This window comes from Collimonas fungivorans Ter331 (assembly GCF_000221045.1).
Taxonomy (GTDB): Bacteria; Pseudomonadota; Gammaproteobacteria; order Burkholderiales; family Burkholderiaceae_D; genus Collimonas; species Collimonas fungivorans_A.
Map to the genome: position 1 here is coordinate 2,753,362 of NC_015856.1, position 56,474 is coordinate 2,809,835.

The window sequence follows — 56,474 nt, forward strand, 5'->3', positions numbered from 1 at the left end:
ACCAGCAATACGGACCAAGAGCATAGACCTAAAAAAAGGTCACACGGCATCGCCATGTGACCTTTAATTCATAAAGCAACACGATCAAGCCTGCCGCGATTCTACCTGTTTGCGTCTGTAAAATCTGAGCTTAGATTATCACTTTGAACACTATCTCACCATTGTTAACATTTATATGAACGATGTCCTTCGGACCGAACTTGCCTTCGAGAATCAATTTCGACAAAGGATTCTCGATCTGCTGCTGGATCGCGCGCTTTAACGGCCGCGCGCCATACACCGGATCGAAACCCGCTTCGGCGATCTTTTGCAGGCCGGCTTCCGAAATCACCAGGCCCATGTCCATTTTCGCCAGCCGCTGTTCGAGGATCTTCAGCTGGATCTTGGCGATCGAGCCGATGTTCTTCTCGTCGAGGGCATGGAACACCACGATTTCATCGATGCGGTTGATGAACTCGGGGCGGAAATGGTTCCTGACTTCAGCCATCACTTCCATCTTCACCACGGCCGGATCGCTACCCTCCATCGCCTGGATCCGATGCGAGCCCAGGTTCGAGGTCATCACGATCACCGTGTTCTTGAAATCCACCGTGCGGCCCTGGCCATCCGTCATGCGGCCGTCGTCCAGCACCTGCAGCAGCACATTGAATACGTCCGGATGGGCTTTTTCGATTTCATCCAGCAGTATCACGCTGTACGGCTTGCGGCGCACCAGCTCGGTCAGGTAACCGCCCTCCTCGTAGCCGACATAGCCAGGCGGCGCGCCGATCAGGCGCGCGACCGAATGCTTCTCCATGAATTCGCTCATGTCGATGCGGATCAGGGCGTCGGTGCTGTCGAACAGGAAACCGGCCAGGGCCTTGCACAGCTCGGTCTTGCCGACGCCGGTCGGGCCGAGGAACATGAACGAGCCGTATGGGCGGTCAGGATCGCTCAGCCCGGCGCGCGAACGGCGGATCGCATCCGACACCGCGACGATGGCCTCGTTCTGGCCCACCACGCGCTTGTGCAATTCGTCCTCCATCTTGACCAGCTTGTCGCGCTCGCCCTGCAGCATCTTGGATACCGGGATGCCGGTAGCGCGCGAGACGATCTCGGCGATTTCGTCGGCGCCGACCTGGGTCCGCACCAGCTGTGGCCTGCCGTCCGGATCCGGGTGCGCGGCCGCCAGCGCATCCTGCCTGGACTGGGTTTCCAGCGCTTTTTCCAGCTCATTCAGCTTGCCGTACTTCAGCTCGGAAACCTTTTGCCAGTCGCTGTTGCGCGTCGCTTCGTCAATTTGCAGGCGCAGCTTCTCGATCTCTTCCTTCAGGTGCTTGCTGCCCTGGGCGCTGGCTTTTTCCGATTTCCAGATTTCCTCGAGGTCGGCATATTCGCGCGACAGCTTCTCGATTTCTTCCTCGATCAGGGAGAAGCGTTTTTGCGAGGCTTCATCCTTCTCGCGGCGCACCGCTTCGCGCTCGATCTTGAGCTGGATCAGGCGGCGGTCGAGCTTGTCCATCACCTCCGGCTTGGAGTCGATTTCGATCTTGATCTTGGCTGCGGCTTCGTCGATCAGGTCGATCGCCTTGTCCGGCAGGAAACGGTCGGTGATGTAGCGATGCGACAATTCCGCCGCCGCGACAATCGCCGGATCGGTAATTTCCACGCCATGGTGGACTTCGTATTTTTCCTGCAAGCCGCGCAGGATCGCAATCGTCGCTTCGACGCTAGGTTCGTCCACCAGGATTTTCTGGAAACGCCGTTCCAGCGCCGCGTCTTTTTCGATGTACTTGCGATATTCGTCCAGCGTGGTCGCACCGACACAATGCAATTCGCCGCGCGCCAGCGCGGGTTTCAGCATGTTGCCGGCATCCATCGCGCCTTCCGCCTTGCCGGCGCCGACCATGGTGTGCAGTTCGTCGATGAAAACAATGGTTTGCCCTTCGTCCTGGGCGATTTCCTTGAGCACCGCTTTCAGCCGCTCTTCGAATTCACCGCGGAATTTCGCGCCGGCCAGCAAGGCCGCCATGTCGAGCGACAGGACGCGCTTCGATTTCAGACTGTCCGGCACTTCGCCGTTGACGATCCGCTGCGCCAGGCCTTCGACGATCGCGGTCTTGCCGACGCCCGGTTCGCCGATCAGCACCGGATTGTTCTTGCTGCGCCGCTGCAGCACCTGGATCGCGCGCCGGATTTCGTCGTCGCGGCCGATCACCGGATCGAGCTTGCCGAGGCGCGCCCGTTCGGTCAGATCCAGGGTATATTTTTTCAGGGCTTCGCGCTGGCCTTCGCCATCCTGGGAAGCCACATTGGCGCCGCCGCGCACCGCCGTGATCGCGGCTTCCAGCGCCTTGCGCGTCAGGCCGTTTTCACGCGCAAGACGACCGGCGTCCGATTTGTCGTCGAGCAGGGCCAGCAACAGCATCTCGCTGGCGATGAACTGGTCGCCGCGTTTTTGCGCTTCTTTGTCGGCCAGGTTGAGCAGCGCCAGCAGTTCGCGCCCTATCTGTACTTCGCCGCCGGCGCCGCTCACCTTGGGCAGGCGTTCCAGCGCGGCTTTCAGGCCGGTTTCAAGGGCGGCGACGTTGACGCCGGCCCGCTGCAGCAGCGAAGTAGCGCTGCCGTCGTCCTGGTTCAGCAGCGCGATCAGCGCATGGACCGGATCGATATATTGATTGTCGTTACCGACGGCCTGGCTCTGGGCATCGGCAATCGCTTCCTGCAGTTTTGTGGTTAATTTATCGAAACGCATGGTTCCTCCAAAATATCTAATGGGTAGAAAATTGGGACAGACCTGCTGATTTCAAGTTAGACGATAAAAAGCCCTTCACAAAGGAAGGGCTGGCATGGCATCCGTAAAACCGGACTATTTGATATGCGTGGCCATGAAGTAGGTCACGGCTACCAGCGCAGAACCGAAGCCACAGACAAACGTCACCAGCCGCCAGGTCTGGTCCGTCATTTCCCTGTGCATGTCGGCGCTGGTGGCGGTCTGGTCCAGGCGCGTTTCTATCCGCGCCAGCCGGTCGCGCGCTTCAGTGACAAAGTCAGTGACACATTCTTCAAGTTTCAGAACCCTGGTTTCCATGTTTTCATCATAGCCACCGCCGTCGCCGCCGTCAAATGATCGCCTCCGCGGATTTTTTGTTTTGTTTACCTCTTCTCGCAGATAAACAGCTTTGGACCTAGCTTCCATCGCCAGTCTCCCCATATCGAGCCATCCCAGCCAATTTATTTTCTTTTTATCAAGAAGTCTTTAAGAGACGTCCTAAATCAGAAAACCAAGGCGCGATAAGTCGCAAAACCCGCCTGCCGACCGCCAGCTCACTTCTTGCTTTCGCGCATAGGCAGCGGCAACGCGTCCTGCTCCCATTTGGCCAGCGCCTCGTCATCGGTGCTGCGGGCGTCGACCCAGCGCGCACCCTGTTCCGTGTGTTCCTTTTTCCAGAACGGCGCTTCGGTTTTCAGGTAGTCGATGATGTATTCGCAGGCAGCAAACGCATCGCCGCGATGCGCCGAGCTCACCGCCACCAGCACGATCTGGTCCAGCGGCAGCAAGGGGCCGATGCGGTGTATCACCAGGGCGTCGAAGATCTCCCAACGCTGCTTGGCCTGGTCGATAATGGCCGACAGGGCTTTCTCCGTCATGCCGGGATAATGCTCCAGCTCCATCTGGGCGACGGCGCTGCCATCGCTCAGATCGCGCACGGTGCCGAGGAAGCTGACGACGGCGCCGATCTTCGGATTGGACAGCCGCAGCTGCGCCAGCTCGGCGGCAAAATCGAAATCCTCAGCCTGAACACGGATGGGCATAGTCAAGACCTCACGGACAACAACAAACCAGAATCAGCCGCCGGTGACCGGCGGGAAAAATGCCACTTCGCCGCTCTCGGCCAGGGCGGTATCGGCATTCGCCAGTTCCTGGTTGAACGCCATGCGCAGCGAGCGCCCTTCGGCCAGCACCTCGGCCCAGACCGGGCCGCGCGTGCGCAGGAAAGTACGCAGCTCGCCGACGGTGGCGATCGAAGCCGGCAGCTCCAGCGTTTCCTGCGACAGGTTAAGCGCCTCGCGGATACTGGCAAAAAAGCGCAGCTGGATTTTCATTACATTCTCTTTTTCAGGCAATTACAAGTTCTACAGTAGCGCAGAAAACGGCAGGAAGCGCAGCGAATCGCCCCTGGCGATGGTTTTCCCGGCCGGATTGTCGACCAGGCCGTCGCCCCAGACGGTGGAAGTCAGGACGCCCGAACCTTGCTGCGGGAACAGGTCGAGGCCGCCGTCGGCATTGATTCTTGCGCGCAGGAATTCCTGGCGGCGGTCGGCCTTGGGCCAGTCGAAATCGGCGCGCATGGCGATCGCCTGCGGCGCCAGCCCGCTTGCCGCCACACCTTGCTGGTGCAGGATGAAGGGTCGCACAAAGATCAGGAAGGTGACAAAACTCGATACCGGATTGCCGGGCAAGCCGATAAAGAAGGCGGTGCCGCCCGCGGCGCGGCGGACTTCGCCGAAGGCCAGCGGCTTGCCCGGTTTCATGGCGATCTGCCACATGTTCAGGCGCCCTTCCGCTTCCACCGCCGGCTTGACATGGTCTTCTTCGCCGACCGACACGCCGCCCGAGGTGAGGATCAAGTCATGTTCTTGCGCCGCCAGGCGCAGCGCCTCGCGGGTTGCTTCACAATTGTCGGGGACGATGCCGTAATCGCTGATTTCGCAGCCCAGGTTTTCCAGCAGGCCGCGCAAGACGAACCGGTTCGAGTTGTAGATGGCGCCCGGTTTCAATGGCTGGCCGGGCATGGTCAGTTCGTCGCCGGTAAAAAACACAGCTACCCGCAACTTGCGCAGCACCGGCAACGTTTCCAGCCCGACCGAAGCCGCCAGGCCGAGATGCTGCGGCCGCAGGCGCGTGCCGGCAGGCAGGATCACGCTGCCGCTGCGGATATCTTCGCCGGCGCGGCGCACCCATTCGCCTGTAGCCGGCGCATGTTTGATGATGACCGCATCGCCGTCGGCCTCGCACATTTCCTGCATGACCACGGCATCGGCGCCTTCTGGAATCATGGCGCCGGTAAAGATGCGGGCGGCCGTACCGGCCTGCAGCGGCGCACCGACATGGCCGGCGGGAATCCGCTGCGAGATGGATAACCGCGCAGCACCTCCAGCGCAATCCGCGGCGCGCACTGCGTAACCGTCCATTTGCGTATTGTCCGCAGGCGGCACATTGAGCTGCGAAACCTGGGCATCCGCCAGTATCCGGCCGTTGGCCGACAGCGTCGGGACCTGTTCCGCGGCAGCGCTGTCAACCAGCGGCCGCGGCGCCGCCAGCAATACTTCGAGGGCTTCGTCGACAGATAACATCGGAGGTTTTTGCATGGTCGCGGCAGGCTTACAAGCCGGTATGGCTGGCGATGAAGGCCTTCACCTGCGCCACGTCGGCCGCCATCACTTCGAAACGCTGCGGCAGCGCTTCTATGTTTTCAAAACCGGCCGGCCGCTCGGCGTCGCGTCCCAGCGCTTCGCGGATGGTCTCGTTGAACTTGGCCGGCAAGGCGGTTTCCAGCACAATCATCGGCACGCCCGGGACCATGTATTCGCGCGCCACCTTGACGCCGTCGGCGGTGTGGGTGTCGATGGTGACGCCGTAGCGCTGTTCGATATCGCGGATGGTGGCCAAGCGGTCCTGATGGGTCGACTTGCCGGACTGGAAGCCGAAACGGCCGATCTTGGCAAATTCATCGCCATCGCTGCCCGGGCCGCCCGCCAGGCTGAAGCCGCCTGCGGTTTCCACCTTGTGGAACAAGGCGCGCACGCGCTCGCTGTCGCCATCCAGCAAATCGTGGATGAAACGTTCGAAATTGGACGCCTTGCTGATATCCATGCTAGGGCTGCTGGTGTGATAGGTCTCGGCCGACTTGCGCACCCGGTAGATACCGGTGCGGAAAAATTCGTCGAGCACGTCGTTTTCGTTGGTGGCCGCCACCAGCTTATCGATGGGCAAACCCATCATGCGCGCGATATGGCCGGCGCAGATATTGCCGAAATTGCCTGACGGGACCGTGAACGATACCTTCTGGTCGTTGCTGGTGGTCGCGCTCAGGTAGCCGCGGAAGTAATACACCACCTGCGCCACCACGCGCGCCCAGTTGATCGAGTTGACGGTGCCGATCTTCTGGCTGGCCTTGAAGGCGTGATCGTTGGACACCGCCTTGACCATGTCCTGGCAGTCGTCGAACACGCCTTCGACCGCGATATTGAAGATGTTCGGATCTTGCAGGCTGAACATCTGCGCGGTCTGGAATGCGCTCATCTTCTTGTGCGGCGACAGCATGAACACGCGTATGCCTTTTTTGCCGCGCATCGCATATTCCGCTGCGCTGCCGGTATCGCCGGAAGTGGCGCCGAAAATGTTCAGCTTGGCGTCGTTCTTGGCTAGCGTATATTCGAACAGGTTGCCCAGCAACTGCATCGCCATGTCCTTGAAGGCGAGCGTCGGACCGTTTGACAAGCCTTGCAGCAGCAGCTTGCCGCCATCCTTTTCTTCCAGCAGGCGCAGGGGCGTGATCTGGCCGGCGTCTTCGCCCGCCCGCGCATTGCGGTACACCTCGGCGCTGTAGGTCTTGTGCGCCAGCGCCTTCAGATCGGCGGCCGGCACGTCAGTGGCAAACTTCTTCAATACTTCAAACGCCAGGTCGGCATACGACAGGCCGCGCCATTGATCCAGTTCGGCGCCGGTGACTTGCGGATATTTCTCAGGCAGGTACAGGCCGCCATCCGGGGCCAGCCCGCCTAACAGGATTTCGGAAAAATTTTGCGCGGCTGCGTGGCCGCGAGTGGAAACATAATGCATAGTCTGGATGGCGTTATTTAGGATTGCGGATCAATGTAGAAGCTGCTGCCTGCATTATAGCGTTCGCTGCCTCGCAGCTGTGAGCTTTGCTCCCGGGCGGCGAGTCCGTATCAGTTTACATTTCTGGTCTATTTTTTCTTCCAGTAATCACCGGTTTCTTCGTAGCACTCGACCGCCAGGTCCGAGACTTTCGCCTCCATGTGCGCCTGCGCATCGGCAATCGCCTGGTTGTAGATGCCGGGGCCGATCACCCGCAGGCAGAAATCGAGCAGCATGCCGGCTTTCAGGTCGCCGATCGGCTCGTCCATGTTTTCGTTGAAATAGCGCTGGATAGCGCCAACCAGGTCTTTCTGCTCGTTTTGCTGCAATTTGATCGCCATGGGCTTTCCTTGTCATCTGTGCATCATCCAAACTTAGCGTCCGATCTGCTGCGCTTTTTTGAAAACCCATAAATGTACACCATGTCCGGCAACCGTTATCACACAGCCAATATACCGGCCGTTCGTCCTATGCGGGAAAGATACAAATCGGCGCTGCAGCCTTATTGCCGCGCTGATACAATGTCACTCTTATATACAAGTATGTTAAATATGCTTGTAGCTTGCACATTATTCGACTGTCATGACACCACCACTTATACCTGCATCACCAAACGAACTGCTGGCCGGTTCGGCCATGCCGGACGAACATCCCATGTCCGGCAGCCTGTTCATGGTGGTAGCACCTTCCGGCGCCGGCAAGTCGACGCTGGTCAACGCCCTGCTGGCGCAGGAACAAGCCATCAAGCTGTCGATCTCCTACACCACGCGGCCGCCGCGCCCGGGCGAGCAGGACGGCCGCGAGTATCATTTCACTACCGTCGAAGACTTCCGCGCCCGCCACAAGCAAGGCGAATTCCTGGAATGGGCCGAAGTCCACACCAATTATTACGGCACTTCGCGCCTGGCGATTGCCGAACAGATGCAGTCAGGCACCGACGTTTTGCTGGAAATCGACTGGCAAGGCGCGCAGCAGGTGAAGAAGCAGTTCCCGCACGCGGTCGGCATTTTTATCCTGCCGCCCTCGATTGCAGCTCTGGAAGACCGCCTGAAAAAGCGTGGCCAGGACGAACCGCAGGTCATTACGCGCCGCATCCTTGCCGCCGGCGGCGAAATCGCGCACGCCCCCGAGTTTGAATATGTTATTATTAATCAAGAGTTTGCATCTGCTCTGTCGGAATTAACAGCGATCGTCAAAGCCACTCGCTGCCGCTTTTCTCAGCAGGCAGTGCGCAACGCGTCCTTGTTTGCCCAATTAGGCATACACGCCAATTTAAGTTAATATTAAGTCAACACCCTGCAATACCGTTTTCCGGAGAATATATGGCACGCATTACCATCGAAGATTGTTTGAAACAGATTCCTAACCGCTTCCAGCTGACGCTGTCCGCGACATATCGCGCACGCCAGCTGCTGCAAGGCCACACCGCCAAGATTGACGCTAAAGACAAGCCAACCGTCGTCGCCCTGCGTGAAATCGCTGCCGGCAAGATTGGTATCGAAATGTTGAAGAAGGTACCTGGCTAACCATTAACATTATGCGGCTGATAACTATCCAGTATGAACCTGACATCTCCAGATTCAAGCCTGTCGTCAGCCGCAACCACTAAAAAACGGGCGGCTTCCCCCCGCTCAGCCAGAAAACCCGCGAACACTCCCCCCTTGCCAGATCACCAGCCTGCGCTTCAACCCGGCGTTGCCTCGATCACGCACCTGACCACCAAGCTTGCCGAATACCTGACTCCAGCCGAGCTGAAGAAAGTCAAGGAAGCGTATCGCTTTTCGGATGAAATGCATCTGGGCCAGATGCGCAAATCCGGCGAACCCTATATCTCGCATCCGATTGCGGTCGCCGAAATCTGCGCCGACTGGAAGCTCGACGCGCAAGCGATCATGGCTGCCCTGCTGCACGACGTCATGGAAGACCAGGACGTCAAGAAAGACGAGCTGATCGAACGCTTCGGGGCGCCGGTGGCGACCTTGGTGGATGGCTTGTCGAAGCTGGACAAGATCGAATTCCAGAGCCAGATCGAGGCCCAAGCCGAAAATTTCCGCAAGATGCTGCTGGCGATGGCGCGCGATGTGCGCGTGATCCTGGTCAAGCTGGCCGACCGCCTGCACAACATGCGCACGCTGGGCGTGATGATCCCGGAGAAGAAACGCCGCATCGCGCGCGAGACCATGGAGGTCTACATCCCGATCGCGCATCGGCTTGGCCTCAACAATATTTACCGCGAACTGCAGGAACTGGCGTTCTCGCATCTGTATCCGCTGCGCCACCGCACGCTGGCCAAGGCAGTCAAGGCAGCGCGCGGCAACCGCCGCGAAGTGGTCAGCAAGATCCTGGAATCGGTCAGCACCACGCTGGCGGCGACCGGCATCAATGCGCAGATAGACGGCCGCGAAAAGAGCCTGTTCGGCATCTACCGCAAGATGCACAACAAGCACCTGTCGTTTTCCCAGGTGCTGGATGTCTACGGCTTCCGCATCGTGGTCGACACCTTCGCCAACTGCTACCTGGCGCTCGGCACCCTGCATGCGCTGTACAAGCCGATGCCTGGCAAGTTCAAGGATTACATCGCGATTCCCAAGCTGAACGGCTACCAGTCGCTGCACACTACCCTGATCGGCCCTTACGGCACGCCGGTGGAATTCCAGATCCGCACCCAGGACATGCATCGCGTGGCCGAGTCGGGCGTGGCCGCACATTGGCTGTACAAGGATGAAGAAGGCAACCTGAGCGACCTGCAGCAGCGCACCCATGCTTGGCTGCAGTCGCTGCTCGACATCCAGAAACAGACCGGCGATTCGGCGGAATTCCTGGAGCACGTCAAGGTCGACCTGTTCCCCGATTCGGTGTATGTGTTCACGCCGAAATCGAAAATCATCGCCTTGCCGCGCGGCGCCACGGCGCTCGATTTTGCCTACACCATCCATACCGACGTCGGCGACCAGACCATCGCCGCCAAGATCAACCACGAACCGGCGCCGCTACGCACCGAACTGCACAACGGCGACATCGTCGAAATCATTACCTCGCCCAGCTCGCGCCCGAGCCCCAACTGGCTCAGCTTCGTGCGCACCGGCAAGGCGCGTTCGGCCATCCGCCATCACCTGCGCACCATCAACCTGAGCGAGTCGGTGGAACTCGGCCAGCGGCTGTTGTCGCAGGCGCTGGCGATGCTCAACCTGAATCCGGTGCTGGCGCCTATCGTGGTCGACCGCTTGCTGAATGAGTCGAGCGCCAAGTCGCTCGATGAGATCTATGCCGACATCGGCGTCGGCAAGCGCATGGCGACCCTGGTGGCGCGCCATATCATGGGCTTGCTGGAAAACGAACCGCTGGTGACGCCGCTGCTCGACATGGAAGGCGTCGCCGCCCCGGGCAAGATGGATCCGGTGGTGATCTATGGCAGCGAAGGCGTGTCGGTACAGCTGTCGCCATGCTGCCAGCCGATTCCGGGCGACCATATCACCGGCCAGCTGAAACGCGATCAGGGCCTGGTGGTGCACGCCGAAGACTGCAATATCGCCAAGCGCCAGCGCAACAAGGATCCGGACCGCTGGATCGAAGTGCTGTGGGGCGAGGACCTGAACCGCCGTTTCGATTGCCGCATCAAGGTGCTGGTGCATAACGACAAAGGCATCCTGGCCCGCGTCGCCGCCGAAATCGGCGATTCCGACGCCAACATCATCTACGTCAACATGGATGACGACAAGGACCAGCTGATGACCCAGCTGATCTTCACCATCCAGGTTGAAGACCGGGTGCACCTGGCCCGTCTGATGCGCAATGTGCGCCGCATCCGCGGCGTCACGCGGATCCTGCGCGACCGCACCGGCTAAGCTGCCGTCGGCGTCGCAAACGCAAACGGCTTATTGCAGCGTCTGCTTGTGCGGGACCGGCAACGGCAGCTGGAAAACTTCGATACCTTCTTCCGCCAGCTCCTCGCACTGCTCTTGAGAGGCCACGCCGCGAATCCCGTGCTCCGGAACTTCCTTGTAATGGATCCGGCGCGCCTCCTCGGCAAAACCTTCACCGACATCCTCAGTGTTTTCCATGACGTGGCGCGCCATATCCTGCAGCCGCTGCTTAAATTGCGTCACCGCCGGCGAATTCGAATGCTTGTCGCCGGCGTCCGCTGTACCCCGCCTGGCCGTGGACAAATTCAAATGCGGGGCTGACGGCAGCTTGCCGACCTTGAAGCTATCGCATACCGGACAGACGATCTGCTGCCCGGCGGATTGCGAGACAAAATCCTCCTCGGAGGCAAACCAGCCCTCAAAACGGTGATTCTGTTCGCAAGCTAGGTTGTAGACTTTCATGGTGAGCGGCAATTCTTCAGCACGGAAAAGCAAGGATCTTACACTAACCAGCATATAACTTATTGCCAGCGCCTGCCGCTTAAAGTTTGCCCGCTGCCTGCAGCATCTCGCTGATCCGGCGCGTACTCACTGCCTCCTCGCCGTAGGTAAAGGTGCCATGCTCGCGCATCTCTTCAGCTGCGCGTATGAATGCTCCTATTGCAGCGCGCGCCAGAGAGCCGCCGACGCTGACCCGTTTGACGCCGATGGCGGCCAGTTCCTGCAAGCTGAGCTGCACGCCCTGTAGCCCCATCACCACGTTCACCGGCTTGTCCAGCGAACTCACTACTGCCGCGATCTCTTCCCGGCTTTTCAGACCTGGCGCGTACAGCACGTCGGCGCCGGCTTCCTGGTAGGTCTGGAGGCGCTTGATGGTGTCTTTCAGATCGGGCCGGCCAGCCAGGTAATTTTCCGCCCGCGCAGTCAGCGTAAATGGGAAATCCAGGCCGCGCGCCACTTCCGCCGCTGCACGCACGCGCTCTGCCGCCAGTTCCAGTGCATAAATCGGATCGTCGCGATTGCCGCTGGCGTCCTCGATGGAACCGCCGACAATGCCGGTGGCGGCAGCCAGCCGGATGGTCTCCGCGACCGTCGTCGGCGCCGCGCCGAAACCGTTCTCCAGGTCGGCGCTGAGCGGCAGCTCGGTAGCGGCGGCCAGCTCCGTCAAATGCGCCATCATCTGTTCACGCCCGATGCCGCCATCCAGCTGTCCGCGCGAAAAGGCAAAACCCGCACTGGTGCTGGCCAATGCTTCAAACCCGAGCAAAGCCAGCAGCCTGGCGCTGCCGATATCCCATGGATTGGGAATGATGAATGCTCCGTCCCGTTTGTGAAGCTGCTGAAATACATGCGCTTTTTCAACCTGAGTTTGCATCCAATCCTCCGTTAGAAAATCATTGGCGAGAGATTTTTCGCAGGAAAAATTCTTGCTCATTACCAATTTATGTCAGCAACTGCAGCGCCATCCAGGCACAAACATTACCACCAGCAACTAGTTTGGGCAGCGCGCTGCCCAAGATGCCGAAAAAATGCGATGCGTAGCGAATCTCTATTAGCTTACCGGCGATTTGTTTCCTAGAATGAAATCCTGAAGGGAATCGCAGTTGTTGGATTTGGACCGGCAAATCAGGGGGCAATATGGGGAAAATACTACTAGTGCTGGTACTGGCCGGCCTGGCTGCGGCAATGCCGAACCGGGCCGTTGCCGACGCCGGCCCGTGGATTGCCGGAAGCGCGCCGTTTTATGCGCCGCCGGCGTTATATGGAGCCGAACTGCATCCACCACAGCTATTCCAGCCGCCTGCCGCCATGACCGTGGCGCCGGTCTGGCGCGAACGCAATGAATGGGAAAAACGGCGCGTCGAACAATGGGCCGAGATCGAGCGGCATCGCCAGGAATGGCGGGAAAGCCATGGCAGCGGTGCGAACGGCATTCCGATCCGCAGCGATGCCGCGCGCGGCCCGGCGTCCTCTAGCAACTTCTGACAGTTGCTGGATGGGCTATCTTGTCAGAAGCGCGGCAAATCGGCCAGCGTGCGCCCGGACGCATCGTGGCCGGCAATCCCGATGCCTTCAATACCATGTTCGTGGATCACCAGCGCGATGTTGGGGCCGCGCACGATTTTCCCGTCGACCGCAAATGCAGTCGCTACCTCGTCGCCGAAATGCAGGGCATCGACCACCAGGCTGACGTCCTGTTCAGAAGTCTTGTGTTCCCATCCGATGGAACCGTCATCCTTCGGCTTGGCCCGGCCCCAACGCACTTCTTCGACCCGGTCGCCGGCGACATTAAAACGAACCGCTTCAATCATATGAATGGACATGCATTTCTCCGGGATAGAAAGTCGAATGGATTTTCGCTTCATGGTACCCGGCCTGCCAAGCGGCAGCAAGATGCCAAATGAAAATTTGCCGAAGCAAGGCAGTCATGCATGCGCGCATAAAAAACGCCGCTCAAAGGAGCGGCGTTTTTTTTTACAGAGCTTGCGACCGGATCAATACGGCGCATCGTCGGGAGCAACCCGCAGCCAGCCGCTCGGGCAAGCCGGCACATCGGGATAATATCCGGGAGGATCGTTACAGTAATAACTGTAATTGGCCTCAGGCTGCACATACATCAACGGCGCCGCATCGGGAAAAAAAAACGGGTCGCGGTAGACCGGCGGCCAGAAAAAAGGACCGCCTATGATGATACGGCCGCGGCCATGGAAATCGCGAAACCGATGAAAACCGTGGCGAGCCTGGTAGCCGCCGCCATGATTCATGCCACTGCCATTGCCGTGAAAACCGCCGCCTCCGCGCGCCACATGGTTTTGCGCGAGCGCAGAACCGCCGGCCGCGCTCAGCATCAGCGCGGCAACCGCAAACCATAAAACCGTCAACTTTTTCATGGCGACACCTTTTGCTTCCCATGCCGTCGCGACGACGACACAAACTGCCTTCCTGTATTCAATATAGATTGTGCAATCCAAAGGGTAACTACAAATCGGTAATGTTTGCAACAAGCTGTATCATTCCATCGCATTCCATGGTTACGATATACTTGCCCGTCCCAAACGCAGAAAGAAAGCAACAGAAATGACGACATACAAAGAGCTGCAAGCACAAATCGAACAATTGAGAAAGCAGGCGGAAGAACTGCGCCAGGCTGAAATCGCGGATGTCATTACCGAAATCAAAACCAAGATGCAGGAATACGGTATCACAGGAGCGGACCTGGGCCTGATGGGCAAGAAGCGCATCATCAAAACCAGCCCCGCGATGGAACCGGAAACGCCAGCGCCCGCGCACACCGATGCAGCGGCCAGCAGTGAAATGTAAGGCAGGTTCCCTGCCAGACTGTTGTCGTTGACGGACAAAGAGGTTTACAGGATATCCGTCAACGACAGCCCTTACTCAAATATGTAAGTCAATCGAGCCTGAAGCGCAGCCCCAGCGCCAGCACGTTGTTACGCAACCCGCCATTGCCCAGCTGCGCATCGTAGTTCAGGTACCAGCCCCAGCGGCTGTCCACCGCCGTACTCACACCCAGTCCCGCCCAGCCGCTACTGCGCGCCAAGCCTATCCCCTGCACCGTGAACCGCGCCGCCGGCGCCCCCACATACGCCGCCCCGAAATCGAGGCTGCCATCGCCGAACGCATGCTGCCACGCCGCGTATGCCTGCAGCACACTCACGCCGCCAGCCCATTGGACACGGCTCTCGCCGCGCACCCCCAGCAAGCCCGCCGTCTGTTGGTAGACCTGGCTCTCGGCCGTCAAGCCGAACACCCCGCCGCTTTCCGTAAATCCGCCGCGCTTGAGGCGGTCATAGGCCAGGCCGGCATAAGGGGTCAGCCGGATATCCGCCGACAGCGGCAGTCCATAACCGCCCTCCGCATAGACCGACCACAGGCTGTCGCTGTGGCTGGCGCCCAGGTCCTGCTCGGTATTGCCGATCACCGCCGTGCGCGTCACCGTACTGTCGATACTGGTTAGCCCTGCCCGACCCGAGACATAACCGCCGCCGTCGCCGAACCCATGGCGGCCATACAGCGAGACCCCTGTGCTGTGCCCCTTGCCCTGACCGCCGAGCCGGTCGAAACTGGCCTTGCTGTCCGCATACGCCAGCGCCGCGCCGACGATGGTGTGGGTACTGAGCCGGGTATCGACACCGAACTGCCCTCCCCATAAGGAGGTGTCGCCAGTGGCATAACCGCTCTGGTTCAGCTTGCCCGAGGCGCCAATGGCGCTGACCCACAAACCGGTGCCATCCTGTCCTTCGGCCTGGTTGCCCAGCGCCGCCAGCCGATTGCCCAGGTCGCGATTCAAGGCCTGCGACTGCTGGAAGGTCAGCGCCTGGGCCGAGGCATGGATCTGTCCCGACAGGCTGTCGAGCACCTGTCCTGCCACCGCGACGCTGGCGCTCTTCTGCAGGGCCGCCGCACTGGCCAGGAATGCACCGTTGGCCCCCGTCACCTTGCCGCTGGCGACCATCTGGTCCGCCGCCTGCAGGCCGGTCTCCAGGTTGGCGGCCGCATTGTTGCGGGTGGCGTCGCCTTTAAAAGCGGCCGCGGCCATGGTGGCGACATTGGTACGGCTGATATGCAAATCCACTTCCCTGGCCTGATAGGACAAGTTCGCGGCAATAAACACCCCTGGCGTAAAACCGACGCCATCGGCCTCGAAGCTGATATCGCTGAACTGGCCGCTGACCCCGCCCGCGGCGGTGAGCACCTTGCCGCTCACGCCTGCCTGCTGGGTCACATAGCCGGACGGATCCGTGCTGCCGCCGGGGGTGGTGGCAACCAGGTGCGAATTACCGAGGATTGCCGCCCCGCCCACCACCAGGGTGGTGTTGAACTGATTCGCCAGCACCGCGCCCGGCGTGGCGACGTAGTTGCCGGCGATGGTGAGACCGGCGCCGCTGTTGTCGACCCGCCCGCTGTTGCTGACATTGCCGTGGATACGGCCGCCGTCGCCGCCGAGGCGGCCCAATGCGCTGACATTGACGCTGGAGGCCACCGAGCCGGTGATATCCAGCCGGCCGCCCAGAACATTGCTGGCGCCCTGGTAAGTATTGGCGCCGGCCAGGGTCAATTGGCCGCTGCCGCTCTTGTTCAGGCCGGCGTCGCCGCCGATATCGTTCTTGAATACCGAGGCAGCGTTATCGAAAGCGATGTTGACATTCGGCCCCAGCGCCAGCCGTGTATCGAACAGCGCCGGGCCGTTGACCGCCTTGCTGGCGTTCAGCAGGCCCCAGCCATAGGTGGCGGTGTCGTGCATGTCGGTTGCTGTCGACAGGATGGTCTGGCGGATCAGGTCGGCGTTCATCCAGGGATAGGCCTGCTGCACCAGGGCTGCGGCGCCGCTGACTGCCGGCGCTGCGAACGAGGTGCCGAAGACCCGTGTGCCGCTGCTGCTGGAGATGAAATCGCCGGCCGCCGCCAGGCACCAGTTGGCGGCCACGCCGCAGCGGTTGGCGTAGCTGGAAATGACTCCCGGCACGGTATCGCTGGCGCTATAGCCATTGCTGCCGCCGGCGGCGTTGACCGCGGTGACCGCCAGCCAGCCGCTTTGCAGGTCGCCGAACAGCGACGGCAGGCTAGCGTTCAGGTTCGGCTGCGCTGCGCCGTCATTGCCGGTGGACCAGACGAACAGCCCTTGCCGGGCCACATAGGGCTGGTACAGGTTGTGCAGCGCCAGCGCCTGGGCGACCGAGGCGCCGGTTGCGCTGATGCCGTTGGACTGGTTGAAGATCCGCACGCCCTTGGCGAACAGGTCCTGGTAGATCTGGTTATTGAGCAGCAGGCTGTTGCCGGTGGTGCCGGCCGCCGCCGCTTGCACGAAGACGCCGGGCGCGATGCCCAGGGTGCTGCCGGCCAGGGCTTGCGCCACTTCGGTGCCGTGCATGTTGCCGTTGGCGCCGCCGCTGCTGTAGACCGTCTTGCTGATGCGCCCGGCCAGTTGGGTATCGCCGACATCGAAGTCGGTATCGACCACGCCGACCGTGACGCCGGCGCCGGTCATGCCCTGGGCGCGGGCTGCCTGGATATTGCTGGGGTCGAGCACGTTGAGCATCGGCGGCGGCGCTGTCGGCGGCGTCACTACCGGCGGTGTGATGGCGCTGCCGCTGTTGTTGGCGGGAGGCGGCTGGGCTGGAACTGGAGGAACAACCGGCGGCGTGCTTGGAGCCGGCGTAGCAGGCGGATTGGGATTGCTGCTGCCGCCCCCACCGCCACCGCAACCAGAAATAATTGCTGATATAGCAATAAAAATAACGGATAACGATCCCTGACGAGACAATGCTTTGCCCATGACGCCCCTCCACGTGTGCTTCAACTTCAACCCGATCAAATGATCGATATATCGGCCTACTGCATTCACATACTCAGTTGCGTATCCTCAGCTTGAACCTGTTTTTTTATTTCTGTACGGCAATTTATTATGCGCCCGTTTGGTGCGCCATCCATTCATTTTATTTATTTTGGGAAACTGTTTCTTTATGAATACATTTTCATTGTGGCAATGAAACTATACAAGACACATCCAGGCGATAAAACCGAGGGAGGATTTTGCCTACGGATACAGGCCTGCGCTGCTCCGGCGACACGGGGAGATTTAAAGGGAGTTTGTGATACACCAACATTTTGACGAGATGACCAAGGCTTTTGTTATTATTACTCTCTGGTAATCTTACCGAAATCCATGGACGCCGCCACAAGCGCGCACCCATGCCAACAAACCATAGGGGATAGAAATGACGTTTACGGAATCGATCAAAGTCTGCTTTTCCAAGTACGCCGACTTCAACGGCAGGGCTTCGCGCTCCGAGTATTGGTGGTACGTGCTTTTTATCGCCCTGGTTTCGGTCGCAACCGGTGCAATCAACGACAAGCTGAGCATCCTCTTTTCCGTTGCGACTCTGCTGCCATCGATTGCAGTCGCGGCACGGCGCCTGCATGACACCAACCGCAGCGGCTGGTGGCAGCTGATCGGGCTCATCCCTCTCATCGGCTGGATCATCATCATCTATTTCCTGGTCCAGGAAGCAAAAGAACCCAACAATTTCGGCACGGCGGCGATCGCCCCGAATCTTCCGGAAACCTGAAACCGATGCCGGGAATTCCCTCGGGATTCCCGGCCCACCCACCTGCAGGAAACCATGAAATCCACTCTACTCGTCATCGATGTCCAGCAAGCTTTGTTTGATGAAACGCCCCGCCCGTTCGAAGCCGACGCCGTCGTGGAGCGCATCAATACCTTGACCGGCAGGGCCCGCGCTGCGGGGGTTCCCGTAGTCTTCATCCAGCATGAGGCCAGCGACCTCGAATACAACTCCGCAGGCTGGCAGCTCCAGCCCGGATTGCAGGTAAAGGAAGGCGACGCAAAACTGCGCAAGACCACGCCGGACTCTTTCCTGCGCACAGAGCTCGAAGCACTGCTTGCCTCATGGCGTACCGAGCACGTCGTCATCTGCGGCTACGCTTCCGAATTCTGCGTCGACACCACCACCCGCCGCGCCGCCGCCCTCGGTTATCCCGTGACGCTGGTGTCCGATGCCCACACCACGCACGACAAGCCGCATGCGACCGGCGAGCAGATACGCAGGCATGAAAATGCAACGTTGCCTAACATCGAAAGTTTCGGCCCCGAAATCAAGGCGATTGCCACTTCCGAGGTACGTTTTGCGGACTAAGGCGCTGTGCTGACGGGGATGGATGAGAGGTGGTCTTGGCAATGAGAACCTGTTAGAATGCGGCCCTGTCCCGTATCGCAGGCTGTTGCTGTCGATACATGTTTTGCGCGCTTCTTCGAAACCGCAGAATTGCCCGAGTGGTGAAATCGGTAGACACAAGAGACTTAAAATCTCTCGCCGGAAACGGTGTGCCGGTTCGATTCCGGCCTCGGGCACCATAAAACAAAAGACTCTCAGCAATGAGGGCCTTTTTGTTATGTTTCGAAAAAAAACACCTTGTTTATAGCCGTGGCATCGGATTACTGAGGCTGATAAAACTTCATTTTCTCCGACCACTGAAACGTCTGCCGCGACTTGCCGCCCTTCTCGCGTAATTGCAGATCGTGAAAGCCGTCAGTAACACTAGACAGGACCACGAGAGAGTTGCTGCTGCTCGACACATCGTGGCTGCGGGTTCCGTCCTTGTGCCACTCGCCGGCAAGCATCTGGTTGAACATCATCGGCTGCGCAAATACGACCCGCAGCGACTTGCCGTCAATCTGAAAAAGATACAGCGCTTCAAACGAGGCGCCGCCGCCGGCGTAGCTCTCGAACCATCCTGCCCGCACGCCGAAGGCATAATCACCGTCTCGCAACAGATAAGGCGCCAGGTCAAAACGCTGCCAGGTCTGCGGCAGGCCCACAACGGCCCCCTTGCCATCTCCGGAATCAATGGTTGGCGGCACATCGATGTTGCCGGCCGAACCCCAGTCGGTCGGAACCGCGACCGGCACATCGGTGCGGGCCACAAGCCTTGGTACATTGCCAGCGCCACGCTCGAACACGCCGAACCAGATTTCGTTACCCGCATTATTCTCAGACCCTTTGCAATCCCACGCCGGATGCCTCGGAGTTTCTGCGGCATAAATGGGCAAGGCCCCCAGGCATACCACGCCCACATACATGCCCGGCCGCTGCGACCACGGCTTTGCGCCGGCCAGCACCACACGATTCGGATCGCGTCCCGGCGCGATTTGCAGGGCCAGGAAATCCTTCGTGAAGCCCTCCGGCAGCTGCTGACCGAATCCGTCTGGCGCCGGTGCGCCACTCATCTCCCGATCGAAAGCCGCTCGGGCGTCGGCCGTCTTGATGGCGCCACGCACCTTGCTCAGCGAGCGCACCGTAGTATCGGCGCTGGCCGGCATTGCAGATAACGAGCAAGCGGCGAGACACAGCCACAGCCGGGGGAGGAGCATATTCATGGGTGTAATCCGTTCAGGTAAATATAAATGGCATCTTATCTGCTACGACGCAACGTTGATGAGTATTCGTTTGGTCTCAAACGCCATCTGGATCTGATTGCTGTCGTATCACCAGTTCATTGAAACCCGACGCCGGATCCGGTTCGCGGGCAAAACGATGCTCCGGCAGCAGCGCCAGCAGTAGCTCAACCGTCGTTCTCACAATACAACCAGGCGCCACGTGACCACCCAGCACGCGGCCTTCCGCATCGGCGATAGTCATATGGAGATGGATGCCGTCGGGAGAGAGCGATCCGGCGAGAGTCAGTATTTCCAGATCGCCGCGAAATTCGATTGCCTGCTGCGCCCCGGCAAACCGCAGCTGCGCCACGGATAAGCTACCAATGCCCTGCAGTACGAAAGCTGCGCTCACGCCATGTTCGGCCAGCACCGATTCAAGAGCGCTGCGCAGATCTTGTCCGGGATTCAGGCGTAGAGGAAGAGTTTGCATAGGGGCCATTGCGTTAAGCGAATCCAGAATATCTTTGTATCCGCCAAAAAAATCAAGCGGAATATTTGCGCTCCTATGCCCACCGATTCGCCCGGTATCCCGAGTTGCAGCAGCGATTGGGCAGGAAGTGTATATTTCCATTGATCTGGAGTCCTGCCGCCACCTTAAGGAGATACGTCAATGAGCCCGTCAGCCGCTATCCTAGCCATTCTCGCAGCGTTATTAATCGGGGCGATGAGCCCAGGCCCGAGTTTTGTCATTGTTGCCAGGCATTCTATCGGCCTGTCGCGCCGCGATGGCTTGGCCACGGCGGTCGCCATGGGGATCGGCGGCGTTTTCTTCAGCGGCATTGCGCTGGTCGGACTGTATACCTTGCTGGCAACCGTGGGATGGCTGTATATGGGCCTCAAGATAGCCGGCGGCCTGTATCTGATTTACCTGGCGTCCAAAATCTGGCGCGGCGCGGCGGCTCCGCTTGCCCTTGACAGCGCCCAGGCGGCAAATGCGGGCAACGTGCGTAAATCGTTCTGGGTCGGCCTCAGCACGCAATTGAGCAATCCGAAGACTGCGGTCGCCTATGGCAGCATCTTCGCCGCCCTGCTGCCCCAGCATCCACCCCTCTGGTGTTACTTCGCCCTGCCGCCGCTGGTTTTTGCGGTCGAAGCGGGCTGGTACACGGTGGTTGCCTTGTGCTTTTCCAGCAAACGGCCGCGCGAACTTTATCTGCGCGCCAAGACCTGGATCGATCGCGTCGCCGCCAGCGCCATAGCGGCGCTCGGGCTCAGGCTGTTATTTACTGCGCATAAAACCGGCATTTAAAAATCAGCCGGACAGACCGCAGACGGCACTAGCACGGCCCCTTCCATCAGCCGGCGCGCACTGCGGCTCATGACCGCCTTGGTCACTACCCAGGCGCCGTCGCGCTGCTCTGCCTCGGCGCCGACAGCCAGGCTGCCGGAAGGATGGCCGAAACGGACCTTGCCGTCGGCCTGCTGCGTCATCAGGCGATTGACGATGGTGCCGGGAACCGCGGCGGCGACGGCGATCGCTATCGCGCCGGTTCCTGTCATGGCGTGATGCAGTTTTCCCATCGAAAAGATGCGCGCATTGATATCCAGCGTGGCAGGATCGATATGCTTGCCGTTCGACGCCACATAAGCGGAAGGTTTTGCCACAAAAGCCAGTTTGGGCGTATGCGGCCGCAGCTGGCTGGCTTCCTCTGCTGTCTTTGCCAGTCCCATCCGCACCGCCGCATGGGCGCGGATCGTTTCCACTTTCCGCAGCAGCTCGGGGTTGCCGTTGACGTCGCGTTGCAATTCATTTCCCGCCAGTCCGAGCGTTGCCGCGTCCACGAAGATAGCCGGGTTGCCGGCATTGATCATGGTCAGTTCGACCGGACCTACGCCAGGCACATCCAGCACGTCAAGCGGCGACCCGCTCGGAAACATGCCTCCTGCGCCATCTTCATCTCCGTCGCCGCTCGGGTCCAGGAATTCGATCTTGATCTCGGCCGCCGGGAAGGTGACGCCGTCCAGTTCAAAATCGCCCTCCTCCATCACTGCGCCGTCCTGCATTGGGACATGGGCGACGATCTTCGCGTGAATGTTCGCCTGCCAGATACGGACGACGACGATGCCGTCGCGCGGAGCATCCAGCAAGCCTTGCGCAATCGCGAACGGCCCGACCGCAGCCGTCAGGTTGCCGCAATTGCCTGACCAGTCAATCATCTCCTTGTCGATCGCCACCTGGCCGAACAGGTAGTCGACATCGCAATCCGCACGGACAGACCGGCTGACCAGCACCACCTTGCTGGTGCTTGAACTTGCACCGCCCATGCCGTCGATTTGCTGGCCGTAAGGATCCGGGCTGCCCATCACACGCAGCAATACGCGGTCGCGCACGGCCGGATCCTCCGGCAGCCAGTCCTTGCAGAAGAACACGCCTTTGCTGGTGCCGCCGCGCATGTACACGGCCGGGATTTTGATCTGAGCCAACACCATCTCCTGACATACGCCTGTCCATGGGCGCTACACTGCGCCCGGTTAACAACACATATCAGGATACAAGAAATCGGGATTTTTTATTGGCGCGCGGTCATGCCGCTGTGGTTGCCGGCGTTGCGGGCATGGCGGGCGTGGCGGAGCCGCTGCCGGCCGCGCCCAGGGACATCAAGCGCTGCGCCATGCAGAATACGAACAGCAGCACGCCGATCACGATCTTGGTCCACCACGAACTCAGGGTGCCGTCGAATGCAATCAGGGTCTGGATCAGGCCCAGGATCAGCACGCCGGTCAGCGTGCCGGCGACGTAACCGTAACCGCCGGTCAGCAAGGTGCCGCCGATCACCACCGCCGCGATCGCATCGAGCTCCGTGCCTTGCGCATGCAAGCCATAACCGGACAACATGTAGAACGAAAACAGGACTCCGGACAGGGCCGCGCAAAAGCCGCTGAAAGCGTAGACCATCACTTTGGTGCGTCCTACCGCCAGGCCCATCAGCAGCGCCGACTGCTCGTTGCCGCCGATGGCATAGACGGCGCGTCCGAAGCGCGTGTAATGGGCGATGTAGATAGCCAGTGCCAGCATTAGCACGGCGATCACCACGCTAGGCGAAACGAAGGCGCCGAAGATGTCTATGCGCGCCTGCGACAAAGTGACATACAGCGGCTGGTCGATGGTGATGGAATTGATGCTGATCAGGTAGCACAGGCCGCGCGCCAGGAACATCCCGGCCAGGGTCACGATGAATGCCTGCAGCTTGAAGAAATGGATGAGCGCGCCCATCAGGGCGCCGAATGCGCTGCCGATCAGCAGCACGCAGGCGATCACCAGCAGCGGCGGCCAGTGCCACGACTGCAGCAGGTAGGCGGAAATCATGGTGGTCAGCGCCAGCACCGAGCCGACCGACAAATCGATGCCACCGGATAAGATGACAAAAGTCATGCCGATCGCAATCACCAGCAGGAAAGCGTTGTCGATCAGCAGGTTCAATACCACCTGCAAGGAGAAAAACCCGGTGTAGGCGAACGACCCCATGGCGAACATCACGATCAGCAAGGCGACGGTCGCCAGCGAAGTGAAATAAGGCGACGACAATGACTGGCGCAAGAGTTTCATGGTTTTTTACCGTTGACAGAACGTGAGCGCGCAGCGCCGCTAGATAAGCCGACCCAGCCGCTTCCCAGGCCGCGAAACTCGGGCGATTGCGACAGGCACACGGCGAACACCACTATCGATTTCACCACCATGTTGACCTCCGGCGGCACGCCCATCGAATAGATCGTGTAGGTCAGCGCCTGGATGATCAGGGCGCCGATAACGCTGCCCACCAGGCTGAATTTGCCGCCGGCCAGGGACGTGCCGCCCAGCGTCACCGCCAGGATCGCGTCCAGCTCCAGCAACAGGCCGGCGTTGTTGGCGTCCGCACTCTTGATGTTGGAGCTGATCATCAGCCCGGCGACGCCGGCGCAGGCGCTGCAAAACATGTACACGAAAAAGATCAGCGCGGCGGTCCTGATACCGGCCAGCCGCGCCGCCACCGGGTTGATGCCGACCGCCTGGATGAACAGGCCGAGCGCCGTCTTGCGCATCATCAGCGCTACAATCACGAACACACCGATAGCGATGAACAAGGAAAACGGCAACCCGAACAGATAACCGCTGCCGATATAGAAAAACGGCTTGTAATACACCGTGACGATCTGGCCGTCGGTCAGCAGTTGCGCCAGTCCGCGCCCGCCCACCATCAGGATCAAGGTGGCGATGATCGGTTGCAGACCCAGCGTGGCGACCAGGAAGCCGTTCCACACGCCGCACAGGAGCGCCGCTCCCATGGCAGCGGCAATTGCCCACACCATGGGGATGCGGCTTGCGTATTCCGGTATGCCGTTATGCATTTCCATGGTGCCGCCGATCAGCATCGCGGCAACCGTGCCGGAGATGGCCACTACCGCGCCCACCGAAATGTCGATGCCGCGCGTCGCGATCACCAGCGTCATGCCAAGGGCGGTCAGTATCAAAGGTGCGGCGCGGTTGACGATGTCGATCAGGCTGCCGTACAGATGGCCGTCTTTCCATTCAAGCCGGAAGAAACCGGGGATCATGAAAAAATCGATGAGCAACAGCAGCGCCAGCGCCGCCAGCGGCCGCAGCAAAGGGTTGCGCAGCATCACGCGCAAGCGCACTGCCAGCGACGGGCTGGTATCGCTCTGCAGCCGGGCGCCGGATAGTGGATCTGAATTCAATGGAATACTCATTCGCACTCTCCGGCGATCACCTGCAACACCGATTCGTCGTCGAGCTGACCGCGCAGGTATTCGCCGCAGGGTTCGCGGTCGCGCAATACCAGCATGCGGTCGCTGCAGCGCAGGACCTCGGGAATTTCGGAAGAAATGAACAGGATCGCCATGCCCTTGCTGCACAAGGCGATTACATGGTCCATGATCTCTTGCTTGGCGCGCACATCGATGCCGCGCGTCGGTTCGTCCAGGATCAGCATGGCGGGATCGGTCGCCAGCCAGCGCGCCAGCAGGGCTTTTTGCTGGTTGCCACCGGACAGGGAGCTGATGGGCGTTTCGATATCGGGGGTCTTGATGCCCAGCCATTTGACGTAATCGCTAGCGATCGCCTGCTGCCGTTTGCGCGGGATCACCCGCAGCAGGCCGGCGCGCGCCTGCAGCGCCAGGATGATGTTTTCGCGCACAGACAGTTCGAGGATTGCGCCTTCGGCTTTCCTATCTTCCGAACAGAAACCGATGCCGGCGGCGATGGCGTCGCGTGGGGAGCTGAATCTTTCGGGCCCACTGCCGCCTTTCATTTGTATGCTGCCGCTGTCGGCCTTGTCGGCGCCGAACAGTAATCGCGCGGCCTCGGTCCGGCCCGAACCGAGCAAACCGCATAGTCCGAATACTTCACCGGCGCGGAAATCCAGGTCCAGCGGCGCGAGTATTCCTTTGCGCCCCAAGCCGCGCGCCTTCAGCACAATTTCGCCGCTGCCCGGCGCACGCACGTCTTTGTCTGCACTTGCAGCTTCCCTGCCCGCCGACTGCAGGCCGACCATCTTGTTCACCAGTTCGAAACGGCTCAGCGCACTGGCCGGATATTCGCCTTCAAGCACGCCGTTGCGCAGCACCGTGATGCGGTCGGAAATTTCGTAAGTCTGTTCCAGGAAATGCGTCACGAACAGGATCGCCATGCCCTGCCCGCGCAGCTTGCGCAAGACATCGAACAATAGGCGCACTTCGGCCTCGTCCAGGCTGGAGGTAGGTTCGTCCAGGATCAATACCTTGGCGGAGACGCTCAGGGCGCGTGAAATCGCCACCATCTGCTGGATCGCCAGCGGATACCTGGCCAGCGCGGCGGTCACGTCGATATGGACCTGCAAATCGCCCAGCAGGCGCTGCGCCTGCTGCTGCATGGTTTTCCAGTCGATGCGGCCAAACTTTCTTGGATAGCGGCCGATAAAAATGTTTTCAGCAACCGACAGGTTCGGGCACAGGTTGACTTCCTGGTAGACCGTGCTGATGCCGAGGTTTTGCGCGTCGTGGGTGGACGACGGCTGCACGACCTTGCCGTCGAGCCGTATTTCGCCGCTGTCAGGCGCATAGACGCCTGTCAGTACTTTAATCAGAGTGGATTTGCCTGCGCCGTTCTGTCCCATCAGCGTATGGACTTCGCCTGGATACAGCCGCAAAGCGACATCGCTCAGCGCCTTGACGCCACCGAATGCCTTGTATATGCCGTTCAGCTCCAGCGTTGGTGCAACGCCGTTCGCCGCCGGTAGGGCAGCGCCTGTTGCTGTTTTATTCATCCTCTTGCGATCCCGAATTTCTCATGCGCAGCCATGCCGCATGACGATGCATGCCCGATGCGGCGGACGATTCGATTCGTCCGCCGGCATTCGTAGAAGAGCCTAGTGCTTGTGACTTAGTACTTGCGATTCGGGAATTCCTTGGCCGCCACTTCAGCCGGAAACACGCTTTCCTCGGTCGTAATGCGCTTAGGGACGGTCTCGCCGGCGAGCACTTGCTTGGCGACCTTCATGAGCTGCGGCCCAAGCAGCGGGCTGCATTCAACCGTAACGTTGAGCTTGCCAGCCATCATCGCTTCAAATGCGCCTTTGACGCCGTCGATCGAGATCACCAGTATGTCTTTACCTGGTTTCAGGCCGGCTTCTTCGATCGCCTGGATAGCGCCGATCGCCATGTCGTCGTTATGCGCGTACAAGACATTGATCTTCTTGCCGTCGGTCTTGAGGAAGGCTTCCATCACCTCCTTGCCCTTGGCGCGGGTGAAGTCGCCGGTTTGCGAGCGGATGACTTTCAATTTCGGATTGGCGGCGATGATTTCGGCAAAACCGGCCTTGCGGTCGATGGCAGGAGCAGATCCGACCGTGCCTTGCAACTCAACGATGTTGATATCGCCAGCGGGCATGGTCTTGGCCCGTTCCAGCAGCCAGCGTCCGGCGCGGCGGCCTTCTTCAACGAAATCGGAACCGATGAATGTCACGTACAGTGACTTATCCTTGGCGTCGACCGCGCGGTCGGTGAGGATGACCGGGATCTTGGCGGCTTTGGCTTCACCCAGCACAGTGTCCCAACCGGACTCGACCACCGGAGAAAATGCAATGACATCAACTTTTTGCGCGATGAAGGAGCGGATCGCCTTCACCTGGTTTTCCTGCTTTTGCTGGGCGTCGGCAAACTTGAGCGTTACGCCGGCCTGTTTCGCCGCATCCTTGATCGATGCGGTGTTCGCGGTGCGCCATTCGCTTTCGGCGCCAACCTGGGAAAAGCCCAGCACCACTGGTTTCTCGGCATAAGCGCTGCCAGCGATCCCGAATCCCAAGCCAAGGCAAAGCGCCGCACTCAATACCGTTCTGCGTGTCATTTTCATTGCTGTCTCCATTTTTATGTTTGTGTTTTTAGCCAGATAAAACGTGTCAAGAGCGCGACCATCCTAGGACGGAATGCGATTATTTTCAAATGAATTATTTCTTGCCTCAGATACATGTTTAGGTATCGGCATGCCGGCGCTCTTTGCTATTGATGAATTCTGGACAAAAAAAAGCCCGCTAACTTTCGTTGCGGGCTGAATCCAAACCTTGAGAGGTGTTGGAGGAGACAGGAACACTATATCGCACTGCAGCATACGAGTCTGCTTGATTGTTGTGATACCAGATATTCATCAATCACATATTGGAACCGATGGTGAAACTACTTGCGCGCCGCATCCAGAATCAGGCCTGCCAGGCGCTCGTAGTTGCCGTCGAAATGATGGCCGCCGCTCAGCTTGAGCAGTTTGACGCGGCCGGCATCGAAGCTCGGGCAGGCGGAATCCGTTTCCGCGCTGCCGTAAATGCACATCGCCAGCCCGGCCGGCAGCTTCGCAACTTCAGGCGGGATAGGCAAACCGTCATTGCTGGAACTGACCCAATTGGTCAGGTGGAACTGGAAATCGGCCTTCTTGCCCAGTCCCATCATGGCGATCAACGGCACGGACGCCAGCGCCTTGCCCGACAGGCGGTTGCCGACAAAGGGCAAGACATCGGCTCCCTGCGAATAACCAATCAATATCACCTTGTTTTTTTTCCAGCGCGCCATGTAGAACTGCATCAGGCGTTCCACGTCTTTCGCCGTCGATGCCGGCGTGCGGACGCTCCAGAAATAACGCAGCGAATCGATGCCGACTACCGGCACGCCGCGCTTCGACAAAGCATTCGCCACATCGCGGTCGATGCCGGCCCAGCCGCCGTCGCCGCTGATCAGAATCACCATGCTGTCGGCGTCAGGATTGCGCCCAGACGGCGCTAGCGCGGCCACCTCCACCACCGGCAAATCGGACACCGCGGCAGGCGGCGCCTGCACCGCTACCGCTTGTCTGGCATTCAGGCTGGCATAGGCCGACTTCAGCTGCGCCAATCCATCCTGGCCTGCTGCCTGGACCAGTTCGGCGCCGCCGACGCTGGCGACAAATGCGCGGGTGATACCGGCGTCGCAACGTTTCTGCGTTTGCACATCCGGCAACACGCGCCACGCGGCGGGCAGCCGGGACACCGGCAACAATTCCACGCCCTTGCCCTTCGCTACTGCCTTGAAGCGTACGCCCTCGCCTTTGCATAGCGGCTTGCGCAGGCTCAGGGCAGGACAAAATCCAAACGAGATGGCGCCGCCGAAAATGCCTGCAGGCGCTTGCGCCAGCATCGCGTAGGCAAAGCTGGCGCCGGCGCCTTCTCCCACCAGCAGCGGCGGATAATAGCCTGGCACTTTTTCATAAGCCTGCACGAAGCGGCTCAGATTTTCCAGGTCGCCGTCGGGAAACGCGCAGTCGCCGCCATCGGCATCCAGGCTGGCGAACAATTGCGGTGTGCTGATGCCGGCCACCAAGGCACCCTGCTGGGCCAGCGCACGCGCCTTCTCGGCTGTTCCCTGGTTCCAGCCGGCATCGCCGGACAACAACAGCACGACGCCATTCGCCGGCCCCGCCGGCCTGTAGATCTCGACACTCTTGAAACGGCCGTGGCTCACGCTGTGATGTGTCTCGTCTGCACTTGCAACGCTACCGATGAAAGCCATCGCACACAGCACCAGGCAAATTATTCCTTGCTTCATTTACTGATGGCTCCCTTGAGGCCGCCGCTGATCAGCGCGGCGGTATCGGTGAACGCGAACACCGGCGCCAGGCCGCCCCTGCTCACCAGGTAGCGCGCCTCCCACACCGGATCGAACTTGTCCTTGAAATTACGCAGGCCGCGGAAATTGTAGAAACGTCCGCCGTGCATGAACAGCATGCGGCCGAAGCGCTGCCAGCGCGACGCCAGCTGGTGGTCTTTCATGCCCGACATCGGCGCCATGCCCAGGCCGAAGCGCTGGTAGCCCTGTTCCTTGAAATGCAGCATCAGCTGCGAGAACAGGAATTCCATGGTGCCCGGCGGCGCATCGGGCAACTGCCGCATCAGGTCGACGGCGGCTTCCACCCGTAACGCATCCGGACACATCAGGCTGGCAAAAGCGATGATTTTCTGCTCGCGCCGGATCACTGCGACCGGCTGCCGCAAGATATAGGCTTCATCGAAACTGCCCAATGAAAAACTCTTCTCGCGCGTGTCCTGGTCGGCCAGCCATGCATCCGAGACTACCCTCAGCTGCTCCAGCAGCGGCGGCAGCTGCTCCACCGCCAGCATCTCGAAACGCAGGCCCTCGCGTTCGGCGCGATTGACGCCATGCCGCAGATTGGCGCGGCGCGGTCCTTGCAGGCTGAACTGCTCCAGCGGCACGTAAGCCTCTTCTCCCAGTTTATAGACGCGCAAACCGGCGTCGAGATAGAGCGGCAGCGATTGCGGGCGCACCTTGTAGAACGCGACCCGGCCGCCGTAGCCGTCGACCAGCTCGATGAAACGCCAGATCAGTTCCGACCATTCGCGCTGGTCGCCGACCGGATCGGACAATGCTACCCAGGAGCGGTTGTGCTTGGCGAACATGATGAAGCTGTTGCCGGAGGCGGAAAACAGCAGGCTCTTGTCGCCCATGAAAGCCAGGCAGGCATCTGCCGCCGGCTGCTTGTTGACGATCTCGGCGGCGCGCTGCAGTTCTTCCTCGGCAGGAAGTTCGGCGACGCCGGTGGAACGCCGGAACAGCTGCCACAGGCCCAGCCCCAAAGCCATGATGGCCACCACCATCAAGGTCCGCATCGAACGCGGCGCGTAGTCGTCGAATGCAAATTGCCACCACATGCGATCGGCAATGTCGATATCGCGATAGGCAAACAGCAGGATCCAGCCGCAGGCCGCCAGCACGCAGGCCACCGCGATCAGCCAGCCGGGTTCGAAGGTTTGCGAAAACAGGGACGAGCGGCGGTAAAACTGCTTGCGCGAAATCACCAGCAGCGAAGCCAGCAAGAACAGCACGATGAATTCGGAAACCGCGATGCCCTTGGGCAGCGCCAGGATGCCGGCGATCACGGTCAGCACCAGCGATGCCCACCACGCGGCATCGAGCCGATGCAGCAGGCCGCGCGCCAGGAACAGCATCGCCAGTCCGGCGACGCTGCCGATCAGGTGCGATGCTTCCACCACAAACAAGGGCACGTGCAGCCGCAGCAGTTCTTCGGCATGGCGGGTAGCCGGCGTCACGCCCGACACCAGCAGCATGGTGCCGGTCACCATGGTCAATGCCGTGAGCAGCCATGGCGACAGCCTCACCGCCGCGCGCGCCACCGGTGCGCCGATGCCAGAGCGCATCTCGAATGCCGCCAGCAGAATCGTCGCCAGCAGCAGCGGCAACAGGAAATAGATGGCCCGGTACAGCACCAGGGCCGCCGCGATCTTGCTGGTCGGCGCATGGTTGGCGCAAGCCAGCAGGATCACCGCTTCGAATACGCCGACGCCGCCCGGCACGTGGCTGATCACGCCTAGCGCCATCGCTATCGCATAAAACGCGACGAAGGTCGGCAAATCGATGACGCCGCTTGGCAGCAGGAACCACAAGGTGGCCGCCGCCGCACTCAGGTCCACCGCCGAAATCAGCAGCTGGCGCAAAGCCAGGCCAGCTTCCGGCAAACGCAGGTTCCAGCGCCCGAACAGCAGCAGATCGCGGCGCAGTCGGCACAGCAGGATAAAAGCGCCGACCCCGAGCAATACCAGGCAGGCCACCGCGCGCAGCAGCCAGCTCGGGATATGCGCCAGCTCCTGCACCTGGGTTGCGCCCCACAGCAAGCCGACAGCACCGAAAGTGGTCATGCCGAGGCCGAATGCACCGGCATTGAAAGCGATGGCCTGCGCCACCTGGGAAGCCTCGACGCCGCTGGCGGTGTACAAGCGCATGCGCACCGTGCCGCCAGTCAGTACGCCGAGCCCGACGGTATTGCCGAGCGCGTAGGCAATGAACGAGGTCAAGCCGATGGTCGTCCCTTTGACCTTGGCGCCGACATAACGCAAGCTGGACACATCGTAGCCGGCCAGCGACAGGTAGCTGACCGCGGTCGCCAGCATGGCCAGTAAAAGGTGGCTCAGCGGCGTATGTTTCACCGCATGCACGATGCTGCGGTAATGCACGTCGGCAAGCAGTGCGTGCAGGGATTTAAAAACCAGCGCACCCAGCACCAGCACCACCAGCAGCGTGAGCCAGAAACGCCAGCTTACGCCCGCCTTCTGCACGGCAGGAACGGCGCCGAGCGCCGGAATATCTGTTTGCGACGAGGATGGATGACGTGCCATGGAACCTTTATCATGCGACTGCCCCTTTTCGGGCGAGCCGTTGACCGCATTAACAATTCGCGTTAACAAGAGTTAAGAGCCAGTTTACAAAGCAAGGTTCGCTCCAGCAAGCAATTAAGCGATAAAGTAAGCGATAAAGAAAACGCCGCAAAAACAAAAAAACCGCTTCAGCACAAGGCTGGAAGCGGTTTCTTGTACGTTCCGAATGGCTCGGAACATGTTCTTGGAGGAGGCGGTGGGAGTCGAACCCACGATACAGGTTTAAGCCCATATGCTTCCTTAGCAGGGAAGTGCCTTCGACCACTCGGCCACGCCTCCAAACTCAAAACGGCTTTTAACAACGCCGCGTCAAGGACACGAATAATAACTTTTCATGGGGCATTGGTCAATAACGCCACACTAAATTAATCGCTTTTTTCGTGATTTTTTCGTGATTCTCTGCGCGAATCTTTACGATTAAGCGCTTTCCAGTCCAAAAGCCTTGTGCAAGGCGCGCACGGCCAGTTCCATGTACTTTTCGTCGATCAGCACCGAAATCTTGATTTCAGAGGTCGAAATCATCTGGATATTGATGCCCTCTTCCGACAAGGTCCGGAACATTTGCGAGGCGATGCCGACATGGCTGCGCATGCCGACGCCGACCACCGACACCTTCGACACCTTGGCGTCGCCGGTGATGCTGGCCGCACCGATGTGCGCCTTGACCTTCTCGTTCAGGACATCCATCGCCTTGGTGTATTCGCCGCGCGGCACGGTGAAGGTGAAGTCGGTCTTGCCGTCCACCGACTGGTTCTGGATGATCATGTCGACTTCGATATTGGCATCGGCGACCGCGCCGAGGATCTGGTAGGCGATGCCGGGACGGTCGGGTACGCCGAGCACGGTAATCTTGGTCTCGTCGCGGTTGAACGCGATGCCGGTAATGGTGGCTTGTTCCATCTTGGTGTCTTCCTCAAACGAAATCAGGGTGCCGGAAATTGCTTCTTCTTCCAATGGCATTAAGGGGTCAGTCAGCGACGACAGCACGCGTGTCGGCATCTTGTAGTTGCCGGCAAATTCCACCGAGCGGATCTGCAGCACTTTCGAGCCTAGCGACGCCATCTCCAGCATCTCTTCGAACGTCACCGTCTTCAGGCGGCGCGCATCCGAGACCACGCGCGGATCGGTGGTGTAGACGCCGTCGACGTCGGTATAGATCAGGCATTCCGCTGCCTGCAGCGCAGCAGCGACCGCCACTGCCGACGTATCGGAACCGCCGCGGCCCAGGGTCGTGATATTGCCCAGTTCGTCGATGCCCTGGAAACCGGTGATGATCACTACCTTGCCGGCATCCAGGTCTTGCCGCACCTTGGTGTCGTCGATCGAACGGATGCGCGCCTTGGTGTGGGCCGAATCGGTTTTAATCGCGACTTGCCAGCCGGCATAGGACACTGCCTGCTTGCCTATCGCTTGCAGGGCCATGGCCAGCAAGGCGACTGAAGCCTGCTCGCCGGTGGAGGCCAGCATGTCGAGTTCGCGCGGATCGGGCTGGGCGGTAATTTCTTTTGCCAGGCCCAGCAGGCGGTTGGTTTCACCGGACATCGCGGACGGCACCACGACGATTTGGTGGCCGGCGTCATGCCATTTGGCGACGCGCTTGGCGACATTCTTGATGCGCTCGGGGGAGCCCATCGAAGTGCCGCCGTATTTGTGGACGATTAAAGCCATAGGAATTATAGGTGGGTGCTAGAAGCGAGCGTAGTGCAAGGAAAAGAAAAATCAACCCTTTACTCTACCTGCAACGACCCATTATGACAAGTGGCTTACCTTGGGGAAAGCACAATACTGTCTATGCCGGGAATCAGATACCTTGCCTGAACGGCAATTCATCTGCTTGCCAGCGCAGGCTGATATGCAAACCGGGCCCGGCCGCCAGCTGCAGGCAATCCATGCCGATACCCGCCGCAAACAGGATCTGCTTGCCGCTGCTCACCAGCGGCAGGCGCTCGCGCTCCCAGGGCGGCACATCGAAGGCCTGGTAGTGGTACTTGACGCTCTTGGTGGGACGGTTCAAGGCCAGCTTGAGACGCTCGCCGCCGGAACGATATTGAATTTGCAAGGATTGCGCACGCAGCCAGTCAGCGTCGATGCCCTGCTCTGCCTGGTCGAAATGCAAGACGCCGCCGAATTGCGGGAAACGCATCTCGGCCTCGCCGTTCCAGCGGAACGCTTGCGGTTCAATCTCGGAACGGTCGACATCGTCGCGCGGGGTCAGGAACACCCGGTTGCGGTGACGGCGGATGTGGCAGTCGGGATGAGTCACGCACAATTGGGCGTCGGCTTTTGCTTCCAGCAATTGCTGCCGCATTTCGCTGAGCCAGGCGCTGGACGGCATGCGCAAGTGATGCAAGCCGAACCAGTAGCGCAGCAGGTTATCGATACGCTCCCCGCTCAACTGGCGCACATGCTCCAGATCGAGGCAGGCGCCGTCCGCGCAGACCGCCATGTCTTGCGCCGCCAGGTCGATCAGCAAGCGCTGCGTGGTCTGCATGTGCCCGGCGCTGCGCGAAAACCGCTCCTGGAAGCCGGGAAAATGCTGCGCCAGCACCGGCATGACTTGCTGACGCAAGGCGTTGCGGGCATAACGCGGATCGTGATTCGATTCGTCTTCGATAAACGTCAGCTGCTGCGCCGCTGCGTATTGCTCCAGCGCCGCCCGCGACACTTTCAACAGTGGCCGCGCCATCAGCAAGACAGCATCGCCCAGCAAGGTCGGCGCCGTATTCCAGCGATCCATGCCGGACAGGCCGGCCGCGCCCGAGCCGCGCAACAGTTGCAGCAGCACGGTCTCAGCCTGGTCGTCCAGGTGGTGTCCTGTCAATAACAAAGGGATCTGGTGCTGGCGGCACAAGTCGCCCAGCGCTGCATAGCGGCTGATGCGCGCGGCTTCTTCCACGCCGCTCTTGTCGCTGTTGCGCAATGCGATGCGGCGCGTATCAAAGACCACGCCCAGCCTGGCGCAAGCCTCGGCGCAATGGCTTTGCCACTGGTCCGCGTTGGGGCTGATGCCGTGATGGATGTGGAAGGCGAACAGCTGGGCGCCGTGCGCGCCGGCATACTGGGCTGCCGCATGCAGCAGCACGCTGGAGTCCAGTCCGCCGCTGTAGGCGACGGCCAGTCGTGCCTGCTGTTGCGAGGCAATTGCGGGGAACGCTTGCGCGATCCCTGCCAGGGTGTTTTCTAAGTACGCACTGATACTTGGGATAGATGAATTCGACACGCCTATTCTGCTGCCAGCACTTCCTTGAATTTACCGTAGCTCATCAGTTTTTCATGGCGTGCATTCAGCAAGTCCTTGGTCTTGACGCCCTGGAACTGGCGCAAGGTATCGGCCAGCGCGCGCTTGAGCAAGGATGCCATCTGCTTCGGATCGCGATGGGCGCCGCCCAGCGGTTCGCTGACGATCTTGTCGATCAGGCCGACGGCTTTCAGGCGATGCGCGGTCAGGCCCAGCGCATCGGCGGCATCGGCTGCGCGCTCGGCGGTTTTCCACAGGATCGAGGCACAGCCTTCAGGCGAGATCACCGAATAAGTCGCGTACTGCAGCATCAGGACCGCGTCGCCGACCGCAATCGCCAGCGCGCCGCCGGAGCCGCCTTCACCGATGATGGTAGCGATCAGCGGCACTTTCAGCTCAGCCATCGCGTACAGGTTGTGGCCGATGGCTTCCGACTGGCCGCGCTCTTCGGCATCGATGCCGGGGAATGCGCCGGGCGTATCGACAAAGGTGAAAATCGGCAGGCCGAATTTTTCCGCGACTTTCATCAGGCGCAGAGCCTTGCGATAACCTTCCGGCTTGGGCATGCCGAAATTGCGCAAGGCGCGCTCCTTGGTGTCGCGTCCCTTCTGGTGGCCGATCACCATGCAAGCCTGGCCGTTGAAACGCGCCAGGCCGCCGACTATCGACTGGTCGTCGGCATAGGTGCGGTCGCCGTGCAGTTCATGGAAATCCGTGAAGATTTCATTCACGTAGTCCATGGTGTAAGGACGCTGCGGATGCCGTGAAATCTGGGAAACTTGCCAAGGCGTTAACTTTGCGTAAATATCCTTGGTCAATTGCTGGCTTTTTTTCGATAAGCGATCGATTTCTTCCGAAATGTCCACCGCCGAATCGTCCTGGACGAAACGCAGCTCTTCGATCTTGGCATCTAATTCGGCGATCGGTTGCTCGAAGCCGAGAAATGTTGTTTTACTCATATTGTTCCCTTGTTTAAAACCATCATTACCGAATAAATTACTAATGAATACGTAATAAGTTATTACTCAGTAATGACTTGATATTCTGCAGACGTTGCATCCAGGCTACGCCATAGATACCAGGTCGCCACGGTACGCCATGGCTCCCAATTGGCCGACACTTCGCGCGCATCGCTGCGCGAAACCGGCTCTCCCGAAAAATAATTCACACTAATGCCTTTAAGCAATCCTAAATCATCCAAAGGCAATATATTGGGCCGGAGCAAATTAAATATCAAAAACATCTCCGCTGTCCAGCGTCCGATGCCGCGGATCTGGGTCAGGTCCGCGATGACATCCTCATCGTCCATCTCCATCCACTGCTCGGCATTGACCCGTTTTGCCTTGAAATGGTCGGCCAGGTCAAGAATATAGTCCGCTTTACGCTTAGACAAGCCGCAAGCCGCAAGTTGCTCCGGACCTGCTTTCAATACCTGGGCCGGAGTCGTCTTGGGACAGACTAACAGAAATTTTTGCCATGCAGATTCCGCCGCCTTGACCGAAACCTGCTGGCCGACCACCGAACGCGCCAGCGTGGTAAACGCCTCGCCGCGGCCAACCAGGTGCAGGTCGCCGAATTGCGGGATCAATTTACGCATGATACGGTCACGCTTCATCAACTCGGCCTTGGCGTCTTCCCAATACGAAGGCACGAAGAACCTGGAGTCGACAGCTATCGCTTTTTGCATACGTTTAGGCCCTTCGCCATTCGGTTTGACCGCCGGGCTTATCTTCCAGCAAGATGCCTTCGGCCAGCAGTTCCTTGCGAATCAGGTCTGCAGCAGAAAAATCCTTGGCTATTTTTGCCGCTTGACGAGTTTGAATTTTGAGTAGGATATCTTGCTCTGACAAAGCCGCTTGCGCAATGCCATTTCCGACAACTTCGCCGCCGGCGAGTGCGCGGCCTTTCAAAAAATCTTCAGGGGAACGCTGCAGCAAACCCAGCACTCCGGCCAAACCTTTCAGCTGGCGCGCCGCTGCCTGCGAACGATTCTTGTTGACTTCGTTGGCGAGGTCGAACAAGGCCGAGATCGCCATCGGCGTATTAAAATCGTCGTCCATGGCTTGCGCCACGCGCGCGGCATGGGCTTCGCTCCAGTCCAGCGGCAAACTGTCTGCCGAGACTTCTTTCAGGGCAGTATACAAGCGGGTCAATGCATGCTTGGCGTCGTCCAGGTTGCTGTCGGCATAATTCAGCGGGCTGCGGTAATGCGCGCGCAGGATAAAGAAGCGCACCACTTCCGCATCGTATTTTTTCAGGACGTCGCGGATCGTGAAAAAATTTCCCAAGGACTTGGACATCTTCTCGTCGTCGATACGCACAAAGCCGTTATGCATCCAGTAATTGACGAACCGGTGGCCGTGCGCGCCTTCCGACTGGGCGATTTCATTTTCGTGATGCGGGAACTGCAAATCCTGGCCGCCGCCGTGGATGTCGAACTGCTCGCCCAGCAATTGCTCGGCCATGGCGGAGCATTCGATATGCCAGCCCGGGCGGCCCTGGCCCCAGCGCGAAGTCCATTTGACCTCTTCCGGCTCGCTGTCCTTGGCCGCTTTCCACAAAACGAAATCGAGCGGATCGCGCTTGCCCAGGTTGACGTCGACCCGCTCGCCGGCGCGCAGATCGTCGAGCGACTTGCCCGACAATTTGCCGTAGCCGGCAAAATCACGCACCGAATAATTGACGTCGCCGTCGCTACCCTGGTATGCCAAGCCTTTATGTTCGAGTTTTTCGATCAAGGCCAGCATCTGCGGCACGAACGCTGTCGCACGCGGCTCGTGATCCGGCTTTTGCACGCCGAGCGCGGCCGCATCCTCGTCCATGGCCTGGATGAAACGGCCGGTCAGCTGCGAGATGGTCTCGCCGTTTTCCACGGCGCGCTTGATGATCTTGTCATCGATATCGGTAATGTTGCGCACATAGGTGACGTCCAGGCCCGACTGCCGCAGCCAGCGTTGCACCATGTCGAACACCACCATCACTCGTCCGTGACCAAGATGGCAATAGTCGTAAACCGTCATGCCGCAGACATACATGCGGACCTTGCCTGGTTCGATTGGGGAAAACGGCTGCTTCTCACGCGCCAGCGTGTTATATATTTTCAAGTCGCTCATGGGAAATTACTGCCTACGGACAGAAATAAGGCACAGAATTAAAGTACAGCAATAAGGCAGAAAAATATTGCACGCCGTTTTACCCATTCGCGCACTTGCGGTGCGGACATCAGTACAACTGAATCGCCAAAACTCTTTTGCAGTGCTTAGTTTGATAAAATGTTGCTTTTCGCCGGAGTATATCATTAGTGAAAAGCGAAAATACACCACAAACGCTCCTACCCACATGAAGGATTTTTATGCCAGCATCTCTTAGCCTGTCCCGCCGCGCGTTCACCCTGGCATTGACCTCTGCACTGACGGCTGCCTGTTTGCTGGGCAACCCTTCGATTGCCAGCGCTGCCGACAAGCCCCATGTCCTGCTGAAAACCAATATGGGCGACATCGTCATCGAGCTGAATCCGGAAAAAGCGCCGAAGACAGTCAAGAATTTCCTGGGCTATGTAAACAGCGGCCACTATAACGGCACCATCTTCCACCGTGTCATCGAGAATTTCATGATCCAGGGCGGCGGCATGACCAAGGACATGGTAGAGAAGCCGGCGCCGAACAAGGTGGAGAATGAAGCCAAGAACGGCCTCAAGAACGTGCCTTACAGCGTCGCCATGGCGCGCACCGCGGACCCGCAATCGGCCGGCGCGCAATTCTTCATCAATACCACCAACAACGAATTCCTCAACTATCCTGGCCGCGACGGCTGGGGCTACGCGGTGTTCGGCCAGGTCATCAAGGGCATGGACGTGGTCGACAAGATCAAGAAAGTAAAGACCGCCTACCAGGACGTGCCGACCACCCCGGTTATCATCCAATCGGCTACAGTAACCAAGTAAATACCGTTTTTGTCCTTCCAATTTTCAACCATCTGATAGGAAACACCATGGCAGTCCTCCTCACTACCAACCACGGCACGATCAAGATCGAACTCGAAGCTGAAAAAGCGCCAAAGAGCGTGGAAAACTTCCTGGCCTATGTCAATGCCGGCCACTACAACGGCACGATTTTCCACCGCGTGATCCCTGGCTTCATGGTGCAAGGCGGCGGTTTTGAGCCTGGCATGAAACAAAAGCCGACCAACGATCCAGTCGAAAACGAAGCCAAGAACGGCCTCAAGAACAAGCCTTACACACTGGCGATGGCCCGTACTTCGGCGCCGCATTCGGCTTCCGCGCAGTTTTTCATCAACGTCAAGGACAACAGTTTCCTCGACTACCCAGGCCAGGACGGCTGGGGTTATTGCGTCTTCGGCAAAGTCGTTGAAGGCCAGGACATCGTCGACAAGATCGAAGGCGTGAAAACCGGCCGTTCCGGCATGTTTGCCGATGTGCCGACAGATGATGTCGTCATCGAAAAAGCTGAAGTCGTTTAATCCAGACTCCTTCTTATGACAGCCTCAGTCTCGAACCAGTCCGGCGCACCAGTTGCGCTATTCATCTCCGACCTGCATTTGCAGGCAGCGCACCCGCGCACCACCCAGGTCTTCCTGGACTTCCTGCAGGAACAGGCAAAGCGGGCGCAACAACTGTATCTGCTGGGAGACTTGTTCGAGTACTGGGCTGGCGACGATGACCTGGAAACGCCGTACAATCGTGAAATTGCCGAAGCGATCCGGCAAGTCAGCGATAGCGGTGTGCAGGTTTTCTGGATCGCCGGCAATCGCGATTTCCTGGTTGGCGACGGCTTTGCGCAAGCAGCCGGCCTGACCATGCTGCCCGACCCGTCGGTGATCACGGTGGGCGGGCAGCGCCTGGCGATCGCCCATGGCGATGCGCAATGCACCGACGACCTGGCCTACATGGAATTTCGCGCGCAAGTGCGGCAACCGCAATGGCAGGCGCAATTCCTTGCGCTGCCGCTGGCGCAGCGCAAGGCGATCATCGCCGGCGTACGCAAGGAAAGCCAGGAAGAACAGCGCCACAAGACAATGGAAATCATGGATGTCAATCCGGCAGCGATCGATGCCCTGTTCGACAGCACCGCAACCGCCACCCTGATCCACGGCCACACGCATCGGCCCGCGCGCCACCTCTCAGGCGCCGGCGAGACTGCCCGCACCCGCTACGTATTGCCGGACTGGGAGTATGACGTCAAGGCGCAGCGAGGCGGCTGGATTGCGATTGATGCGGACGGCGTGATCCGGCGTTTTGGCCATGACGGCCAGCAACTGGCCGATTAATCAAACTGCCGCTTGAACTCGGCAAACTGCGCCGATAAATCATCCACTTGCCGCCGCAAGCCGGCAACTTCTTCTTCAAGCTGGGCGATCCGGTCCTGGCTGCCGCTTTTCACCACCGATGCGCTGCCCGACATCGCATCCGCGATCGCCTGCTGCTCCAGTATTTCCTCTCCCGCCAGCAGATGCGCATAACGCGACTCCTTGGTGCCGGGCGCTTTCGCCAGGCGCGCTACCAGCGACGGATATTTATCGACCAGGAACTGCAAAGCCGTTTCGACTTCGCCCACCGAAGCAAATTCATGCAGCCTGCCGCTGCGGCTGCGCAATTCGCCCGCGGTCTGGATCCCGCGCAGCATCAAGGTCGTCAATACCGCCAGCTTGTCTTGCTCCAGCAGCCATTTGACGCGCATCCGGTGTTCGTACTTGGCAACCCGGGCGCCGGCCTGGTTGACTTCAACCACCAGCTTGCGCTGCATCAGCCGCTGCAGGATGTCCAGTACAGTCGATTCGGCGATAGCCATCACCGGATCGCGGCTGGAGAGCTGGTTGCAGCCGTTGGTCAGGGTATTCAGGGACAGCGGATAGTTATCCGGCGTCAGCGCTTCTTTTTCGGCGAGGACCGCCAGCACGCGGATTTCAAACTGGTCCAGAAATGCGTCGGCGCTGCCGGAACCGGCCGCCGCTTCATCGCCGGCCGGGGTGCTGCTCACTTCTTGATTCATTGCTTGCTCTCCTGGCGCGCCGTCTTATTCGACCAGCTTGTTCAGCTGGTCCGGGTCAAATTTCTCTAGCTCGGGCAAGCCCTCGCAGGCGATGCCGGATTTCTTCAGCAAGGCGATGATGCGTTCTATCTGATGTTCCTGCGCGGCGGCATTGTCGATCAAGCCATGCAAGGCCTTGGACAAGGGATCGTCGCCATTGGGGGTAACGCCGTAGGCGGCAAACATGCGGGCCGCGGCCTCGTCCTTGCCGCTGACGTTTTCCTTGAGGACGATGCGCGCAGGATTGCCCACCGCAGTCGCTCCCGGCGGCACTTCCTTGACCACCACCGCGTTGGAGCCGATCTTGGCGCCCTCGCCCACTGTAAAGCCGCCCAGCACTTTGGCGCCGGCGCCGATGATGGCGCCGCGCGCCAGCGTCGGATGGCGCTTGGCGCCCTTGTTCAGCGAAGTACCGCCGAGGGTGACGCCCTGGTAGATCGTGCAGTCGTCGCCGACTTCAGCGGTTTCGCCGATCACCACGCCAAAACCGTGGTCGATGAATACCCGCCGGCCTATGGTGGCGCCGGGATGGATCTCGATTCCGGTAAAGGTGCGGGCAACCTGCGAAATGAAACGCCCCGGCCATTTGAAGCCGTTGTGCCAGCAATGATGCGCCCAGCGATGCAGGATGATGGCGTGCAGGCCGGGATAACAAGTCAGCACTTCCCACTGGGTGCGGGCGGCGGGATCGCGCGCCATGATGTTGGCAATGTCTTCACGAATGCGGCTGAACATAAAGGTGTCGTATGAATGCGGAGGCGTAATGTTATTCCAAATTACGCCAGCCGTCTTTGCCTCATCCCACCGGCCTTAAGCTTTAGCTGATTCTTGCTGAGTTCCTCGAATGAAGGCAGCTCGCAGCATGTCATTTTGACTTGTAATTCCACCTGGTCCGCCTTAGCATAACATACACGATTTTGTTGTTTTTTAATCAAAACGGGCTGTAGCTCAGTTGGGAGAGCGCGTTGCCATTGGCGACGAGGTCAAGGGTTTCAGTCCCTCTCAGCTCCTCCATACGATACAAGCCATTCTCTATAGAGAATGTAATGCATCAGATCAAGGCAAATGAAAAATTCGTCTTTTCCGAAGAAGAACTCTTGGACGAGTTGTGTGCATCCATGTACGGCGATAACTTCAGTGAAGTCATCGTCATGGCTGGGCCCTTTATGCAGTTCTGTGATGCAGCTACAAAACGACTCGTACCAGCATTCTGAGTAATTGCGGCCATGAAATTCAAACAAAAAATATTGAATGAAGGTGCTTCGACCAAGCGGTCTGAATCCACGTCATTGAAGCAGGGTGCAACGTTGATGACTGCGGCCGCGCTATTGACGCCGATTCCAGATGCCATGGCAAAAATCCTGGGGGAGAACTATGGCATCCCAGTGGTTATGATTGCATTCGCACGCTGCGTACTGCAGATGTTATCTGCACTTCCGCTCCTCCTGGCCTCCGGAGGCTGGTCCGCTCTACGCGTTCAAAACCTTCGGCTCAACCTGTTACGGGGTATGCTGTTAGCAGCCGCAAGTATTGTTTTTTTTGTGGCGCTGAAAGCTATGCCACTGGCAGATGCTATCGCCATATTTTTTATACAACCCATGATCGTAACCATTCTCGCCGTTGTATTTCTCAAGGAGAAACCTGATCTTCGGCGCATCGCGGCGGTCTTTGCCGGATTCGGCGGGACGCTGTTAGTGATCCAGCCGAATTTAGTCATACTCGGCCCGGTGGCAACACTCCCGCTCATTTGTGCAATCCTATTTGCAATCTATCTCGTGCTCGGTCGCCATCTCTCAAAGTCGGATTCTTCCCTCGTCATGCATTTATATGCCGGTCTTGGCGGTACACTTTCTCTCGGGGTGATACTCGCCATTGGCTCCTTGGGGAACATCATGGAATTTCATATGATCGCGTCAATTGACTCTTCCGCTTGGACGCTTCTCGTAGTGATGGGACTCTTCGCAAGCCTAATCCACCTCATGTATATCCAAGCGTATCGTTTGGCGCCGGCAGGACTTCTAGCACCATTGAGTTATATTGAAATCGCATCAGCAATAGGACTTGGCTTTCTGCTGTTCGCGGACTTTCCGGATACATTAAAAGGATTGGGAATAGCAGTCATTATTGGATCTGGTCTCATGCTCGGATGGACGGATCGATCGATTTCCCAACAAAATTCGGTCACCCGTAGCATCACGTGCTACCGCAAGGAGTAGCAATGAGGAAATCAAATTCAACCGTTCTAGCTCAGATCGCCCTTTCCCCTTAGAGAGCATTAGCTCACCGATAACACCGGCCATCAACGCCACGACATTTATCGTCAACAATTTTAAGGAATTGCTCCCGATATCCAGCGCCTGGATTGCCTCAAGGTGATCAAAGTGGGCTATGGCTGGGGCGGCACCATCAGCCTTGTGAATCATTTTGACCCATCCGCTTGGCCCTCATCGAAGCGCCTCCCCCTCAGTGGAAATTGCGCTCGTTTTTACTTCGGCCTGGAGGACGCTAACGATATCGAAAGTGATCTTCGGACTGCTTTCGAGTCGTAAATCGCCGTCTTGTGAACTACATGGCGACCTAATCAGCGGCCAAAAAGATGGCTGACCCGACGCAGCATGAACGCTGCGAAAACAGAATCAACAACCCTTGACCGTGCGCTGGCGGCGGGCTTCGTACAGGCAGACCCCGGACGCCACCGATACGTTCAGGCTTTCGACTGAACCGAACATCGGCACGTTGACCAGCACATCGCAGGTTTCACGCGTCAGGCGGCGCATGCCCTCGCCTTCGGAGCCCATGACCAGGGCCGCCGGGCCGGAAAAGTCCGCTTCGTATAACCCTTTTTCGCCGTCCTCGCTGGTGCCGATCAGCCAGATTTCACGTTCCTTCAACTCGCGCAAGGTGCGCGCCAGGTTGGTCACGGTAATGTAAGGCACGGTTTCGGCAGCGCCGCTGGCGACCTTGGCGGCAGTAGCGTTCAAGCCTACCGCACGGTCCTTCGGTGCAATCACGGCATGGGCGCCGGCGCCGTCAGCCACCCGCAGGCAAGCGCCCAGGTTGTGCGGATCGGTGATGCCGTCCAGCACCAGCAGCAGCGGCGGACCGACGATGGCATCGAGCAGTTCATCCAGGTTGCGCGCCAGCGACAGTTCGCCGGCTTTCGCCACCACGCCCTGGTGGCGGCGAGTGCCGACGATATTCGACAAACGTGCGTCATCCACCGGGATCACGCGCACGCCAACCGCCTTGGCGGCATTCAACAGTTCCTGCATGCGGCGGTCGACGCGGCCGGCATCCACATAAATCTCTTCCACCGACGATGCTTCATGACGCAAACGCGCGGTGACGGCGTGAAAGCCGAAAATCATTTTACTTTTCATATTCTCAGAATCTATCTTTTACGCTTGCTGGATTTCGTGAAGGCTTTCGGCGCCCGCGTCTTTTCTGCGACGCTGGCGGTCTTGGCCTTCTTGGTCTTGCTTGGAGCAGTGGTCTTGGCGGCAGTCGTGACTCTGCTGCTGCCGGTCTTTTTCGGCGGCGCAGCCTTGCCGCCGGCCTTCGGTTTGGCGCCCCGGCCTTGTTCATTGTCGGCGCGCCGTGCTTCATTCTTGAGCACGGTCTTGATGCCCGGCTCGTTGACCAGGCGCAGGTCGATCTTGCGGGCGTCCAGGTCAACCCGGCTTACCTGCACCGTCACCCGGTCAGTCAGCTGGTAACGGATGCCGGTGCGTTCGCCGCGCAATTCGTGACGCGCTTCGTCGTACTGGAAATAATCCGCGCCCAGCTCGGTGACATGCACCAGGCCTTCGATGTACAACGCGTCGAGCTGGACAAAAATGCCGAACGTAGCGACGCCGGAAATCACGCCGGTGAACTCTTCGCCCAGCTTGTCGCGGATAAAATAGCACTTGAGCCATGCTTCGACATCGCGCGAGGCTTCGTCGGCGCGCCGCTCATTGGCTGAGCAATGGACGCCGAGCGCTTCCCATACCGCCAGGCTGCCCTCGTTCCTCTTCTTGCCCGCCGCCTTGTCTTCCGCCTGCTTCTTGCGGCCGGCCGGCGACAGCATGGTGTTCAGAGAACTGGTGTCGAAACCCTTGGGTTCGTAACGCTTGCCCTGCAGGATCGCCTTGATGGTGCGGTGGGTCAGCAGATCGGGATAACGCCGGATCGGGCTGGTGAAATGCGCATACGATTCATACGACAAACCGAAGTGGCCGATGTTTTCCGGGCTGTAGACCGCCTGCTGCATGGAGCGCAGCAGCATGGTCTGCAGCAGCAAGGCGTCCGGCCGTGCCTTGATCTTCGGCATCAGAGCGGCATAGTCGGAGGCGGACGGCGTGTCGCCGCCGGCCAGCGTCAGGCCGACCTGCTTGAGGAAGGTGCGCAGCACCGCCAGCTTTTCCTTGGTCGGATGCGCATGGATACGGAACAGGCCGGGATGCTTGTGGCGTTCCATCAGGTCGGCAGCGCAGACGTTGGCCGCCAGCATGCACTCTTCAATCACCTTGTGTGCATCGTTGCGGGTGCGCGGCAGGATTTTCTCGATCTTGCCGGCGGCGTTGCAGACGATGTAGGTCTCGGTGGTCTCGAAATCGATGGCGCCGCGCGCCTGGCGTGCCTGCAGCAAAGCGTGGAACACTTCATACAGATGCAGCAGATGCGGCACCAGGCCGGGACGCTTGGCGGCTTCCGGGCCCTTGGTATTGCCCAGGATGGCCGCTACTTCTGTATACGTCAGGCGTGCCGCCGAATGGATCACCGCGGGATAGAACTGGTAAGCCTTGATCTCGCCCTTGGCGCTGATCACTGCATCGCACACCAGGGTCAGGCGATCGACATCCGGATTGAGCGAGCAGAGGCCATTGGACAGTTTCTCCGGCAGCATCGGGATCACGCGGCGCGGGAAATACACCGAGGTGCTGCGCTCCAGCGCATCGACATCCAGGGCGTCGTTAGGCTTGACGTAATGGCTGACGTCGGCGATCGCCACGATCAGGCGGTAACCGTTGGCGCGGCCGATCTTGATCGGTTCGCAATACACGGCGTCATCGAAGTCGCGTGCGTCTTCGCCGTCAATCGTCACCAGCGGCACATCGCGCAGGTCGACGCGGTCGCCGAGGTCGGCCGCGCGTACTTCGCCCGGCAGCTTGGCGGCCAGTTTCTTGGCCGCTTCGGAAAATTCGTGGGGCACGCCATATTTACGTACGGCAATTTCGATTTCCATGCCCGGGTCGTCGATATCGCCCAGGATTTCGACAATCTTGCCGACCGGCTGGGTATAACGCGAAGGCTGCTCGGTGAGCTGGACGCTCACTACCTGTCCAGCCTTGGCCTTGCCCGGCGACCCCGCCAGGATGATGTCCTGGCCGATGCGCTTGTCTTCGGGGGCGATCACCCAGACCCCGTTTTCATTGAGCAAGCGGCCGATCACATGGGTATTCGCCCGCGACACAACCTCGACGATCGTCCCTTCCGGACGGCCGCGGCGGTCGGTGCCGATGATGCGCGCCTGCACCCGGTCGCCATGCAGCACTTTCTGCATTTCCTTCTCAGGCAGGAAAACGTCGTCGCCGCCCTCGTCCGATATCAGGAAGCCGAAACCGTCGCGGTGACTGCTGACGCGGCCTTCGATAAAACCGGGGGAATTGGTCAGCTTGTAGACGCCGCTGCGGTCGGGCTTGATCTGTCCGTCGCGTTCCATGGCATTCAGGCGGCGCGTCAAACCGTCCATTTCATCAGGTTTGACGCTAAGCGCGGTAGCCAGGGCGGCGGCGTTTTGCGGCTCGGCAGAGGTGCGCAGAAGGCCGAGAATTTCCTCCCGGCTGGGGATAGTGTAGGAATATTGGCTCAAAAGGCTATTTTCAACAGGTTGTTATTCATCAATGGTTAGTGTAACGGAGGATTGTGACATTCTCCTAACCAAGCAATTTATATCTACATATCGTTATGACTAGGTTGACTTATTCGTACATTAGCTTATAATCTCGCTCTCTCAAGCCCACGTGGCGGAATTGGTAGACGCGCATGGTTCAGGTCCATGTGCCGCAAGGTGTGGGGGTTCGAGTCCCTCCGTGGGCACCATATACCATAGACCAGGCCTTCGTATGCAGATATGAAGGCCTGGCTCTCCGCAAAATTCCCAGTATTTCTCCGAGCTGATCCGGGATACGTAGTGGATATCAGCATTCGCCGGGCATCGCGGCGCGCCATGTGCGCAAACACGATGCATATTATCAGCAAATCGCATTAATCCAGGCACGGCAAGTTCCGGGCGGTTATCGGCTCGCCCAATCCTGATCCGGTTGCAACGGGCGGCAATGCCGCCCTCTGTTTACTAGAATGGACTGATCATCACTTTTTGCGGATTCACCACGGCTGCGGCGGGGAGCTCGGCATCGATTACCTGGTAGAAGGCATTGCCGGTATCGGCGATATTCCAGGTGCTCAGGATCACGTGATAGCCGCTGCGGCCGGCCGGAATCGTGCAGCTATGCTTCGCATGGGTATTGCTGACTGGCGCGAAGCCGCCTTTGATGATGCAGAACGGCTGCAAGTTGAACGAGGCGCGGGTCGGCCGGCCCCGCCGCCGGGAATCCCTTCGGCCCCTCGACGCTTTGCGGTTCATATTGAATCGCGCCGCACGCAGTATTCTCCTGGGTCTTGCACATGAACGCGCGCGATTTGGGCGCATCGATGTAGCCGTGCGCCTGCGCCAGCAGCGGCGCCGCGAGCATCAGCAATAATGTGATCCTGGACGGACAAGACAATGCTTTTTTCATTGGACCTCCGGAAAGTGAGAATTGAAGTAAGGGGAACAGCTGCCAGCCGATCGATTCTCTGGCCAAGCCCCATCGCTGCGTAACTGTCAACATTGACAGCCGCATGGCCGGCATTTCCCATAGCCAAATTCTTTCCAGATTCACCATATAATGAGCGACATCTTGCGCACCGCATTTTTTGGGGCAAGAACATCAACGCCATAAGGACATCGACCGTGAAACTGACCAACCAAACTGTCATAGCATTGCTGTGGGGCTTGCTGTACCTGGTCACCGGCTACATGTCGCACCAGCTCAACGGCCCGATTGCGACCACCGGCTATATCTGGCTGCCGGCCGGCGTCACTGTCGCCGCATTCATGCTGACCAGGACCGCGCGCTGGCTGCCGTTGGTGATCGGCTTCGTCCTGGCGCAGCTGCTGCTGGGTGTTATCGAAGAACGCAACCTGCTGCGCGTGGCGCTGTTCGCCCTGGATGAAATCGGCATCGCCGCGATCGTGGTGGCGCTGGTGCGCAAGGCGCAGCTGCCGATGGAAGGTTTGTATTTCGTACGCGGCCTGCTGATCGCCGCCGTCGCCTGCAGCGCGGTCAGCGCCGCCATCGGCGCGGCCTGGTTCACGCTGGTGCAGCACGTGCCGTTCTGGCCGACGGCACGCATCTGGGCCGCATCCGACCTGGTCGGCATCCTGATCGTCACGCCGGTGCTGGCCGGCTGGTCGCGTTTCCACGCCATGCGCTCGGGCGGCATGGACCGCAGCGATTTCCTGCTGGGCCTGGCGGCGTTCCTGGCCCTGGGCGTGACCGCTTTTGTGATTTTCGACGGCAACAGCATCAGCAAATTTTCGGCCGGCGTCAATTTTGCGCTGACCTACATCCCGCTGTTTTTCGCCGCCGTGGTCACCTTGCTGTGGGGCGGCCGCGGCGGTTCGCTGGCAGTTGCCATGCTAGCCTTTTTCGCCCTGCTCAACACGGTGCAAGGCGAAGGACCGTTTGCCGCTTTTTCCGACATTTTTTCCAGGCATTCGCTGCTGGAAGCCCAACTTTACCTTGCCGTCGCCGCTCTGCTCTGCCTGCTGATCAGCGCCCTCAAGACCACCCGCGAACAATTGCACGAAGACGCCGCGCAATGGAAAAGCGACGTCGAACTGGCGCTGGCCGTCAGCCGGCAACTGGTCTACAGCATCGACCCGCACAGCAAAAAACTGTGCTGGAACGGCGACCTGCAAGGGTTGCTGGGCGTAAGCAACGCCGCTTTCAGCGAACTCGACCAGGTGCTGGCGCATGTCCATCCCGACGACCGCCAGCCATTGCGCAGCCGTTGGCTGGACGACAGCGACGACGACGCCCGCCCCGATTTCGGTTTCCGCCTGCTGCTGCCGGCCGGAGAAGTCAGCCATGTCAGCGACATGAGCGCAGTGCTGCTGGACGCCGACGAATCGGTCGCCATGGTGGCCGGCGCCTGGCGCCTCAATCTCAAGGAGGATGCGCAGCAACGGAGCTCAGGGTCTATTGTCATATGAGCGTCCGCACCGGCGCCCTGCTGATTCATGGCCTGGGCGGCACCCAATTCGATCTCGGCTCGATGCACAAAGTGCTGCAGCGCGCCGGCGTGGAAACCCACGCCGTCACCCTGCCCGGCCACGGCGGACAGCCGGAGGACCTGGTGCCGGTCAGCTACGAGGACTGGCTCGATGCGGTCACCGCCAGCTATCGAGAACTGGCGCCGCAATACGACACGTTCCACGTGATGGGCATGTGCCTGGGTTCGCTGCTGGCGCTGGCGCTGTGCGAACGGGTGCAGCACAGCAAAGGCAAGCTGGTGACGCTGGCGCCGCCGGTGTTCATCGATGGCTGGTCGACACCGTGGTATCGCCAGCTGCGGCACCTGGTGTATTGCATTCCGGGTGTCGCAAGCAGGATGAAAGTCGAGGAAGACGAACCGTTCGGCATCAAGAACGCCACGGTGCGCGCCATCGTCAAGGCCAAGTTCGCGCGCGGCGACAATTTTCATTATCGCTGGGTGCCGCTGGCTTGCATCCGCCAGGTCGACCGCCTGCGCAGGAAGGTGCTGGCCGGGGCCCACAGGATTACCTGCCCCACCCTGGTGGTGCATGCGCGCGAAGATGAACTGACCAGCCTGAAATCGGCCGAATTCCTGCAGGCGACGCTACCGGACGTGCGCGTGGTGGTGCTGGAAAACAGTTACCACATGATTTGCGTCGACAATGACCGCGAGCAGGTCACCAACAGCGTGCTGGAATTTTTCGGTTATCCGCCGGCGCCGCCGCGGCGGGTGCGCGGCGCAGACAAGACCTGATACAAGACCCGACACACGTCGTGCCGCGGCAATCCTAGAATACCCGCCCCAATTGCAGATACAGGTTCCAGACGCCGCGCGGTGCGATCGCGGCGCCGAAATACAGTGGACCGAGGAAGCTGCTGCCGCCCAAGAATACACTCGCGCTTTTCTTGTAAGATCCGGTGCCGAAGGCTTCGCGGGTCTGCCAGATGTCGCCCATTTCCAAGCTGGTGCCGAGCACGGTATTGCGCAGTCCCGGCAAGTTCAGTTCGGGCATGTCCCGCAGGTAAGTCAGGCGACCATACAGCAGGTAGTTGCCGTTAAACTGGTCGGGCGCATAGGCCGACAAGTGCTGAAAGCCTCCCAACGAAAATCCCAGGCCGCCGTTGCCGCTGGCGTCGTTCGTCTCGTTGCCATAGGTGCCGGCAGCCTCCAGCGCCAGGTTCACTGTATTGCGGCCGCGGCTGCCCGCCCACAGCGCCTTGCCCTGGGCATCGCTATAACTGTTCGCCGCGCCGCCAAGGCCGATATTGCTGACCGCGGACAGGTAATAACCTTTGCGCGGAAATAGCGGATCGTCGAGTTGATCGATGGTGAGCTGAGCACGGACCACCGGCTGGTTTATGCGGAATTTATCGAAAATGGTGTCGACGCCAATCAGGTTCGCAAATTCGGTCGGCAGATTATAAGCAGGAGCTGCAGTCAGCCATTGGTAATTCACGCCGGCGCGAAACTCTCCCAGCCGGCCGATCGGGATGCCAAGGTCAACGCCGACCCTGGTGGTATCGACCCGGTACGCAGTCACCGGGACAGTTTTTGAGGTTACCGCACCTTCATCCGTATAAAGGTCGATATGCCGGCGTCCGTATTCGGCATAAGGCGCCACATACAGGCCCACGGTATTCCATATCGGCTGCCGCAATTCGGTATGCAAGCTCGCCTGTTTGCTGCCCAGCACGGCATCGTTGCGCCACTCCAGGCCGCTCTCGGTAAGCCACGGCAGGCGGTGGCCGATCTGCAGGTTGAAATCGCCGCGGCCGTCGAAATTGTTCGACACGCCGAGGCCGAACAGCAGGAAATGCGGACCCCAGGATTTGTCGTCGGCGTCCACCTTCAGCACATTGCGGCCGTTCTCCGTCACCAGCTCCTGCGTCACGCTTTTGAAGTCGCCGTTGGTCGCCAGCCGCGCCACGTCCTTGTTCAGCGCAACCGGATTATAGAAATCGCCTTCCTTGACATCCAGCGCGCGACGCACCACGGCCGCCGGCACCTGGCCGTTGCTGCGGATTTCGATCGCATCTATATGGGTGTCCTGGGCCAGCACCGGTCCGCCGCCGCTGCGCGCCGCCAGATATTCCTTCCATTGCTGCGGCGGCAGCGCGAGCGCGGCCAGTTTGGCGCTCTGGCGTTCGGCGGCATCGTAACCGGCCTTGACGCCATCCTTGCCGCGCGAAAAATCGGCAAACGACAGATCGCCAAGATTCGGCTCGATCAGCACATCCTGCTGCTTCAACGTATCTATTTCATGCTTGACGTTCTGCTGGATCAGGATGGTCACCATCTGTTGCGCCACGGCGGTCGGCGATTCGAGCGTCGACGGATCTTGCAGGTCGGTGGCGATATTGACCGCGATGATGATGTCGGCGCCCATGCTGCGCGCCAGCGATACCGGCAGATTGCGCACCAGGCCGCCGTCCACCAGGGTGCGGCCATCCAGCTTGAGCGGCGCGAACAGGCCCGGCACCGCCATGCTGGCGCGGATCGCGCGCGGCAGCGAGCCCTGGCTCAGCACTACCTCGGCGCCGCTGCCGAGATCGGTGGCCACGGCGCGGAATGGCGTCGGCAGCTTGTCGAAGGAAATATTCGCCGGCAGCTGCGGAGTCCAGTTCTGCAGCAGCGCCAGCAGGTTATTGCCCTGCACCAGCCCGGCCGGCAGCTTCAGTTTGCCGTCGCCGTAACCGGCCGACAGGCCGATAGGATATTGATAATCGTCCTCGCGCTGGGATTGCGGCAGGTCTGCCCGCTCATTGCGGTCAAAGGCGATATCGCTCAGATTGGTCCCGGTCAAGATGCGGTCCAGCTCATCGACCGACAATCCGCTCGCATACAGGCCGCCGACCACCGCGCCCATGCTGGTGGCGGCAACATAGTCGATCGGGATGTGCATTTTTTCCAGCGCCTGCAACACGCCCAGGTGAGCATACCCGCGCGCGCCGCCGCCGGACAGCACCAGGCCGATGCGCGGCCGGGCCGGGCTTGTAGCGCTATCGGCGGCGGCCGGCGCCGCCGATGCAGACCCCGCCAGCCCAGACAGCACCCCAGCCAGGAAGACACTGCAAAACAGACGAGAAATGAGGCGATTTCGCTTCGAAAGAGGCATAACTTGCGGAAAAACACCAGATATTGGTGATTGTTAGAGAATGAATGCCAGATTATATTTGAATAAGCCTGCTGTTTCCGCAATACATCTCCTGCTTTATATAAACGGGCGCCTATTGAAGCCGCCAGCCGCGCCCTAATATGGGCACAAAGCCTGTAAGACGGCTTGTTGCGCCCCTCCACTCTTTTTTCTCACAGGTTCCCCCATGCCTTCGCGCTTTGCCATCGTGCTTGTTCTGTTCTTGCTGGGCGTGCTGCATGCGCTGATCGGCTGGCTCCTGGTGCCGGCGTTATCGGCCGTCCCGTTCTTGCCGGTGCTGCTGGGCGCCTGGCTGCTGCTGTCGTTTTTGCTGATTCCCGGCGGCATGCTGGCCCGTGGAATCCAGAGCCAGCCCTTGTCGGACCGCCTGGCCTGGGCCGGCATGCTCGCCATGGGGATATTTTCATCGCTGCTGCTGGCAACCCTGCTGCGCGAACTGGCCTTGTGGCTGGCGCCCCTGTTCAGGCTGGACCATGATCAATTCGCATTCTGGAGCGCGGTAGCCGTGCTGCTGCTGGCCGCGGTTTCCAGTCTTATCGGATTTTTCAACGCGCGCCGCCTGGCGGCGGTGGTCGATGTTGATGTCCCGATCAGCGGCTTGCCGGCTGCCTTGCACGGATACAGCATCGTGCAGATCAGCGACATCCACGTCGGCCCGACCATCAAGCACAATTACCTGGACGCCATCGTCAGCAAGGTCAATACCCTCAAGCCGGACCTGATCGCGGTCACCGGCGATCTGGTCGACGGCAGCGTGCAGGAGCTGGCCGCGCACACGGCGCCGCTGGCCAAGCTGCGCTCTCGCCACGGCGCTTATTTCGTCACCGGCAACCATGAGTATTATTCGAATGCGCCGGAGTGGGTGGCGGAGGTGCGCCGGCTCGGCTTGACCGTGCTCATGAACCAGCATGTCGTCATCAACCACCAGGGAGCGTCGCTGCTGGTGGCTGGCGTCACCGACTATAGCGCCCATCATTTCGACCAAGCCGAGCGCAGCGACCCGCATGCGGCGCTGGCCGGCAGTCCGCCGCATGTAGCGGTGAAACTGCTGCTGGCGCATCAGCCGCGTTCGGCGACGGCGGCAGCCGACGCCGGCTTCGACCTGCAGCTGTCGGGCCATACCCATGGCGGCCAGTTCTTCCCGTGGAATCTGTTCGTGCCTTTGCAGCAGCCATATACAGCCGGCTTGAACCGCTTGCGCAACCTGTGGGTGTACACCAGCCGCGGCACCGGCTACTGGGGACCGCCGAAGCGGCTGTTCGCGCCATCTGAAATTACCCGTTTGCGCCTGGTGCAGGCCTAGAGAACTACCTTGCCGCGCATGGCTTTGTCCTTGCCGCGCCGGGTCTTGCTGTCGACCCGCTTCAACTGCGAGCTGCGGCTGGGCGCAGTCGGCCGCCGCTTCTTGGGAATCACGGTCACGCCCAGCAGCAATTCCTGCAAGCGCAACAGGGCTTCGCTCTTGTTCTTTTCCTGGCTGCGCGACTGCTGCGCCTTGAGGACCAGCACGCCGTCCTTGGTAATGCGCTGATCGTTCAGGGCCAGCAGCTTTTCCTGGTAGAACTCCGGCAGCGACGAGGCGCGGATGTCGAACCGCAGGTGTATCGCCGATGAAACCTTGTTGACATTCTGGCCGCCCGGCCCCTGGGCGCGGACGGCGCTTATCTCGATCTCACTGAGCGGAATCGCGAGTGAATCGGTGATATACAGCAGCTTGTCGTCGTTACGCGTAAACATGCGCAATATTATGGCACGTTGCGCACTTCAATTTCACTTTGACGGCGCGCTGCGCAGGTCTTCCAGGAACATTCCCGCCGCCTTGGCTTCGGCTTCATGGGCCGGTTCGCGCCAGGTTTCCGCCAGTGCATCCGCGTGCCATTGGCGCATGGCCGGCAAATCGAGCAAACGCGCTGCATAAGCTTGCGCTGCGGGGCCTAGCTTGAGGCCGTAGGTCTGGATCCGGAAAGCCACCGGCGCAAAGAAGGCGTCGACGGCGCTGAAATTCACTCCCGCCAGGAAAGGCCCGCCAAACCGTTGCAGGCCTTCGCTCCACAATTCATCCAGCCGCGCAATATCGGATTTAAGCGATGCCGGCAGCTGCTCGATGCGCACTCGGATGCCACAATTCATCGTGCAGTGCTCACGCAAGGCGCCGAAACCGGAATGCATCTCGGCGGCGGCGCAACGCGCCCAGCTCCTGGCCTGCGGATCGCTGGGCCAGACACCCTCATGGCGCTCGGCCAGGTATTCCGTGATCCCCAGCGAATCCCAGACAACCGCGCCGCCGTCGTTCAGCGCCGGCACTTTGCCGGTCGGCGAAAAACTGCGGAACGCATCCCAGTTGGAGCCCGGGGCTCCGTCGGCAAACGGCACCACATGCTCCTTGAACGCCAAACCAAGCTCGCGCATCAGCACCCACGGACGCAGCGACCAGGACGAATAGTTTTTATTGGCGATATACAGCTCATACATGATGTCTGGCGCTCCAGTGTAAGTTGTGATGGTGAAAACCTGCTGCGTCGGATGCCACCGCGTCGTCGCGTTTCCGCCGCCATGGCAGAGTGGCATTTTATATGTTTCCAGGCAAAAATACCCATGAAGCTGTAGCGTAACGACATCGCTTGATGCATGATGCCTGTTGCAACCGACAATTTACCCAAGACCATGACGCCGCTCACCGCCAAGCCACGCGCAATCCTGCCGACCGCCAAGCTGCTGCTGCGTGCCTTGCTGTTGCTGCCGGCGTTTGGCGTCGGCGTCTGCAGCGCCGCCGACCGCTACCTGATCGACCCGGAGCATACTTTTTCCTCTTTCGAGTACAGCCACTGGGGCTTGTCGATGCAGCGTAGCCGCTTCGACACCACTTCCGGCTCGATTGAAATCGACCAGGCCAGCCATGGCGGCAGCATCGACATCGAGATCGACGCGGCCTCGGTCAGCACCGGCAGCGACGGCTTCAACCAGGTCATGCGCTCCGGCGATTTCTTCGACGCCGCCAACTACCCCAAGATCAGTTTCAAGTCCTCCAGCCTGCATTTTGAGGAACAGCAGCTGACGCAAGTCGAAGGCGAGCTGACCATCAAGGGCATCACGCACCCGGTAATCCTCGAGATCAGCAATTTCAACTGCCGCTTCATGCTCATTTACGGCAAACAGGCCTGCGGCGCCAATGGCTCCGCCAGGATCCTGCGCAGCGATTACAAGCTCGGGCGCTATGTCCCCTTTGTCAGCGATGCGGTGACCTTGCATATCCGCGTCGAGGCCATCAAGGAATATTGAAGCGGCGCCACCGGCAGCAGCCAGCGCGCCAGGCCAGCTTCAGAACTGGTGAAGAATCCCCGCGATCATTCCAGTCTGGTTGTTTCCAGGCACGAGCTGGTTATCGACGCCATTGACGCCCATGTTCGATCCTCCCCGGTTGCGTGCGTAGGAAGCCAGCAGGTACAGGCTGCTGCGCTTGGACAAATCGTAAGTCCCCAGCAGAGCGAACGTAAGAGGATCGGCAGCGCTTCCCTTGGTGTCGGTATAGGCCGTCATGCCGGCCAGGGAAATTGCCGGCGTTGCCTGATACCTCAATCCGCCCCAGTATAAATTGGAGGCGCCGGAAATATCCTCGACATCGGATTCCAGCCAGCGGTAGCCAAGGTAGGTCGTGAGCGGTCCGGCGTTATAGCTGAGGCCGGCGGCAAGGCGTTTTTCCACCTGGCTCCGGGAAGCATACGAAGTGCCGTGGCGCTGATCGAAAACCAGACCGATCTCCAGCGCGCCGGGCGCATACCGCAAGCCGCCGCCCAACTCGCGGCCGACGCCAGGCGCGCCCGCCATTTCACCGCCGTCCTTTATGGTGCTGTCATAACCGAAGCTGTACAGCCCGGTCACCGTCACATCTCCGAATTTGCCGTTGTATTTGATGGAATTGTCGGCCCGCTCGGCAAATGCCGGATCATGCGTCAGCGTCGAATAAGACGCCATGCCGGTTGGATCAAAGGGATAGAGCAAATCAAATAAAACATTGTAGTGGCGGCCCACTGTCACGCTGCCGGATTTCCCGCCCAGGCCTATATACGCGCGGCGGCCGAACAGGCGGCCGCCCTGGCCTGAAGCGCCGGTGTCAGAATCGAAGCCGCTTTCCAGGTGATAGACGGCTCGCAGGCCGCCGCCCAGGTCCTCGCTGCCCTCCAGCCCCCAGCGCGAGCCCCACAGGTTGCCGGAGTTGTGATGGATGCGCCGGCTCGGGTTGCCATTGGCGTCGGGCGCGTTGTTCACCATTTCGATGCCGCTGTCTATCACGCCGAAGAGAGTG

General features: G+C 59.8%; 53 protein-coding genes and 3 tRNA genes (1 of these 56 running past the window's edge). 19 read left to right on the forward strand and 37 right to left on the reverse strand.

The features are described 5' to 3' along the window. Positions 1-130: 130 nt before the first annotated feature. From clpB to CFU_RS11925, 7 genes are all read right to left on the reverse strand, one after another. Complete coding sequence (gene clpB, locus CFU_RS11895; RefSeq protein ID WP_014006287.1) at positions 131-2,734, reverse strand: ATP-dependent chaperone ClpB; 2,604 nt, start codon at positions 2,732-2,734, stop codon at positions 131-133. Positions 2,735-2,848: 114 nt separating this feature from the next. Beyond that, complete coding sequence (locus tag CFU_RS11900; RefSeq protein WP_041741861.1) at positions 2,849-3,070, reverse strand: hypothetical protein; 222 nt, start codon at positions 3,068-3,070, stop codon at positions 2,849-2,851. 236 nt (positions 3,071-3,306) lie between these two features. Next, positions 3,307-3,795 carry a molybdenum cofactor biosynthesis protein MoaE gene (locus CFU_RS11905; RefSeq protein ID WP_041743390.1) on the reverse strand — a complete coding sequence of 163 codons (489 nt, stop codon included), beginning with the start codon at positions 3,793-3,795 and terminating at the stop codon, positions 3,307-3,309. 33 nt (positions 3,796-3,828) lie between these two features. After that, complete coding sequence (gene moaD / locus CFU_RS11910; protein ID WP_041741863.1) at positions 3,829-4,086, reverse strand: molybdopterin converting factor subunit 1; 258 nt, start codon at positions 4,084-4,086, stop codon at positions 3,829-3,831. A 30-nt stretch (positions 4,087-4,116) separates the two neighbouring features. After that, entirely contained in the window at positions 4,117-5,352 is a 1,236-nt protein-coding gene (glp, locus tag CFU_RS11915) for a gephyrin-like molybdotransferase Glp (RefSeq protein ID WP_014006291.1), read from the reverse strand. 13 nt (positions 5,353-5,365) lie between these two features. Then, on the reverse strand, positions 5,366-6,826 hold the full coding sequence (gene thrC / locus CFU_RS11920) for a threonine synthase (protein WP_014006292.1): 1,461 nt from the start codon (positions 6,824-6,826) through the stop codon (positions 5,366-5,368). A 128-nt stretch (positions 6,827-6,954) separates the two neighbouring features. Continuing rightward, positions 6,955-7,206: a DUF2164 domain-containing protein gene (locus CFU_RS11925; protein WP_014006293.1), complete on the reverse strand. Its 252-nt coding sequence runs from the start codon at positions 7,204-7,206 to the stop codon at positions 6,955-6,957. Positions 7,207-7,501: 295 nt separating this feature from the next. On the opposite strand from CFU_RS11925, the gene gmk reads away from it, so the two are divergent. The 3 genes from gmk to CFU_RS11940 are packed head-to-tail and all read left to right on the forward strand — an operon-like array spanning position 7,502 to position 10,710. After that, positions 7,502-8,146, forward strand: a complete 645-nt coding sequence (gene gmk / locus CFU_RS11930; protein WP_014006294.1) for a guanylate kinase — start codon at positions 7,502-7,504, stop codon at positions 8,144-8,146. Positions 8,147-8,187: 41 nt separating this feature from the next. Then, positions 8,188-8,391: a DNA-directed RNA polymerase subunit omega gene (gene rpoZ / locus CFU_RS11935; protein ID WP_014006295.1), complete on the forward strand. Its 204-nt coding sequence runs from the start codon at positions 8,188-8,190 to the stop codon at positions 8,389-8,391. A gap of 33 nt (positions 8,392-8,424) precedes the next feature. Beyond that, entirely contained in the window at positions 8,425-10,710 is a 2,286-nt protein-coding gene (locus tag CFU_RS11940; protein WP_014006296.1) for a RelA/SpoT family protein, read from the forward strand. 30 nt (positions 10,711-10,740) lie between these two features. Here the strand turns inward: CFU_RS11940 and CFU_RS11945 are convergent, their stop codons facing one another. Both CFU_RS11945 and CFU_RS11950 read right to left on the reverse strand, forming a co-directional pair. Next, positions 10,741-11,190: a DUF1178 family protein gene (locus CFU_RS11945; protein WP_041743391.1), complete on the reverse strand. Its 450-nt coding sequence runs from the start codon at positions 11,188-11,190 to the stop codon at positions 10,741-10,743. Positions 11,191-11,269: 79 nt separating this feature from the next. Continuing rightward, the gene (locus CFU_RS11950; protein WP_041741866.1) at positions 11,270-12,103 is read right to left on the reverse strand and encodes an isocitrate lyase/PEP mutase family protein; all 834 of its coding nucleotides are present in this window, start codon (positions 12,101-12,103) and stop codon (positions 11,270-11,272) included. Positions 12,104-12,366: 263 nt separating this feature from the next. Here CFU_RS11950 and CFU_RS11955 point away from each other — a divergent pair, with 263 nt between their 5' ends. Further along, on the forward strand, positions 12,367-12,714 hold the full coding sequence (locus CFU_RS11955) for a hypothetical protein (protein WP_014006299.1): 348 nt from the start codon (positions 12,367-12,369) through the stop codon (positions 12,712-12,714). 23 nt (positions 12,715-12,737) lie between these two features. On the opposite strand, the gene CFU_RS11960 is transcribed toward CFU_RS11955, so the two are convergent. Together CFU_RS11960 and CFU_RS23320 are read right to left on the reverse strand one after the other, a co-directional pair. Continuing rightward, positions 12,738-13,052: a hypothetical protein gene (locus tag CFU_RS11960; protein WP_041741869.1), complete on the reverse strand. Its 315-nt coding sequence runs from the start codon at positions 13,050-13,052 to the stop codon at positions 12,738-12,740. A 171-nt stretch (positions 13,053-13,223) separates the two neighbouring features. Further along, positions 13,224-13,619: a hypothetical protein gene (locus CFU_RS23320; protein WP_050808572.1), complete on the reverse strand. Its 396-nt coding sequence runs from the start codon at positions 13,617-13,619 to the stop codon at positions 13,224-13,226. A 187-nt stretch (positions 13,620-13,806) separates the two neighbouring features. Here CFU_RS23320 and CFU_RS11970 point away from each other — a divergent pair, with 187 nt between their 5' ends. Beyond that, positions 13,807-14,049, forward strand: a complete 243-nt coding sequence (locus CFU_RS11970; protein WP_014006302.1) for an H-NS histone family protein — start codon at positions 13,807-13,809, stop codon at positions 14,047-14,049. A gap of 88 nt (positions 14,050-14,137) precedes the next feature. Here CFU_RS11970 and CFU_RS11975 read toward each other — a convergent pair whose 3' ends face one another. Beyond that, on the reverse strand, positions 14,138-16,813 hold the full coding sequence (locus tag CFU_RS11975) for an autotransporter serine protease (protein ID WP_238531300.1): 2,676 nt from the start codon (positions 16,811-16,813) through the stop codon (positions 14,138-14,140). Between the two features lie 652 nt (positions 16,814-17,465). Between CFU_RS11975 and CFU_RS11980 the strand changes: the two genes are divergently transcribed. The 3 genes from CFU_RS11980 (at position 17,466) to CFU_RS11990 (ending at position 18,622) form a co-directional block, all read left to right on the forward strand. Then, a complete protein-coding gene (locus tag CFU_RS11980) occupies positions 17,466-17,816 on the forward strand; it encodes a DUF805 domain-containing protein (protein WP_014006304.1) in 351 nt (116 codons plus the stop codon). A gap of 54 nt (positions 17,817-17,870) precedes the next feature. Further along, positions 17,871-18,404 (forward strand): cysteine hydrolase family protein, encoded by a 534-nt coding sequence (locus tag CFU_RS11985; protein ID WP_014006305.1) that lies wholly within the window; start codon positions 17,871-17,873, stop codon positions 18,402-18,404. 131 nt (positions 18,405-18,535) lie between these two features. Then, positions 18,536-18,622: transfer RNA gene (locus tag CFU_RS11990), tRNA-Leu, on the forward strand. A gap of 81 nt (positions 18,623-18,703) precedes the next feature. On the opposite strand, the gene CFU_RS11995 is transcribed toward CFU_RS11990, so the two are convergent. Further along, on the reverse strand, positions 18,704-19,645 hold the full coding sequence (locus tag CFU_RS11995) for a hypothetical protein (protein ID WP_014006306.1): 942 nt from the start codon (positions 19,643-19,645) through the stop codon (positions 18,704-18,706). Between the two features lie 76 nt (positions 19,646-19,721). Beyond that, on the reverse strand, positions 19,722-20,135 hold the full coding sequence (locus tag CFU_RS12000) for a PPC domain-containing DNA-binding protein (protein WP_041743394.1): 414 nt from the start codon (positions 20,133-20,135) through the stop codon (positions 19,722-19,724). A 180-nt stretch (positions 20,136-20,315) separates the two neighbouring features. Here CFU_RS12000 and CFU_RS12005 point away from each other — a divergent pair, with 180 nt between their 5' ends. Continuing rightward, the gene (locus tag CFU_RS12005) at positions 20,316-20,954 is read left to right on the forward strand and encodes a LysE family translocator (RefSeq protein ID WP_014006308.1); all 639 of its coding nucleotides are present in this window, start codon (positions 20,316-20,318) and stop codon (positions 20,952-20,954) included. Here CFU_RS12005 and prpF read toward each other — a convergent pair. From prpF to cysS, 13 genes are all read right to left on the reverse strand, one after another. Then, on the reverse strand, positions 20,951-22,135 hold the full coding sequence (gene prpF / locus CFU_RS12010; protein ID WP_014006309.1) for a 2-methylaconitate cis-trans isomerase PrpF: 1,185 nt from the start codon (positions 22,133-22,135) through the stop codon (positions 20,951-20,953). The genes CFU_RS12005 and prpF overlap by 4 nt on opposite strands. A 94-nt stretch (positions 22,136-22,229) precedes the next feature. Then, entirely contained in the window at positions 22,230-23,252 is a 1,023-nt protein-coding gene (gene yjfF / locus CFU_RS12015) for a galactofuranose ABC transporter, permease protein YjfF (RefSeq protein WP_014006310.1), read from the reverse strand. Continuing rightward, positions 23,249-24,304 (reverse strand): ABC transporter permease, encoded by a 1,056-nt coding sequence (locus CFU_RS12020; RefSeq protein ID WP_238531460.1) that lies wholly within the window; start codon positions 24,302-24,304, stop codon positions 23,249-23,251. The genes yjfF and CFU_RS12020 overlap by 4 nt, the downstream gene beginning before the upstream one ends. Before the next feature lie 83 nt (positions 24,305-24,387). Continuing rightward, on the reverse strand, positions 24,388-25,944 hold the full coding sequence (locus CFU_RS12025; protein WP_014006312.1) for a sugar ABC transporter ATP-binding protein: 1,557 nt from the start codon (positions 25,942-25,944) through the stop codon (positions 24,388-24,390). A 116-nt stretch (positions 25,945-26,060) separates the two neighbouring features. Then, on the reverse strand, positions 26,061-27,029 hold the full coding sequence (locus tag CFU_RS12030; protein ID WP_041741873.1) for an ABC transporter substrate-binding protein: 969 nt from the start codon (positions 27,027-27,029) through the stop codon (positions 26,061-26,063). A gap of 320 nt (positions 27,030-27,349) precedes the next feature. Further along, complete coding sequence (locus CFU_RS12035) at positions 27,350-28,744, reverse strand: AcvB/VirJ family lysyl-phosphatidylglycerol hydrolase (RefSeq protein WP_014006314.1); 1,395 nt, start codon at positions 28,742-28,744, stop codon at positions 27,350-27,352. Further along, entirely contained in the window at positions 28,741-31,347 is a 2,607-nt protein-coding gene (mprF, locus tag CFU_RS12040) for a bifunctional lysylphosphatidylglycerol flippase/synthetase MprF (RefSeq protein WP_050808573.1), read from the reverse strand. The genes CFU_RS12035 and mprF overlap by 4 nt, the downstream gene beginning before the upstream one ends. A 224-nt stretch (positions 31,348-31,571) precedes the next feature. Next, positions 31,572-31,665 (reverse strand) — tRNA-Ser (locus CFU_RS12045). 138 nt (positions 31,666-31,803) lie between these two features. Then, positions 31,804-33,054 (reverse strand): aspartate kinase, encoded by a 1,251-nt coding sequence (locus CFU_RS12050; RefSeq protein ID WP_014006316.1) that lies wholly within the window; start codon positions 33,052-33,054, stop codon positions 31,804-31,806. Between the two features lie 133 nt (positions 33,055-33,187). Further along, on the reverse strand, positions 33,188-34,606 hold the full coding sequence (gene tilS / locus CFU_RS12055) for a tRNA lysidine(34) synthetase TilS (RefSeq protein ID WP_014006317.1): 1,419 nt from the start codon (positions 34,604-34,606) through the stop codon (positions 33,188-33,190). Between the two features lie 2 nt (positions 34,607-34,608). Beyond that, entirely contained in the window at positions 34,609-35,583 is a 975-nt protein-coding gene (locus CFU_RS12060; RefSeq protein WP_014006318.1) for an acetyl-CoA carboxylase carboxyltransferase subunit alpha, read from the reverse strand. Between the two features lie 62 nt (positions 35,584-35,645). Next, the gene (locus CFU_RS12065) at positions 35,646-36,311 is read right to left on the reverse strand and encodes a DNA-3-methyladenine glycosylase family protein (protein WP_014006319.1); all 666 of its coding nucleotides are present in this window, start codon (positions 36,309-36,311) and stop codon (positions 35,646-35,648) included. 4 nt (positions 36,312-36,315) lie between these two features. Beyond that, on the reverse strand, positions 36,316-37,737 hold the full coding sequence (gene cysS, locus CFU_RS12070; RefSeq protein WP_014006320.1) for a cysteine--tRNA ligase: 1,422 nt from the start codon (positions 37,735-37,737) through the stop codon (positions 36,316-36,318). A gap of 239 nt (positions 37,738-37,976) precedes the next feature. Here cysS and CFU_RS12075 point away from each other — a divergent pair, with 239 nt between their 5' ends. Genes CFU_RS12075 through CFU_RS12085 form a run of 3 tightly spaced genes read left to right on the forward strand, consistent with a single transcriptional unit; the run spans position 37,977 to position 39,910 of the window. Then, positions 37,977-38,567 carry a peptidylprolyl isomerase gene (locus CFU_RS12075; RefSeq protein WP_014006321.1) on the forward strand — a complete coding sequence of 197 codons (591 nt, stop codon included), beginning with the start codon at positions 37,977-37,979 and terminating at the stop codon, positions 38,565-38,567. Positions 38,568-38,614: 47 nt separating this feature from the next. Continuing rightward, positions 38,615-39,103, forward strand: a complete 489-nt coding sequence (locus tag CFU_RS12080) for a peptidylprolyl isomerase (RefSeq protein WP_014006322.1) — start codon at positions 38,615-38,617, stop codon at positions 39,101-39,103. Positions 39,104-39,118: 15 nt separating this feature from the next. After that, on the forward strand, positions 39,119-39,910 hold the full coding sequence (locus tag CFU_RS12085; protein WP_014006323.1) for a UDP-2,3-diacylglucosamine diphosphatase: 792 nt from the start codon (positions 39,119-39,121) through the stop codon (positions 39,908-39,910). On the opposite strand, the gene CFU_RS12090 is transcribed toward CFU_RS12085, so the two are convergent. Next, a complete protein-coding gene (locus CFU_RS12090; protein WP_014006324.1) occupies positions 39,907-40,632 on the reverse strand; it encodes a YceH family protein in 726 nt (241 codons plus the stop codon). The two genes, CFU_RS12085 and CFU_RS12090, sit on opposite strands and share 4 nt — an antisense overlap. Before the next feature lie 24 nt (positions 40,633-40,656). After that, on the reverse strand, positions 40,657-41,406 hold the full coding sequence (gene cysE / locus CFU_RS12095) for a serine O-acetyltransferase (RefSeq protein WP_014006325.1): 750 nt from the start codon (positions 41,404-41,406) through the stop codon (positions 40,657-40,659). 311 nt (positions 41,407-41,717) lie between these two features. On the opposite strand from cysE, the gene CFU_RS24885 reads away from it, so the two are divergent. Together CFU_RS24885 and CFU_RS12105 are read left to right on the forward strand one after the other, a co-directional pair. Next, the gene (locus CFU_RS24885) at positions 41,718-41,885 is read left to right on the forward strand and encodes a hypothetical protein (RefSeq protein ID WP_190275147.1); all 168 of its coding nucleotides are present in this window, start codon (positions 41,718-41,720) and stop codon (positions 41,883-41,885) included. 12 nt (positions 41,886-41,897) lie between these two features. Continuing rightward, positions 41,898-42,887 carry a DMT family transporter gene (locus CFU_RS12105; RefSeq protein ID WP_050808574.1) on the forward strand — a complete coding sequence of 330 codons (990 nt, stop codon included), beginning with the start codon at positions 41,898-41,900 and terminating at the stop codon, positions 42,885-42,887. A gap of 420 nt (positions 42,888-43,307) precedes the next feature. On the opposite strand, the gene rlmB is transcribed toward CFU_RS12105, so the two are convergent. Both rlmB and rnr read right to left on the reverse strand, forming a co-directional pair. Next, a complete protein-coding gene (rlmB, locus tag CFU_RS12110) occupies positions 43,308-44,051 on the reverse strand; it encodes a 23S rRNA (guanosine(2251)-2'-O)-methyltransferase RlmB (protein WP_014006326.1) in 744 nt (247 codons plus the stop codon). A gap of 11 nt (positions 44,052-44,062) precedes the next feature. Then, the gene (gene rnr / locus CFU_RS12115) at positions 44,063-46,525 is read right to left on the reverse strand and encodes a ribonuclease R (RefSeq protein ID WP_041741875.1); all 2,463 of its coding nucleotides are present in this window, start codon (positions 46,523-46,525) and stop codon (positions 44,063-44,065) included. A gap of 145 nt (positions 46,526-46,670) precedes the next feature. Between rnr and CFU_RS12120 the strand changes: the two genes are divergently transcribed. After that, positions 46,671-46,755: transfer RNA gene (locus CFU_RS12120), tRNA-Leu, on the forward strand. A gap of 253 nt (positions 46,756-47,008) precedes the next feature. Here the strand turns inward: CFU_RS12120 and CFU_RS23855 are convergent. Continuing rightward, on the reverse strand, positions 47,009-47,227 hold the full coding sequence (locus tag CFU_RS23855; protein ID WP_041741876.1) for a lytic polysaccharide monooxygenase: 219 nt from the start codon (positions 47,225-47,227) through the stop codon (positions 47,009-47,011). Continuing rightward, on the reverse strand, positions 47,163-47,453 hold the full coding sequence (locus tag CFU_RS25190) for a lytic polysaccharide monooxygenase (protein WP_238531301.1): 291 nt from the start codon (positions 47,451-47,453) through the stop codon (positions 47,163-47,165). Before CFU_RS25190 ends, CFU_RS23855 begins: the two co-directional genes overlap by 65 nt. 215 nt (positions 47,454-47,668) lie before the next feature. On the opposite strand from CFU_RS25190, the gene CFU_RS12130 reads away from it, so the two are divergent. Beyond that, positions 47,669-48,973, forward strand: coding sequence for an MASE1 domain-containing protein (locus CFU_RS12130; RefSeq protein ID WP_041741878.1), 1,305 nt, complete (start codon positions 47,669-47,671; stop codon positions 48,971-48,973). After that, positions 48,970-49,770: an alpha/beta hydrolase gene (locus CFU_RS12135; protein WP_014006329.1), complete on the forward strand. Its 801-nt coding sequence runs from the start codon at positions 48,970-48,972 to the stop codon at positions 49,768-49,770. The genes CFU_RS12130 and CFU_RS12135 overlap by 4 nt, the downstream gene beginning before the upstream one ends. A gap of 34 nt (positions 49,771-49,804) precedes the next feature. Here CFU_RS12135 and CFU_RS12140 read toward each other — a convergent pair whose 3' ends face one another. Beyond that, on the reverse strand, positions 49,805-52,132 hold the full coding sequence (locus tag CFU_RS12140; RefSeq protein ID WP_014006330.1) for a patatin-like phospholipase family protein: 2,328 nt from the start codon (positions 52,130-52,132) through the stop codon (positions 49,805-49,807). 205 nt (positions 52,133-52,337) lie between these two features. Here CFU_RS12140 and CFU_RS12145 point away from each other — a divergent pair, with 205 nt between their 5' ends. Continuing rightward, positions 52,338-53,474, forward strand: coding sequence for a metallophosphoesterase (locus CFU_RS12145; RefSeq protein ID WP_014006331.1), 1,137 nt, complete (start codon positions 52,338-52,340; stop codon positions 53,472-53,474). Here CFU_RS12145 and arfB read toward each other — a convergent pair. Together arfB and CFU_RS12155 are read right to left on the reverse strand one after the other, a co-directional pair. Then, on the reverse strand, positions 53,471-53,908 hold the full coding sequence (gene arfB, locus CFU_RS12150) for an alternative ribosome rescue aminoacyl-tRNA hydrolase ArfB (RefSeq protein WP_082814784.1): 438 nt from the start codon (positions 53,906-53,908) through the stop codon (positions 53,471-53,473). The two genes, CFU_RS12145 and arfB, sit on opposite strands and share 4 nt — an antisense overlap. A gap of 33 nt (positions 53,909-53,941) precedes the next feature. Beyond that, on the reverse strand, positions 53,942-54,643 hold the full coding sequence (locus CFU_RS12155; RefSeq protein ID WP_041741880.1) for a glutathione S-transferase family protein: 702 nt from the start codon (positions 54,641-54,643) through the stop codon (positions 53,942-53,944). Positions 54,644-54,799: 156 nt separating this feature from the next. Here CFU_RS12155 and CFU_RS12160 point away from each other — a divergent pair, with 156 nt between their 5' ends. Further along, a complete protein-coding gene (locus CFU_RS12160) occupies positions 54,800-55,450 on the forward strand; it encodes a YceI family protein (protein ID WP_014006334.1) in 651 nt (216 codons plus the stop codon). A gap of 39 nt (positions 55,451-55,489) precedes the next feature. Here CFU_RS12160 and CFU_RS12165 read toward each other — a convergent pair whose 3' ends face one another. Beyond that, positions 55,490-56,474, reverse strand: the 3' portion of a protein-coding gene (locus tag CFU_RS12165; RefSeq protein WP_014006335.1) for a porin. The gene runs 71 nt beyond the window's last position; 985 of the gene's 1,056 nt are visible here — the last part of the coding sequence; its start codon lies beyond the right edge, outside the window; the stop codon is at positions 55,490-55,492.

What these genes read in the sequence shown, in the direction of transcription:
- clpB (WP_014006287.1), bottom strand. Translation starts at nt 2,734, where the DNA reads ATGCGTTTCGATAAATTAACCACAAAACTGCAGGAAGCGATTGCCGAT.
- CFU_RS11900 (WP_041741861.1), bottom strand. Translation starts at nt 3,070, where the DNA reads ATGGAAACCAGGGTTCTGAAACTTGAAGAATGTGTCACTGACTTTGTC.
- CFU_RS11905 (WP_041743390.1), bottom strand. Translation starts at nt 3,795, where the DNA reads ATGCCCATCCGTGTTCAGGCTGAGGATTTCGATTTTGCCGCCGAGCTG.
- moaD (WP_041741863.1), bottom strand. Translation starts at nt 4,086, where the DNA reads ATGAAAATCCAGCTGCGCTTTTTTGCCAGTATCCGCGAGGCGCTTAAC.
- glp (WP_014006291.1), bottom strand. Translation starts at nt 5,352, where the DNA reads ATGCAAAAACCTCCGATGTTATCTGTCGACGAAGCCCTCGAAGTATTG.
- thrC (WP_014006292.1), bottom strand. Translation starts at nt 6,826, where the DNA reads ATGCATTATGTTTCCACTCGCGGCCACGCAGCCGCGCAAAATTTTTCC.
- CFU_RS11925 (WP_014006293.1), bottom strand. Translation starts at nt 7,206, where the DNA reads ATGGCGATCAAATTGCAGCAAAACGAGCAGAAAGACCTGGTTGGCGCT.
- gmk (WP_014006294.1), top strand. Translation starts at nt 7,502, where the DNA reads ATGCCGGACGAACATCCCATGTCCGGCAGCCTGTTCATGGTGGTAGCA.
- rpoZ (WP_014006295.1), top strand. Translation starts at nt 8,188, where the DNA reads ATGGCACGCATTACCATCGAAGATTGTTTGAAACAGATTCCTAACCGC.
- CFU_RS11940 (WP_014006296.1), top strand. Translation starts at nt 8,425, where the DNA reads ATGAACCTGACATCTCCAGATTCAAGCCTGTCGTCAGCCGCAACCACT.
- CFU_RS11945 (WP_041743391.1), bottom strand. Translation starts at nt 11,190, where the DNA reads ATGAAAGTCTACAACCTAGCTTGCGAACAGAATCACCGTTTTGAGGGC.
- CFU_RS11950 (WP_041741866.1), bottom strand. Translation starts at nt 12,103, where the DNA reads ATGCAAACTCAGGTTGAAAAAGCGCATGTATTTCAGCAGCTTCACAAA.
- CFU_RS11955 (WP_014006299.1), top strand. Translation starts at nt 12,367, where the DNA reads ATGGGGAAAATACTACTAGTGCTGGTACTGGCCGGCCTGGCTGCGGCA.
- CFU_RS11960 (WP_041741869.1), bottom strand. Translation starts at nt 13,052, where the DNA reads ATGTCCATTCATATGATTGAAGCGGTTCGTTTTAATGTCGCCGGCGAC.
- CFU_RS23320 (WP_050808572.1), bottom strand. Translation starts at nt 13,619, where the DNA reads ATGAAAAAGTTGACGGTTTTATGGTTTGCGGTTGCCGCGCTGATGCTG.
- CFU_RS11970 (WP_014006302.1), top strand. Translation starts at nt 13,807, where the DNA reads ATGACGACATACAAAGAGCTGCAAGCACAAATCGAACAATTGAGAAAG.
- CFU_RS11980 (WP_014006304.1), top strand. Translation starts at nt 17,466, where the DNA reads ATGACGTTTACGGAATCGATCAAAGTCTGCTTTTCCAAGTACGCCGAC.
- CFU_RS11985 (WP_014006305.1), top strand. Translation starts at nt 17,871, where the DNA reads ATGAAATCCACTCTACTCGTCATCGATGTCCAGCAAGCTTTGTTTGAT.
- CFU_RS11995 (WP_014006306.1), bottom strand. Translation starts at nt 19,645, where the DNA reads ATGAATATGCTCCTCCCCCGGCTGTGGCTGTGTCTCGCCGCTTGCTCG.
- CFU_RS12000 (WP_041743394.1), bottom strand. Translation starts at nt 20,135, where the DNA reads ATGCAAACTCTTCCTCTACGCCTGAATCCCGGACAAGATCTGCGCAGC.
- CFU_RS12005 (WP_014006308.1), top strand. Translation starts at nt 20,316, where the DNA reads ATGAGCCCGTCAGCCGCTATCCTAGCCATTCTCGCAGCGTTATTAATC.
- prpF (WP_014006309.1), bottom strand. Translation starts at nt 22,135, where the DNA reads ATGGTGTTGGCTCAGATCAAAATCCCGGCCGTGTACATGCGCGGCGGC.
- yjfF (WP_014006310.1), bottom strand. Translation starts at nt 23,252, where the DNA reads ATGAAACTCTTGCGCCAGTCATTGTCGTCGCCTTATTTCACTTCGCTG.
- CFU_RS12020 (WP_238531460.1), bottom strand. Translation starts at nt 24,304, where the DNA reads ATGCTGCGCAACCCTTTGCTGCGGCCGCTGGCGGCGCTGGCGCTGCTG.
- CFU_RS12025 (WP_014006312.1), bottom strand. Translation starts at nt 25,944, where the DNA reads ATGAATAAAACAGCAACAGGCGCTGCCCTACCGGCGGCGAACGGCGTT.
- CFU_RS12030 (WP_041741873.1), bottom strand. Translation starts at nt 27,029, where the DNA reads ATGAAAATGACACGCAGAACGGTATTGAGTGCGGCGCTTTGCCTTGGC.
- CFU_RS12035 (WP_014006314.1), bottom strand. Translation starts at nt 28,744, where the DNA reads ATGAAGCAAGGAATAATTTGCCTGGTGCTGTGTGCGATGGCTTTCATC.
- mprF (WP_050808573.1), bottom strand. Translation starts at nt 31,347, where the DNA reads ATGGCACGTCATCCATCCTCGTCGCAAACAGATATTCCGGCGCTCGGC.
- CFU_RS12050 (WP_014006316.1), bottom strand. Translation starts at nt 33,054, where the DNA reads ATGGCTTTAATCGTCCACAAATACGGCGGCACTTCGATGGGCTCCCCC.
- CFU_RS12060 (WP_014006318.1), bottom strand. Translation starts at nt 35,583, where the DNA reads ATGAGTAAAACAACATTTCTCGGCTTCGAGCAACCGATCGCCGAATTA.
- CFU_RS12065 (WP_014006319.1), bottom strand. Translation starts at nt 36,311, where the DNA reads ATGCAAAAAGCGATAGCTGTCGACTCCAGGTTCTTCGTGCCTTCGTAT.
- cysS (WP_014006320.1), bottom strand. Translation starts at nt 37,737, where the DNA reads ATGAGCGACTTGAAAATATATAACACGCTGGCGCGTGAGAAGCAGCCG.
- CFU_RS12075 (WP_014006321.1), top strand. Translation starts at nt 37,977, where the DNA reads ATGCCAGCATCTCTTAGCCTGTCCCGCCGCGCGTTCACCCTGGCATTG.
- CFU_RS12080 (WP_014006322.1), top strand. Translation starts at nt 38,615, where the DNA reads ATGGCAGTCCTCCTCACTACCAACCACGGCACGATCAAGATCGAACTC.
- CFU_RS12085 (WP_014006323.1), top strand. Translation starts at nt 39,119, where the DNA reads ATGACAGCCTCAGTCTCGAACCAGTCCGGCGCACCAGTTGCGCTATTC.
- CFU_RS12090 (WP_014006324.1), bottom strand. Translation starts at nt 40,632, where the DNA reads ATGAATCAAGAAGTGAGCAGCACCCCGGCCGGCGATGAAGCGGCGGCC.
- cysE (WP_014006325.1), bottom strand. Translation starts at nt 41,406, where the DNA reads ATGTTCAGCCGCATTCGTGAAGACATTGCCAACATCATGGCGCGCGAT.
- CFU_RS24885 (WP_190275147.1), top strand. Translation starts at nt 41,718, where the DNA reads ATGCATCAGATCAAGGCAAATGAAAAATTCGTCTTTTCCGAAGAAGAA.
- CFU_RS12105 (WP_050808574.1), top strand. Translation starts at nt 41,898, where the DNA reads ATGAAATTCAAACAAAAAATATTGAATGAAGGTGCTTCGACCAAGCGG.
- rlmB (WP_014006326.1), bottom strand. Translation starts at nt 44,051, where the DNA reads ATGAAAAGTAAAATGATTTTCGGCTTTCACGCCGTCACCGCGCGTTTG.
- CFU_RS25190 (WP_238531301.1), bottom strand. Translation starts at nt 47,453, where the DNA reads ATGAAAAAAGCATTGTCTTGTCCGTCCAGGATCACATTATTGCTGATG.
- CFU_RS12135 (WP_014006329.1), top strand. Translation starts at nt 48,970, where the DNA reads ATGAGCGTCCGCACCGGCGCCCTGCTGATTCATGGCCTGGGCGGCACC.
- CFU_RS12140 (WP_014006330.1), bottom strand. Translation starts at nt 52,132, where the DNA reads ATGCCTCTTTCGAAGCGAAATCGCCTCATTTCTCGTCTGTTTTGCAGT.
- CFU_RS12145 (WP_014006331.1), top strand. Translation starts at nt 52,338, where the DNA reads ATGCCTTCGCGCTTTGCCATCGTGCTTGTTCTGTTCTTGCTGGGCGTG.
- arfB (WP_082814784.1), bottom strand. Translation starts at nt 53,908, where the DNA reads ATGTTTACGCGTAACGACGACAAGCTGCTGTATATCACCGATTCACTC.
- CFU_RS12155 (WP_041741880.1), bottom strand. Translation starts at nt 54,643, where the DNA reads ATGTATGAGCTGTATATCGCCAATAAAAACTATTCGTCCTGGTCGCTG.
- CFU_RS12160 (WP_014006334.1), top strand. Translation starts at nt 54,800, where the DNA reads ATGATGCCTGTTGCAACCGACAATTTACCCAAGACCATGACGCCGCTC.